This window comes from Haloferula sp. BvORR071 (assembly GCF_000739615.1).
In the GTDB taxonomy this organism is placed as follows: domain Bacteria; phylum Verrucomicrobiota; class Verrucomicrobiia; order Verrucomicrobiales; family Akkermansiaceae; genus Haloferula.
This window is the reverse complement of sequence record NZ_BATP01000049.1, coordinates 1-55,024: the sequence shown is the minus strand read 5'-3', so window position 1 is coordinate 55,024 and position 55,024 is coordinate 1. Positions and strand designations below refer to the sequence as shown.

At 62.6% G+C, this 55,024-nt stretch carries 53 protein-coding genes and 1 tRNA gene; 27 read left to right on the top strand and 27 right to left on the bottom strand.

Translation table 11 applies throughout. From position 1 onward, the window contains the following. Positions 1-803, bottom strand: an 803-nt coding sequence (locus BV071_RS25150) for a HAMP domain-containing protein (protein WP_265594856.1), incomplete at its 3' end; no start/stop codon positions are given. Positions 804-942: 139 nt separating this feature from the next. On the opposite strand from BV071_RS25150, the gene BV071_RS34460 reads away from it, so the two are divergent. The 10 genes from BV071_RS34460 to BV071_RS25105 all read left to right on the top strand — a co-directional run bounded on the left by BV071_RS34460 (position 943) and on the right by BV071_RS25105 (position 8,106). After that, positions 943-1,269, top strand: a complete 327-nt coding sequence (locus BV071_RS34460; RefSeq protein ID WP_343123411.1) for a histidine kinase dimerization/phospho-acceptor domain-containing protein — start codon at positions 943-945, stop codon at positions 1,267-1,269. An 89-nt stretch (positions 1,270-1,358) separates the two neighbouring features. Further along, the gene (locus BV071_RS25145; RefSeq protein ID WP_035613093.1) at positions 1,359-1,769 is read left to right on the top strand and encodes a hypothetical protein; all 411 of its coding nucleotides are present in this window, start codon (positions 1,359-1,361) and stop codon (positions 1,767-1,769) included. A 51-nt stretch (positions 1,770-1,820) separates the two neighbouring features. After that, complete coding sequence (locus tag BV071_RS25140; RefSeq protein WP_035613090.1) at positions 1,821-2,198, top strand: hypothetical protein; 378 nt, start codon at positions 1,821-1,823, stop codon at positions 2,196-2,198. Positions 2,199-2,208: 10 nt separating this feature from the next. After that, a complete protein-coding gene (locus tag BV071_RS25135) occupies positions 2,209-2,556 on the top strand; it encodes a hypothetical protein (RefSeq protein WP_035613088.1) in 348 nt (115 codons plus the stop codon). 10 nt (positions 2,557-2,566) lie between these two features. Continuing rightward, positions 2,567-3,922, top strand: coding sequence for a radical SAM protein (locus tag BV071_RS25130; protein WP_035613085.1), 1,356 nt, complete (start codon positions 2,567-2,569; stop codon positions 3,920-3,922). Continuing rightward, positions 3,919-4,260 carry a hypothetical protein gene (locus tag BV071_RS25125; protein WP_265594854.1) on the top strand — a complete coding sequence of 114 codons (342 nt, stop codon included), beginning with the start codon at positions 3,919-3,921 and terminating at the stop codon, positions 4,258-4,260. The genes BV071_RS25130 and BV071_RS25125 overlap by 4 nt, the downstream gene beginning before the upstream one ends. 12 nt (positions 4,261-4,272) lie before the next feature. Beyond that, entirely contained in the window at positions 4,273-4,647 is a 375-nt protein-coding gene (locus BV071_RS25120; protein WP_035613073.1) for a hypothetical protein, read from the top strand. Between the two features lie 6 nt (positions 4,648-4,653). Then, the gene (locus tag BV071_RS25115) at positions 4,654-5,352 is read left to right on the top strand and encodes a prolipoprotein diacylglyceryl transferase family protein (protein ID WP_075091003.1); all 699 of its coding nucleotides are present in this window, start codon (positions 4,654-4,656) and stop codon (positions 5,350-5,352) included. Continuing rightward, on the top strand, positions 5,336-5,707 hold the full coding sequence (locus BV071_RS25110) for a hypothetical protein (RefSeq protein WP_265594853.1): 372 nt from the start codon (positions 5,336-5,338) through the stop codon (positions 5,705-5,707). Before BV071_RS25115 ends, BV071_RS25110 begins: the two co-directional genes overlap by 17 nt. A 95-nt stretch (positions 5,708-5,802) precedes the next feature. After that, on the top strand, positions 5,803-8,106 hold the full coding sequence (locus tag BV071_RS25105; protein WP_035613070.1) for a hypothetical protein: 2,304 nt from the start codon (positions 5,803-5,805) through the stop codon (positions 8,104-8,106). Between the two features lie 10 nt (positions 8,107-8,116). On the opposite strand, the gene BV071_RS33650 is transcribed toward BV071_RS25105, so the two are convergent. Continuing rightward, positions 8,117-11,194: a serine/threonine-protein kinase gene (locus BV071_RS33650; RefSeq protein WP_052573882.1), complete on the bottom strand. Its 3,078-nt coding sequence runs from the start codon at positions 11,192-11,194 to the stop codon at positions 8,117-8,119. 145 nt (positions 11,195-11,339) lie between these two features. On the opposite strand from BV071_RS33650, the gene BV071_RS25095 reads away from it, so the two are divergent. Further along, on the top strand, positions 11,340-12,230 hold the full coding sequence (locus BV071_RS25095; protein ID WP_035613066.1) for a hypothetical protein: 891 nt from the start codon (positions 11,340-11,342) through the stop codon (positions 12,228-12,230). Between the two features lie 46 nt (positions 12,231-12,276). Next, positions 12,277-13,146, top strand: a complete 870-nt coding sequence (locus tag BV071_RS25090) for a hypothetical protein (protein ID WP_035613064.1) — start codon at positions 12,277-12,279, stop codon at positions 13,144-13,146. A 37-nt stretch (positions 13,147-13,183) separates the two neighbouring features. Here BV071_RS25090 and BV071_RS25085 read toward each other — a convergent pair whose 3' ends face one another. Next, positions 13,184-14,113 (bottom strand): ferritin-like domain-containing protein, encoded by a 930-nt coding sequence (locus tag BV071_RS25085; protein ID WP_035613061.1) that lies wholly within the window; start codon positions 14,111-14,113, stop codon positions 13,184-13,186. A gap of 252 nt (positions 14,114-14,365) precedes the next feature. After that, positions 14,366-15,109: a sigma-70 family RNA polymerase sigma factor gene (locus BV071_RS25080; protein WP_035613060.1), complete on the bottom strand. Its 744-nt coding sequence runs from the start codon at positions 15,107-15,109 to the stop codon at positions 14,366-14,368. A 235-nt stretch (positions 15,110-15,344) separates the two neighbouring features. Here BV071_RS25080 and BV071_RS25075 point away from each other — a divergent pair, with 235 nt between their 5' ends. Further along, the gene (locus BV071_RS25075; protein WP_035613055.1) at positions 15,345-16,838 is read left to right on the top strand and encodes a sulfatase; all 1,494 of its coding nucleotides are present in this window, start codon (positions 15,345-15,347) and stop codon (positions 16,836-16,838) included. A gap of 13 nt (positions 16,839-16,851) precedes the next feature. On the opposite strand, the gene BV071_RS25070 is transcribed toward BV071_RS25075, so the two are convergent. The 5 genes from BV071_RS25070 to BV071_RS25050 form a co-directional block, all read right to left on the bottom strand. Next, positions 16,852-17,970 (bottom strand): C25 family cysteine peptidase, encoded by a 1,119-nt coding sequence (locus tag BV071_RS25070; RefSeq protein WP_265594852.1) that lies wholly within the window; start codon positions 17,968-17,970, stop codon positions 16,852-16,854. A 79-nt stretch (positions 17,971-18,049) separates the two neighbouring features. Further along, complete coding sequence (locus BV071_RS25065; RefSeq protein WP_035613046.1) at positions 18,050-18,661, bottom strand: type 1 glutamine amidotransferase domain-containing protein; 612 nt, start codon at positions 18,659-18,661, stop codon at positions 18,050-18,052. Then, a complete protein-coding gene (locus BV071_RS25060; protein ID WP_035613044.1) occupies positions 18,658-18,993 on the bottom strand; it encodes a DUF1737 domain-containing protein in 336 nt (111 codons plus the stop codon). Before BV071_RS25060 ends, BV071_RS25065 begins: the two co-directional genes overlap by 4 nt. Positions 18,994-19,044: 51 nt before the next feature. Next, entirely contained in the window at positions 19,045-19,467 is a 423-nt protein-coding gene (locus BV071_RS25055; protein WP_265594851.1) for a hypothetical protein, read from the bottom strand. Between the two features lie 194 nt (positions 19,468-19,661). Next, positions 19,662-20,117: a hypothetical protein gene (locus BV071_RS25050; RefSeq protein ID WP_035613040.1), complete on the bottom strand. Its 456-nt coding sequence runs from the start codon at positions 20,115-20,117 to the stop codon at positions 19,662-19,664. A gap of 130 nt (positions 20,118-20,247) precedes the next feature. Here BV071_RS25050 and BV071_RS25045 point away from each other — a divergent pair, with 130 nt between their 5' ends. The 8 genes from BV071_RS25045 (at position 20,248) to BV071_RS34450 (ending at position 28,457) form a co-directional block, all read left to right on the top strand. After that, positions 20,248-21,255, top strand: a complete 1,008-nt coding sequence (locus BV071_RS25045) for a beta-ketoacyl-ACP synthase III (protein WP_052573881.1) — start codon at positions 20,248-20,250, stop codon at positions 21,253-21,255. A 352-nt stretch (positions 21,256-21,607) separates the two neighbouring features. Continuing rightward, the gene (locus tag BV071_RS25040) at positions 21,608-23,527 is read left to right on the top strand and encodes a POT family MFS transporter (protein WP_035613038.1); all 1,920 of its coding nucleotides are present in this window, start codon (positions 21,608-21,610) and stop codon (positions 23,525-23,527) included. Next, positions 23,490-24,293 carry a TatD family hydrolase gene (locus BV071_RS25035; RefSeq protein WP_035613036.1) on the top strand — a complete coding sequence of 268 codons (804 nt, stop codon included), beginning with the start codon at positions 23,490-23,492 and terminating at the stop codon, positions 24,291-24,293. The genes BV071_RS25040 and BV071_RS25035 overlap by 38 nt, the downstream gene beginning before the upstream one ends. Positions 24,294-24,540: 247 nt before the next feature. After that, positions 24,541-25,239, top strand: a complete 699-nt coding sequence (locus tag BV071_RS25030; protein ID WP_052573880.1) for a LysM peptidoglycan-binding domain-containing protein — start codon at positions 24,541-24,543, stop codon at positions 25,237-25,239. 11 nt (positions 25,240-25,250) lie between these two features. Continuing rightward, positions 25,251-26,228, top strand: coding sequence for a thioredoxin-like domain-containing protein (locus tag BV071_RS25025; protein WP_035613034.1), 978 nt, complete (start codon positions 25,251-25,253; stop codon positions 26,226-26,228). Positions 26,229-26,388: 160 nt separating this feature from the next. Continuing rightward, positions 26,389-27,147, top strand: a complete 759-nt coding sequence (locus tag BV071_RS34455; protein WP_075091002.1) for a BlaI/MecI/CopY family transcriptional regulator — start codon at positions 26,389-26,391, stop codon at positions 27,145-27,147. Positions 27,148-27,503: 356 nt separating this feature from the next. Next, a tRNA-Val gene (locus BV071_RS25015) sits at positions 27,504-27,578 on the top strand. 15 nt (positions 27,579-27,593) lie between these two features. Next, positions 27,594-28,457: a transglutaminase family protein gene (locus tag BV071_RS34450; protein WP_075091001.1), complete on the top strand. Its 864-nt coding sequence runs from the start codon at positions 27,594-27,596 to the stop codon at positions 28,455-28,457. A gap of 403 nt (positions 28,458-28,860) precedes the next feature. Here BV071_RS34450 and BV071_RS35725 read toward each other — a convergent pair whose 3' ends face one another. Then, positions 28,861-31,704, bottom strand: a complete 2,844-nt coding sequence (locus tag BV071_RS35725; protein ID WP_265594850.1) for a DUF6600 domain-containing protein — start codon at positions 31,702-31,704, stop codon at positions 28,861-28,863. 99 nt (positions 31,705-31,803) lie between these two features. Further along, on the bottom strand, positions 31,804-32,469 hold the full coding sequence (locus BV071_RS24995; RefSeq protein ID WP_052573878.1) for a hypothetical protein: 666 nt from the start codon (positions 32,467-32,469) through the stop codon (positions 31,804-31,806). Between the two features lie 176 nt (positions 32,470-32,645). Here BV071_RS24995 and BV071_RS24990 point away from each other — a divergent pair, with 176 nt between their 5' ends. Further along, positions 32,646-33,770 (top strand): aminoglycoside phosphotransferase family protein, encoded by a 1,125-nt coding sequence (locus tag BV071_RS24990; RefSeq protein ID WP_052573877.1) that lies wholly within the window; start codon positions 32,646-32,648, stop codon positions 33,768-33,770. Between the two features lie 129 nt (positions 33,771-33,899). Beyond that, positions 33,900-34,814, top strand: a complete 915-nt coding sequence (locus BV071_RS24985) for an NAD-dependent epimerase/dehydratase family protein (protein ID WP_035613029.1) — start codon at positions 33,900-33,902, stop codon at positions 34,812-34,814. Positions 34,815-34,828: 14 nt separating this feature from the next. Here the strand turns inward: BV071_RS24985 and BV071_RS35720 are convergent, their stop codons facing one another. The 9 genes from BV071_RS35720 to BV071_RS24940 form a co-directional block, all read right to left on the bottom strand. Then, positions 34,829-34,957 (bottom strand): hypothetical protein, encoded by a 129-nt coding sequence (locus BV071_RS35720; protein WP_265594849.1) that lies wholly within the window; start codon positions 34,955-34,957, stop codon positions 34,829-34,831. 42 nt (positions 34,958-34,999) lie between these two features. Then, positions 35,000-35,371, bottom strand: a complete 372-nt coding sequence (locus BV071_RS24980; protein WP_035613027.1) for a hypothetical protein — start codon at positions 35,369-35,371, stop codon at positions 35,000-35,002. 102 nt (positions 35,372-35,473) lie between these two features. Beyond that, positions 35,474-36,139, bottom strand: coding sequence for a hypothetical protein (locus BV071_RS24975; protein WP_265594848.1), 666 nt, complete (start codon positions 36,137-36,139; stop codon positions 35,474-35,476). A 117-nt stretch (positions 36,140-36,256) separates the two neighbouring features. Then, on the bottom strand, positions 36,257-37,762 hold the full coding sequence (locus BV071_RS24970; RefSeq protein WP_081886227.1) for a sulfatase: 1,506 nt from the start codon (positions 37,760-37,762) through the stop codon (positions 36,257-36,259). Positions 37,763-37,877: 115 nt separating this feature from the next. Then, the gene (locus BV071_RS24965) at positions 37,878-39,140 is read right to left on the bottom strand and encodes a DUF3472 domain-containing protein (RefSeq protein WP_081886226.1); all 1,263 of its coding nucleotides are present in this window, start codon (positions 39,138-39,140) and stop codon (positions 37,878-37,880) included. A 59-nt stretch (positions 39,141-39,199) separates the two neighbouring features. After that, positions 39,200-39,733 carry a DUF2314 domain-containing protein gene (locus BV071_RS24960; RefSeq protein ID WP_052573875.1) on the bottom strand — a complete coding sequence of 178 codons (534 nt, stop codon included), beginning with the start codon at positions 39,731-39,733 and terminating at the stop codon, positions 39,200-39,202. A 217-nt stretch (positions 39,734-39,950) separates the two neighbouring features. Beyond that, the gene (locus BV071_RS24950; RefSeq protein WP_052573874.1) at positions 39,951-41,330 is read right to left on the bottom strand and encodes an efflux transporter outer membrane subunit; all 1,380 of its coding nucleotides are present in this window, start codon (positions 41,328-41,330) and stop codon (positions 39,951-39,953) included. After that, positions 41,323-44,484: an efflux RND transporter permease subunit gene (locus BV071_RS24945; protein ID WP_035613019.1), complete on the bottom strand. Its 3,162-nt coding sequence runs from the start codon at positions 44,482-44,484 to the stop codon at positions 41,323-41,325. Before BV071_RS24945 ends, BV071_RS24950 begins: the two co-directional genes overlap by 8 nt. Before the next feature lie 79 nt (positions 44,485-44,563). Then, positions 44,564-45,751 carry an efflux RND transporter periplasmic adaptor subunit gene (locus BV071_RS24940; protein WP_035613017.1) on the bottom strand — a complete coding sequence of 396 codons (1,188 nt, stop codon included), beginning with the start codon at positions 45,749-45,751 and terminating at the stop codon, positions 44,564-44,566. Between the two features lie 237 nt (positions 45,752-45,988). Between BV071_RS24940 and BV071_RS24935 the strand changes: the two genes are divergently transcribed. The 4 genes from BV071_RS24935 to BV071_RS33640 all read left to right on the top strand — a co-directional run bounded on the left by BV071_RS24935 (position 45,989) and on the right by BV071_RS33640 (position 48,506). Beyond that, positions 45,989-46,912, top strand: coding sequence for a LysR substrate-binding domain-containing protein (locus tag BV071_RS24935; RefSeq protein ID WP_052573873.1), 924 nt, complete (start codon positions 45,989-45,991; stop codon positions 46,910-46,912). A gap of 115 nt (positions 46,913-47,027) precedes the next feature. Further along, entirely contained in the window at positions 47,028-47,432 is a 405-nt protein-coding gene (locus BV071_RS24930; protein WP_265594847.1) for a hypothetical protein, read from the top strand. A gap of 127 nt (positions 47,433-47,559) precedes the next feature. Continuing rightward, positions 47,560-48,012, top strand: a complete 453-nt coding sequence (locus BV071_RS24925; RefSeq protein ID WP_265594846.1) for a hypothetical protein — start codon at positions 47,560-47,562, stop codon at positions 48,010-48,012. A gap of 41 nt (positions 48,013-48,053) precedes the next feature. Beyond that, entirely contained in the window at positions 48,054-48,506 is a 453-nt protein-coding gene (locus tag BV071_RS33640) for a DUF3806 domain-containing protein (protein ID WP_052573872.1), read from the top strand. 26 nt (positions 48,507-48,532) lie between these two features. On the opposite strand, the gene BV071_RS24915 is transcribed toward BV071_RS33640, so the two are convergent. The 7 genes from BV071_RS24915 to BV071_RS24880 form a co-directional block, all read right to left on the bottom strand. Continuing rightward, positions 48,533-48,955 (bottom strand): hypothetical protein, encoded by a 423-nt coding sequence (locus BV071_RS24915; protein ID WP_265594857.1) that lies wholly within the window; start codon positions 48,953-48,955, stop codon positions 48,533-48,535. Continuing rightward, the gene (locus BV071_RS24910; RefSeq protein WP_265594845.1) at positions 48,949-49,536 is read right to left on the bottom strand and encodes a hypothetical protein; all 588 of its coding nucleotides are present in this window, start codon (positions 49,534-49,536) and stop codon (positions 48,949-48,951) included. Before BV071_RS24910 ends, BV071_RS24915 begins: the two co-directional genes overlap by 7 nt. A 67-nt stretch (positions 49,537-49,603) precedes the next feature. Beyond that, positions 49,604-49,846 carry a hypothetical protein gene (locus tag BV071_RS35715; protein WP_265594844.1) on the bottom strand — a complete coding sequence of 81 codons (243 nt, stop codon included), beginning with the start codon at positions 49,844-49,846 and terminating at the stop codon, positions 49,604-49,606. A 751-nt stretch (positions 49,847-50,597) separates the two neighbouring features. Then, on the bottom strand, positions 50,598-52,112 hold the full coding sequence (guaA, locus tag BV071_RS24895) for a glutamine-hydrolyzing GMP synthase (protein WP_343123412.1): 1,515 nt from the start codon (positions 52,110-52,112) through the stop codon (positions 50,598-50,600). A gap of 103 nt (positions 52,113-52,215) precedes the next feature. Further along, positions 52,216-53,670, bottom strand: a complete 1,455-nt coding sequence (guaB, locus tag BV071_RS24890) for an IMP dehydrogenase (protein ID WP_035613001.1) — start codon at positions 53,668-53,670, stop codon at positions 52,216-52,218. Positions 53,671-53,857: 187 nt separating this feature from the next. Next, the gene (locus BV071_RS24885; RefSeq protein WP_052573871.1) at positions 53,858-54,475 is read right to left on the bottom strand and encodes an HAD family phosphatase; all 618 of its coding nucleotides are present in this window, start codon (positions 54,473-54,475) and stop codon (positions 53,858-53,860) included. Positions 54,476-54,630: 155 nt separating this feature from the next. Beyond that, positions 54,631-55,024 (bottom strand): UTP--glucose-1-phosphate uridylyltransferase (locus BV071_RS24880; protein ID WP_035613000.1); only part of this gene is annotated, 394 nt, incomplete at its 5' end.

Genomic DNA, 55,024 nt, shown 5'->3' with positions numbered 1-55,024 from the left:
CCCACCATGATGTTGACCGTGTCCTTCAGCTCAAGGAACTCGCCCTTGACGTCCACCGTGATCTTTTTGGTGAGGTCGCCATTCGCCACCGCGGTGGTCACGGTCGCGATGTTACGGACCTGGGCGGTCAGGTTACCGGCCATCAGGTTCACGTTGTCGGTGAGGTCCTTCCAGGTGCCGGCCACGCCCTTGACCTTCGCCTGGCCGCCAAGCTTGCCTTCGGTGCCCACCTCGCGGGCCACACGGGTCACTTCCGAAGCGAAAGCGCCGAGCTGCTCCACCATGGTATTCACGGTGCGGGCGGTGCGGAGGAACTCGCCCTTCAGCGGGCGGCCGTCCATTTCGGTGGCGATGTTCTGCGAGAGGTCGCCCTTCGCCACCGCACCGATCACGCGCGCCACTTCGCTGGTGGGCTGCACGAGATTGGCCACTAGACCGTTGATCGAGCCAATCGCCGCGCCCCATGAGCCCTGCACATCGCCCAAGGATGCGCGCTGGTTGATGCGGCCTTCGACGCCCACCACATCGGAGATTCGCGCCAACTCCTGGGCCATCTCTTGATTGCGGCGGATCACCTCGTTGAAGGCGTCCGCCACCTTGCCCTCGATGCCGGTCCACTCGTCCGGCATCCGGACGGTGAAGTCCCCGCGCTTGAAGGCGGTTAGAGCGGAGTGAAGTTCCTTGAGCACATCGTTCCCGGGCCTGCGCCTCTCCTTGGGAGCATCATCCCCCGACCTGCGTTTCACAGTCTTCTCAGGGGGCGTTCCGTTGACAGCGGCGGCGGAGCGGGCAGCTTTCCTCATGGGCATGGGCTTCGGGATCTGGGGTGCGAACTTCCTCCCTTCGCATGCCTTGTTCCAAGTTAGAGAGCCTTTTAGGAACCGTTGAGGGCCTAGGCCGTCGTTAGGTGCGAAGCGCCTTGATGGGTGCGCTTCGCACGAGGTGCCGTGCAAAGCGCCATGGCGTGAGGTGCAAGATGCAATTCGCACGATACTTGCAATCCTTGCGCTCCGAGCTTTGGTTGGTGAAGTGAATACCCCCCCTGTAGACACAAGCAGCATCCTTCCTTGGGAACAACTAGTCGCCAAGGCCGTGCATGACATGCGCTCGCCCCTCTCAACGATGACTACTACCTTGGCCGTACTACGCATGGCCGCGGCGGACCCGGCAAAGTCGGAGAAGCTTATCGGCATCCTGGAGCGCCAGACCGAGGATCTAACCGAACAGCTCAATCGCCTGCTGAGCGATCCGGAATCCTTCGTTCGCTAGCAAAGGCTTCATCAGTTTTCCCGATGTTGGGAGAGTCGTATTCGATTTCCAGAGAGGGTGTGGATCCGCTATAGGAATGCGGTTCCCCGATGACAGCTCCCCTAAACCGGATCGCTTCTGATCCTCTGGACGAAGAAGAGGAAGTAAGCGAACAGGTCATCCGCCAACTGCGGCAGCGGCTGCTACTCTACCAGGCGGTTCTCTGGCTGGTGCCTCTGATCGCGGTTCCCGTGGCCATTGTCTGCCTCACCCTTGTTCTCGGCGTGGAGCCCCTCTCGCCGAGCTGGTACGTTCTTCTTGGTGGCTTGGTAGGCGCGATCGCCTACTGCGGCCGCTTGGAAGCCCAGCTCGCTTGCAAACGACGAGGAAAGGACCCCGGGCGATGCAGAAAAAAGGTGATCGGGAGCACCATCGTATTCACCGTATTCCATTGCGCCGTCATCACTACCGCCGGAGCTGCTCTGTTTATTGCCATCGTCAGCCACCCCGGCGGCTGCTGACAAGCACACGGCAGCGTTCCGCCCGGTGATCAAGGCCCAATCCGCAGCGAGATGACTTCACCCTCCAACAAGATCGTCCGGGATGCCGCCGATGAGCTGCGCGCGGTGAAGCGACGCACGCTGTGCTGGCTGGTGCTCAACTGGCTTGCGCCCTTGATCGGAATTCCAGTGCTGACCCTGATGTTCCTCTTCAACGGCCTCACTCCACCGGCCCTGTACGGACTCGCGGCCCTTTTTATCGGAGCGCTCGGCTACTGTGCCTATCTGCACGCGCTCCTGAATGGCAGGCGACATGGCAGGGATCCACAACTCCATCGCGCCAAGATGATCTGGGATGCGGCGGGATATTTCATCCTTGAGACGATCCTCGCTTTCATAATGACCTACCTGCCGCTGGCTTACATTGCCGCCGCGCTGGGTTCCTGCTAGACCCGGAACGATGAACGAGGAGCCTCCCATTCCGCAGGAACCACCGCAGATCCCCCAGCGCAAGCTATGGACGACACTGCTGGCCCCGCCCTTGCTTACCGGCGGCCTCAACCTGATCATCGCGGCTCTGAGAGAAGGCCTGGGGGACGGTGGTGTCACGCTCTCCCTCTGCGTGCCGCTGGTCGGGCTGGTGGCGATCTTTGTCGGCTTGGTCCACTTTCTCGCCTGCCTGCGTGTCCGCTACCGGGGAAACAGCGTCGTCTTGTCGGGCTTCGGCTACTTCATCGGACAAGTGGTGATCTGTTTCGCAGTCTGGTTCGGCACTTGTCTTGCAGCTTTCCCGCCCCTCCGCGTCTAGAATCAAATCCATGCTCCTCCGCTCCTTCAAGGAAACCCTCAAACAGACCACCTCGCGCTGCCCGGAGTGCAAGCTACCCGCCGCCGCAGAGGTGTGGAAAACCGCCGGCACACCGTCGGCAGTTTATCTCACCCGCACCTGTGCGGAGCACGGCGAGCATACCGCCTGCATCGCCAGCGATGCCCGCTTCTACTGGCTGGCCAAGGGTGATCCGGCAAATGCCTGCGGGCCGGGCTGCGCTTGCGCCGCGGATCCCTCCGGGCGTGATGGCACGCTCGGCAGGAATGCTGCCGCCACGGACTCCGCAGTGGAGGTGCTCTCGACCTGCCTCGCGCTGATCGAGATCGTGGACTCCTGCAACCTCGCCTGCCCGACTTGCTTCGCGGACTCACCGGTGGGTGCCGCGGGCGATCGCTTGAAGTATCATCCCTTGGAAGAACTCCAGCAGCGGATCCGCGGTGTCATCGCACGCAAGGGCAAGATCGAGATCCTGCAACTCTCCGGCGGGGAGCCGACCTTGCACCCGCAGTTCTTCGAGCTGCTCGACTGGATCCATGCCGAACCGGGAATCGACTACTGCCTGGTCAACACCAATGGTGTGCGGATCGCGAAGGAGACCGAGTTCCTAACAGCCATCGGCGAGCGTGCGCGCCGCGGCCACTTCCAGCTCTACCTGCAATACGACGGTCCGCAGGAAGCCGGCCAAAAGGAACTCCGTGGGACCGACCTGCGCGACATGAAGCATACCGCGATGGAGCGCTGCGAGCGCGAGGCCATCCCCTTTACCCTGGCAATGACGGTGACACGCAGCAACCTGGCGCACCTGTGGGAGACCATCGGGCTCGGACTGCGTTTCGAGAAGTGCCGCGGGATTTCCTTCCAGCCAATGTTCCGGAGTGGACGGAGGATCAACACGGAACAAGACGAGCCGCTGAATGCCGCGGACATCATCGTCGGTGCGGTGGAGCAGGCCAACGGCCGGCTACGCTACGAGGACTTCACTCCCCTGCCCTGCGGCGATCCGAACTGCGCCACCATCGGCTACCTGCTGCGCACACCACTGGGAGTCCGCAGCATCTCGGAGTTCATCGACTTCGCCAGCGTGCAGGGCTTCCTGCGTGACAAGGTGCGCTACGAGCTCTCCGACCTGATCCAGTGCGGCTGCGAGAATACCGAGCTGGGCGAAATCCTGCACCGCTTCGAGATGAAGGAGGAGAACGCCTTCCGGCTCTTCATCAAGCCCTTCATGGATGCCTGGACCTGGGACCAGGACCGCATCGACCGCTGCTGCACCCACGTGATCCGGCCGGATGGCAAGTTGGACTCCTTCTGCCGCTACTACTCTGGTTTTCCCGATGCGATATGAGCGCCGAGAGTCCACGCCCGAACCCGGCGATTTCAGCAATCCGCTACATCGTCTGGGCGCTACCTCTCCCCATGTTGATCGCCGCCTTGTATCTACGTTCAAGATTCCCCGAGAACCGGAGCCTTGAAAATCTCCTGCTCCTGGCCGGACCACTCACCCTTGCCGGGTTGGCTTTGTTTGATGCGCTGCTCTACTGCAACGAGTACCGGATTCCCCGCGATCACCCGAAGGCCAGGATCGTAACTGGCGTCACGATGTATATCGTCTTTCAATTGGTGTTTCTCGGGGTCTTGACCATGATCGGCCGCTGGCTGGCGAAACTCTCATCTGGATTCTGATTCTTCTGCCGCATGTCATTGCCCTACCGCACCGGCAGCCCACTGCCACCTCCTCCGCCCTCGCGCAAGTCCGGCTGCCTGCGGGTGGGGATCTGGCTCTTGCCCTCGGTGATCCTGCCGATGTGCCTGTTTGGCGCCGGTCAACTGACCAATTCGACCCTCGGCCTCTATGTGGGTGGAGCGATTGGCTTGGGCCTGACCATCTACCTGGGGCACTTCAATGCCATGCTCCGTTGCCAGCAACTGGGGATTCCACAAAACCATCCGAAGGCAGCCATCGGCTCGCACGTCTTCATCTTCGTGATAGTCCAAGTGCTGGTGGTTCCCGCCTTGTGGTTCGCCTTGGCCTGGGGTGCCTGCGTGCTCATGGGTGGAGGCCACTACTGATCTTCCATGCCCTTTCCCCTCTCCAACGGCAGCCCGGTCTACTCGCTGATGGTCATCGCGGGTATCGGCATCGGCGCGGTCTATTGGTTCCGGGCCTCGAAGCATGATGGCAGGCTGCCGCTGATCTACCTCGGCGGCTTGGTGGGTGCCTTCGTCGGTGCCAAGCTTGCCTATCTCTTCTCCGAAGGCTGGCTGCATTGGAACGATCCGATGCGCTGGCAGCTGTGGGCCTCGGGCAAGTCAATCATCGGCGCGCTGCCCGGCGGCTGGGCCGGCGTGGAGATCGTGAAGAAGGCGATGGGTTATCGTGCCGTCACCGGCGACCGCTTCGCGATGCTAATCCCGGTGCCGCTGATCCTCGGCCGCATTGGCTGTCTGTACGCCGGCTGCTGCCAGGGGATCGAATGTTCCTTCGGCAGATGGCCCGCAGTGCCGGTGGAGATCGCATTCCAGACCGCAGCGTTGCTTGCCTTGCTGGTGCTGCGCGCCAAGCGACTTCAGACCGGGCAGCACTTCCACCTCTATCTGATGGCCTACGGCTTGTTCCGCTTCGCCCACGAATTCCTGCGCGCCACGCCCAAACCCTTCGGCGGGCTTTCGGGGTATCAGATCATCGCCTTGCTGACCGCCGCAGCGGCACTGATCGCCTACCGGCAACGCGCCCGCGCGGCAGAAGCTCCGCTGCCGCTTGAATCAGCGCGCTGACTTGGTAGAACCGGCCGCGATGGAAGAAGCCCCACCGAGCGCCAGCCGCAGCATCGCCTGGCTTCGCTTCCTGACCTGGATCGTGCCCGGCGGCCTGCTGCCCTTTCTGTTCGGTGCCTTGATGCAGGGTTCGCTGATCGCCCTGGTGGGGCTGATCGGGTTCGTCGCGATCACCGCCTTCGCCGCCGCATTCCAAGGCCTGCTCGTCTGCCAGCAGATGGCAGTGCCGAAAGAGGACCACCGCGAGACGATCTGGATGAACTTCTGGAACTACCTCAGGCTACAGCTTGCCGTGGCCCCGCTGGTGATGGTGATCGCATTCGGCCCGCTGCTTTTCATCGCTTGGTGCGCTTGAGCGGCCCCGTGCTGTCATACATATCCTGCAAGATCCGGCTCGGGGCGGCGTAATCCTCCCCGGCACCCGCAGCTCTCTAGCCGCACCACCGATCCATGCTTCTTGTCCGAGTTTCCCTTGTTGTTCCCGCCCTCTTCCCTGCCCTTCTCGCTGCCAGTCCCCTCGATAGTCTCCGCTTCGGCGATGAGGCATCCGAGAAGTCGCATGCCTTGAGCGCCAGCCTCTCCGAGGTCCGGCCCGGAGGTCTTGGTGAAGCCTCGCGCCTGCTGCTTCCCGGCGGTGATCCGGCGTGGCAAGGCGGCACGCTCAAGTTCCACCTGAAGGTCGATCCCGCACAGCAGAACTATTTCACCCTGCGCCTCTGGGGCAGCGATGAGAGCCACAATCACATGCTGCTGTTCATCGACGGCAAGCAGATCGGCTACCGCCACCTCGGCGATTATGAGGCGCTTGATCTGGGCAGCGATGGCCCCGCCTTTCCCGGGCGCTTCAGCTATCGCACTGGCCCGCTGCCGCTGGCCCTGACCAAGGGCAAGGAGAGCATCGACTGCGAGATCCGCGCCTATGGTCCGCTCTCTGCCTACGCGAACCAGTTCGACGATTACCAGAAGCCGATGCGGGACCCGAGCCGCGGCCTCTACCGTGCCTACACCCACACCGAGAGCTGCTTCATCCCGCCTGCCGATGAGAAGCAAGGCAGCGCTCCGGCAAGCCTCCAGACACGCACGACGCCCGGGCCGGAAGTCATGGATGCCGTGAAGGCCCGCGTGGACGGTGAGATCGAGCGGCTGCTGCGCGATCCCGCCCGCCCGGCCAACCAGATGCAGGCCCTCTTCCTCGCCAAGGCCTACCACACCCCATGGTGCAAGGCCGCAGGCAAGCCGGAGACCGTGACCAAGGTGCTCGCCAGCCTCGATGCGCTTTACCGCGGCTACGTCGCCAATCCGAAACTCGCCGAGGAGGAACCATCGACCTGGAATCCCGATTGGTTCGGCCTCGGCCCCTCCGGGCAGGCGATCCAGCTGCTGGAGAAGGAACTCAAACCGCACTTCGACGAGAGCATCGATGACGGCACCGGCAAGCAGGTGAAGCGCCGCGAGGCCTTCCGCGCGATGCTGCTGGCCTGCCGCGACTGGCACCGCGAGCACCGCCGCCAGTACACGAACCAATCGATGATCAACGACCTCTACGGCATCTACCTCGCGAACCGGGGAATCGCCGTACTTGATCCCACCGCCGCGCTGCCGGAAGCGGCTGCCCTGCGCTACCTGCACGAGTCGGTCGGCTTGGCACCATGGCTCGGCAGCGAGCAGGACGGCAAGCCACAGAAGCCGCTGGGCGACGACTACCTCCAGCTCACCGCCAAGGGCCTGACCCGGGAGCTCGGCTTCGTGGGCAACTACGGCGAGGTGCTCGACTGGGTCGCGCAGATCTACGATGCCACCCGTACTTCCCCCGGCCAGCCCGGCGATCCCGCGCTGAAGAACCAGCTCATCAAGATCGCCCGTGCCCGTGCACCCTTCCGCTATCCCTTGCAGGACCGCGATGGCTTCCGCGCGATGGTCCAAGAGACCGCCGTCGGCTGGCGGGATGTCCACTACCCGGGCGATGTAACCTACACCCAGCGCCCCTCTTGGGATGGCAATCCGCTGGAAACGGCCGCCACCACCGGCGACCCGCAGCTTCTCGGCGGCGTGCAGCAGATGCTGGAGGACAACCAGCTCTACGCCACGCTGGTGGAGACCATGAAGGAGAAGGGCTTCCGCACCACCTTCGGCCTGCTGGCGGTGCCGGATCAACTTGAGAAGGTAGGAGCGCCTGCCACGGCTCCGCGACGCCTCCCGATGTCCGCGGATCAGCCGGACTTCGTCTTCAGCGATGAGGAGGACGGCGTGGTCGCGATCAAGAGCGGCGAGGAGATCCTCTACGCTTCCCTCTACTGGCGCGCACGCCATGGCGTGAACTTCCTCGGCCGGGTTCACTACATGACCCCGGAGATCGACCGCATCGCCACGGTGGCGGAGGAGATCCAGTTCACGCCCTCCGGCATGGACTACAAGCGGCCGGACTGGACGAACTTTGCCTTCGGCAATGGCGGGCCGCGCTATCCGAAGGATTTCGTCTCCGCCCACAGCGGGGAGATCCTGCCGATCGCGAAGATCCCGGAGGGCGTCTCCTTCAAACCCGGCCAGGAGAATATCCATGCGGGGCGTGGGGACTTCTATCAGCTACGGTACGGGCCCTACCTCATCGCCATGAACATGAGCATGGACAAGAGCTTCGACTTCAAGGCCCCCGACCAGGCCGGCCTGCGCAACCTGGTGACCGGCAAGGATGTCGCCGCCGGAGCGACGGCCAAGATCGGCCCGCGGACCACCGTGGTACTACGCTCGAAGTAGCACCCGCTTCCTACTTCAGGTTCCGGAGATCCCCGAGCCCCGCCCAAGGAGTATCCCCCCGGCGCATCGAAAGCTTCGGCGTGTCGGGGGTATTGCGATCCGGGATGAAGAGATGGAAATCCGGCTCGGTGAGGTGCTCGATCTCCGTGCCCGAAACCCCGCGCAGGCGGATGCGGCCGACCACGCGGAACTCGCTCGATCTCCCGGAGGGCTGAGTCTCGGTCCAGTGATCTCCCTCGCGCTTCCAGTTGCGCGGGCCAGGATCATCATAGGGGTAGTCGAAGACGAAGCGCTCAGGCTGGGCGCCCGGCATTTCCGGTGGTGGCTCCTTCAAGGCAGCGAAGGATGGATAGACACGCAGCGGCTCAAAATCCGGATCATTCGCCAGCTCGGGCACGTAGGGATAGCGCGCATCGATCGCCTTCTGGAGCAGCTCCACGGCAACGGCCGCATGTTGCTCCGCCTGAATCATGCGCTCGCTCTCCGGCAATTCCTGCTGTGTCAGAACGCGGGCAACCGCCTGCGCCACCAGCCGGGCGGCAGCCGAATATTCCTCCCAGCGCCCGGGAAAGGTCACCGGGATCTCCCTGGCATTGCGAACCGCCTGCGCGGCATCCCCCTCGTCGAGCGCCATCTGCGCCAGCGAATGCCAGCGCTCGGCGATGAACTTGCTCGACTCGACATCGTCCGGACGGGCAGCCAGCGCACGGCGGTGGCATTCGATCGAGGCCTCGTAAAGTTGCCGCGCGTTGGCGGTATCGCCCGCCTTGCGTTTGAGCTTGGCCAAGACCTCGAGTGCCACGCCCTCGCGCGTCGCGTGTTTATCATCGGCGGGGAACTCTTCACCCAAGCGGTGCTGTGCCGCGATACTCTCCTGCAACTCCGGCTCCGCTTCCCAAGAGCGCCCGAGATTCAGCAGGCTCATCCCCATCAGCATACGGCAGCGCGCGGAGGACGAGCGATACTCCGGGACCGAGGGCAGATCCTGCGCGAGGCGATCGTAGTGGGTCATCGCCTCCCGCAAATATACAAGGGCTTCATCCCAGCGTCCGGAGAAGGTCATGATGTGACCCAGATTCATGCAGGTGGTGGCCAACAGGTCGCGGTTGCCGCGGCTGGAGGGCTCCTCCTGGAGCAATTGCTCCTGCACGCCCTTTGCCAGCAGGAACTCCTGCTCCACCCCCGGCTGATTCGCATGGTTCAGCACTCCCGCGAAGTTCGCATGCACATTCCCGAGCAGAGAGCGGTAGGCCGGTTCCTCGGGGAAATCCTTTACCAGCGCTTCACTGGCGGCGAGTGCCTCACGGATCATCGGCATCGCCTCCTCATGCTTGCCGCTGCGCGCCAGCATCTGCCCGGAGTTCATCAGCAGCGTGACCAGATTCTCGCGGTATTCTGCATTCTCCGGATAGTCCGCGGATAGCTTGCGGGCGACTTCCACGGAGCGGGCCTGCGCGGCGAGTGCGGCTTCACGGTCACCGGCAACGTCGAGCATCGAGGCAAGGTTGTTGCAGGCGGCCAGCAATGCCTCGCGGTGTTCCGGGTTCCGCGGCTCGGCGGCGACCAGCGCTTCGCTGGCCTCCACCGCCTGGCGGAATGCGCCCAGGGATTTATCCGGGCGTCCCAGCTCCTGATAGAGCAGGCCCAGTCGATTGAGCGCGCTGCCCCGCCCGGCACTGAAGGAAAGGCCGGCGCCATCATTCGCGGAGAGTTCTTCGTAGAATGGCAAGGCGCTCTCTAACAGCGAACGCCGCAGCTCCAGGAAGTCCGCCTCGCGCAGGCGCGGATCATCCGCGACCTTGTTGAGGAATTGATCCGTGGCACCCCTTGCCTTGGCCAGGTTGGCTTCGGCCAAGGCGCGATTGCGCTCCGCCTCCCTGCGGCTCGCATCCGCATTCTCGCTCTCATGCTTGGCCCGCGAGGCCTGCTGCAGGCTCACCGTGGTGCCGGTGATCATCGCCGCAGCGACCAGTGCGGCGGAGGCAAAAACGACGCGATTGCGGCGCGCGAATTTCGAGAACTGATAGCTCCAAGTCGGCGCGGCCGCACTCACCGGCTCGCGGTCGAGATAGCGGCGCAGGTCCGCGGCCAGCGCGGTGGCCGTTTCGTAGCGGCGGCGGCGGTCTTTCTCGAGCGCCTTCATCGCGATCCAGTCCAGGTCCCCGCGCAGGGCCCGCCGCGACTTCAATTGCTCACCGCCGCCATGGGTGAGGCTGCTCGGACGCAGTGCTTCCTGGGTGCGGATGCGCCGTAGAGTCTCATCGTAGGCTTCACTCACCGGCGCGCCCGCAGCCAGCGGTGTGCTGCCGGTGAGCAGCTCGTAGAGGATCACGCCCAGCGAGTAGATATCGCTGCGGGTATCCACGTCCGTCACGCTGCCGGCCTGCTCCGGGCTCATGTAGGGCAGGGTTCCCAGGATCGCGCCCGCGCGGGTCTGCAGCAGGCTGGCGTCCAGCGCGCCGGGCGGCGTGGCTGCCAGCGCCTTGGCGATGCCGAAGTCAATGACCTTCGCCACCGGCTTGCCATCGATCTCCGCCACCAGGATATTCGATGGCTTCAGGTCGCGATGCAGGATCGCCTTCTGGTGCGCGTGCTGCACCGCCTGGCACACGGGGATGAATAGCTCGATCCGCTCGCGCAGCCCGAGGCCACGGGAGTTGCAGTAGCTCACCAGCGGCTCGCCCTTCACCAGCTCCATCGCGAAGAAGGGCCGCCCATCGGCGGTCGCCCCGGCATCCAGCACTGCGGCGATATTCGGGTGATCCATCAGCGCCAGCGCCTGGCTCTCCGCGGCGAAGCGCGCGATGATCTCGCGGCTGTTCATTCCGCGCCGGATCAGCTTCAGCGCGATCGCCCGCTGGATCGGTTGCAATTGCTCCGCGGACCAGACGTAGCCGAAGCCGCCCTCGCCCAAGGGCTCGACCAGCCGGTAGCGCGAAATCATGTCACCGGGATGGTCCTCGCACTCGTCCTCGCTCAGGGCAGGTTCATCCGGGACCAGGGTGTGGAAGCCCATGTCGAACAAGGCAACCGCATGCTCGCCCGTGATCGGGCCGCGCGACGCAGTGCTTGGGGGATCGCTGGACATCTGTGTGGATCGAAGCACAGCAAATCCCGGTCCGAAAACGCGAAATCGTGTTCCAAATGGAATAGCACTCCTAACAGCCCGGCCGACGGCGCGGGCGCAATGCACAATGCCCCTTGAACCCGCCCGCGCACGCCGCTAGCTTTCCATGGTGTACCGGTTCCTCCTTCCCCTCGTCCTGCTTTTCAGCCTCCCCTCGGCGAACGCCGCCTACGAGACTTGGACCCGCAGCGACGGGAAGTCCGCTGAGATGGAATTCCTGAAGCTCGAAAAGGTGGATGGCGAGGAGATGGTCACCTTCCGCACCCGCGCTGGCAATTCCGTGACCATGAAGCTCGTGGACCTCCTGCAGCCGGACTGGAAGCGGGCCCGCGATGCCGCAGCAGCGGCGACGCCAGCCGGTCCTCCCGGACTCACGCTGGAGTTCCACAAGGCGATCGGAGTTCCTCCCAAGCCACTCCCGGACGGCAAGACGACTCCCGAGGCCCTGTCTTTCCAATTCGTGGTGAAGGGAGAGAGCTACGTGGGCATCAAGAAGGACAGCCTGGTGGTCGAGCCCTTTGAGATCGGCGGCAAAGCCGTGCCTGCAAAGTCTTGGCAAGCGTCCAGCGGCAGCGGCCCGAGCGCCTACCTGATGGTCGAGGCGCGGGGCGATTTCGATCTGGAAAAGTTCAGTGGCTGCAAGCTCGCCGCCAAGGTCACCGCCCTGCGCGGCACCAAAAAGCAAAGCACCAAGGTCGAGGCCAAGGTCAACAGCAAGACCGGCAAGAGCGAGTTGAAGGTCGGCCCCGTGGTCTTGGATTTCCACCACTCCTATGCGACCACCAACGGGGTCGAGAGACATTTCCTGTATGTCGAGCCGAACTATGCGGGCGAAAAGCAAGATCCGCGGCAGATCATCAAGTGCGCCTTGGAGTCCGACGGCAAGGAGGTGCGTGAACTCGCCTACGAGAAGGGGATGAAAAGCGTCACCGTGGCCGTCGACTACTGGGAGGATCTGGTCGAAAGCGAACTCGAATTGAAAGCCACGGCACCCTGAGCCGCCGATGCGCCTTGAACCCGCCCGCGCGCGCCGCTAGGTTTCCATGGTGCCCCGGATCCTCATTCCCCTCCTCCTTCTCTGCGCCACCGCCGCACACGGCGAATTTTCCCAATGGACCAGCAAGGACGGCAAGGTCGCCGAGCTGGAACTGCTCAAGCTGGAGAAGAAGTCCGACGCCGAGACGGTCACCTTTCGCACCCGCGCCGGCAAGACGGTGACAATGAATCTCACCGACCTGCAGGAAGCAGATTGGCAGCGCGCCCGCGAGGCAGCAGCACCACCCGCCGCCGCTGATGCGGCTCCCGCGGGGAATCTGAAGGTCGCCTTTGAGAGGGCGACGGTATTTCCCGACCGGCCCGTCCCCGGAAGCACGCCTCTACCCGCCCAAGTGGAGTACCGCTTTCAGATCAGCGGCAGCAACTACGCGGGCCTGAAAGCAGACAGCCTGGTGGTAGAGCCTCTCAAGATCGGCAATCGTACGGTCTCCGCGAGGAGCTGGATGCCGAACTGCACCCCCGGTGCCGGCGGAGTAACGCTCACCCTCAGCAGTCCCGGCAAATTCGACGAGGCGAAGCTGAGCGGCAGCAAGCTATCCGGCAGTCTCATCGCCTATTCCGGCACGGTGGTGAAGACCGAGAAAATCGAGATGAAGGTGCCGAAGGAGGAAGGCAAACTTACCTACGCCAAGGCGGGCCCTTTCACCGTGCATCTCGGACGTGACGTGCGCCAGGTCACCGTCGGGATCGATGAGAAGGACCGCCAGCGGATCATCAGCTACCGGCTCGATGGCAGCACCAGCAGCGGCGGCTTCAGCCTTGATCTCGTGAAGGTGGACAAGACGGTGCCGGTGATCGTCGACTACTGGGAAGAGTTGAAGGAGAATACCCTCAAGCTGGAGGGCACCCCGCCTTAGCCCCGGCGGCGGTCCCGCCGGGGATTCTCTATCGCGATCAATGGATCGTTCCATTGAGGCCGTTCGGAAAGAACAGACCGGATGTCGCATTGATACCGCCATAGACGATGTTCAGCACCTGTCGCGTGGTGCGGCTGAAGGCGATGGAGTTTTCATCCGCGGGCACAATATTCGCCTGGCCGCCTACTGTCACCCCTTGGTCGAGCGAGCCGGCCGACACGTTGTCGAGCGAAGCTCGGAGGTTGGAGATGGAGTTCGCGATATTCTGGGCCGTGGTGCCCGCCCCATAGATCAGGGCGCGCACCGTCCCCGCATGATAAGCTTCCACGCCGAGAATCCCGGCGGCGGCTTCCAAAAAGGCCTTGTTCGTCACCAGCGGGCTCGCTCCCTTGTAAGCGGTCACCCCGACGTCTTCGAAGATAAAGGCACCGAGCAGGAAGTTCAGCTCGTTGGCAAAGGGATCGAAATTGCCGATCCCCAGCAGGTTGCCGAGCGTGTTGAAGCTGTTTTGCAAGTCGATCGCAGGTCGTGCGACGTGTCCGAAACGGGTGCCATCCAAGGCGGTTCTCAGGAAGGCCACGTGGTTGGCTTCGTCCTCGGCAATCTCGTTCGCATACTGGGCGATGGCCGGCGTGCTGAAGGTCACCTTCGGATTGGCCTTCACGGTGACCGCGCCCGCCGTGCCACTGCCATCGGTGCCGACGCTTACGCCTTCCAAGCCTTGGCCCGTGGTGCCGCGGAGATAGTACTCAGCTTCCAGATATTCCAGATTGAGGGCGAAGTTCAAGATGTCGGCATCACGCTTGGCCTTCTTGTTGCCGAAGAAATACGCCGGGGCTGCAGAAGCACCCGGCGCCGTAGCGAGGGCGGCCCCTCCGACCCCCAGACCGACGGAGCGCAAGAAGGCGCGGCGGCCCGAAGCGGAATCGAGGAGGCTGGAGCGGAGGGATGGATCAGTGGTTTTCATATGGTTCCTGTATGGAGGGTTCGCCCGATGGGAATCCCCGGGCACAACCGCTTTCGCAAACGCCGCACCACAGCCTTCCAACAAGCTCCATTCCCTACTCCCAGAAGCAGTGCAGTCTGCTGCGATTCAAGGAATCACGACAGCGAACCCTAACAACCGATGCAAGCTGCATCGGCTCACATGCAGAATAGGGTTATTCGAAACTCGCCTCCTTCCGCGGATACAACAGGCCCGTTATCCGAGCCCTAAAAACTAATGCGCCTCGCGCAGGGCCTGCTTCAGAGCCAGCAACTCCTCGTCGATCCGCGCCTCATCCGGGTTTTCCAAAGTGGCGGCGATCTGCTGGCGCAAGCCATCGCGGAATCTCCGGCGCAGCCGGCTCACGGCCTTGCGCACCGCATCGCCATTCATACCCAGCGAATTTGCAGCGGCCTCGTAGTTGCCATCGGCCACGGCCGCGGCATTGAGGAAAGGTTCCAGCACCGCGAATTGCGCGCCGCGCCCGGCAGCGCCTTCACTGCGGCCGAGCTCTTCGAGCGTCCTTGCCAGCAGCGACATCGCCCAAGATCGATCGAAGAGGGCCTCCGGCGTGAGCGGATCGGCCGGCTCATTCGCATAGCGCTCCTCACCCTCGCGCCAATCCAGTGAGACCAGCGCAATGCCACCGCCGCGCTTGAGCGCACGGTCGCGCGCACGTGCATCGCCGATGTAGCGCTGGAAGACGGTGAGCAGGAAGGTCCGCAGCTTGCCGAGCTCCTGACTCGCCGCAGCGAAGAGATTCTTCTCCAGCACATACTGGAAGAAGCCTTGGGTGAGATCCTCGGCATCCTCACGCGTGCCACCCTGGCGCCGGGCGAAGACGTAGAGCGGATACCAATAAGCGTGGCACAGCTCTTCCAGCGAGCGCCGCCGCTCCTCCGGATCATCAGCGCGACAACTTGCCGCCAGTAGGGTCCACTGCGTGGCGGGGAATGGCGACGGGTGTGTTGCGGTCATGGCGAAGGAGTGCCGTTTTCCGGAAAAAAGCTAGGCTGCGGGAAGCCCCGGGGGAAAGGTGAAACTTCCCCGCTGTCGATCTTGTCCGGTAGCGGCGCGGAACACTCCCGGACTTGGCGACACTCCTTTGCACCTGCCCCGCGCGCCGCAAACGCCGCCGGAGCAGCACTGTCATCCGATCCCGACTCCAAACTCACTGCTGGCCAATCCCTGCCACCGCTCCGACACTTTTCGCATGATCCGTCGCTTTCTTTTTTCCGTCCTGTTTCTCGGATCGCTGCCGCTTCAAGCGCAGGCCCAAGCACCGCCAGCCGCCCACAAGAATGTCCTGCTGATCTGCGTGGACGACCTGAAGCCGAACCTCGGCTGCTACGGCGACAAAATCGCCAAGTCCCCGAACCTCGACAAGCTGGCCGCCCGTGGCATGCGCTTCGACCGCGCCTACTGCAACCAAGCGGTCTGCGCCTGCTCGCGGAACAATCTCTTGCTCGGCTCGCGCTCGACCTCGCTGGGCATCTACGACCTCTCGACGAATTTCCGCAAGGCGGTGCCGGATGCGGTGACGCTGCCGCAGTGGTTCATGAAGAACGGTTACCGGGCGGAAGCCGTCGGTAAAATTCTCCACAGCGGTCACGGCAATACCGATGACGCCGCCTCCTGGAGTGTGCCGACCGTGCCCTTCAAGGTGGTGGAATACTTGAAGCCGGAGAGCACCGACGGCGGCAAGCTGACCCGCGAGGAGGCCTACTTCGGCAACCAAGAGCTCGGCCGCATCGGCCATCTGCCGAAAGGCACGGCCTGGGAGCGAGCCGATGTGCCGGACAATGCTTACTCGGACGGCAAGATCGCCGACGAAACGATCAAGCGCCTGCAGGCGGCAAAGGAACGCGGCATGCCCTTCTTCATCGGCTGCGGCTTCGTGAAGCCGCACCTGCCCTTCACCGCTCCGGAGAAATACTGGAAGATGTATGACCCCGCGGCCTTCCAACTGGCCAAGCTCAAGACGCCGCCCGAAGGCGCCCCACCCTACGCCGGCAAACGCGGCGGCGAGATCACCAACTTCATCCCGGTGCCGGAGGATGGCCAGATTGATGACGCGCTCTCCCGCGAGCTGATCCACGGCTACTATGCGGCGATGAGTTACATGGACGCCCAGCTCGGCCGGGTGATGGATGAGCTCGATCGTCTCGGCCTCGCCGAAAATACCGTGATCGTCCTCTGGGGTGACCACGGCTGGCACCTCGGCGACCACGGCATGTGGACCAAGCACACCAACTACGAAGAGGACACCCGCATCCCTCTGTTCGTCATCGCACCCGGCGTGACCAAGCCCGGCTCGGCCGGTGGCTTCGCGGAGACCGTCGATCTCTACCCCACCCTGGTGGAACTCGCCGGCCTGCCGAAGGCGGAGGTGCCTCAGACCATGGATGGCCTCAGCCTAGTGCCCACGCTCAAGGACCCCGCGGTCAAGACCCGCGACTACATCACCCACTGCTTCCCCCGGGGCGAAGGCCGTCTCGGCCGCGCGATCCGCACCGAGCGCTACCGCATGGTCGAGTGGAAGAAGTTCGGCGAAACCGCGGACAAGGCCGACATCGAGCTCTATGACTACGATGCCGAGATCCCGGAGGTGAAAAACCTCGCCGCGGAAAAGCCAGAGATCGTGAAGGAACTGCGTGAGCTACTGGCGAAGCAGCCCGAGGCACTGCCAAAGCTGGAGAAGCAGTAGCTCACACGCCAGGTCACTTCACCGGCATCCGCATCGCCGGATCGCCTAACAGCGACCACATCTGCAAATGCTCCTCCCGCTGCTGCTCCAGCGGGACCGAACCGCCCGTGCCATCGATGGTGTCGAAGACCTTGAAGACCAGCTTCGACATCTTCGCACCGTTGATCGCGCCGCGAATCGTGAGCCACCAATCTCCCGCAGTGGCAGGACCCTCTGGCTGGGCAGCACAAGCCGCGAGTCCCTTCCCCGCCAGGTAGCCGATGGTCGAGTAGCTCACGGCACTCGCCCCGATGACCGCGGCGGGCCCGGACGGCGAACGCATCGCCCGAACCGCATAGGCGTTCTGGTTCGCGAGCGCATGGCAGCCGCAGGTGAAGAAGATCCCGCGCGGCGGCCCTTGCGGCGGCGACCACACGTCCTGCAACAGATAGGTCGATCCGGTGGAATAGAGCCCCATCGGGTCCGAGTGGCCGAAGAAGGACAACACTTCCCAGCTCCCCGCGGTGAGCTGATCCAGCGCCGGATCGAAGGCGGCATCGCTTTGCGGGAAGGGCTTCAGGCAAAGGTCCGCCGCGCCACTGATCTTCCATTCGCGATTCACGCCCACCAGCATCGAGTTCGCTTGGAAAGCCATGAACACATCCACCGGCCAGAGGTGTTTCTCCAGCGCGATCGGATTGCCGATGATGCAGCCGATCTTGCGATCCGCCGCTTGCCCCTCCTGCTCGAAGCGGAGGATCTTCGCCACCATCGCGGCCATCTCTTCCGGCGAGCCCGCGGGCAGGCGTCCCACCACATTGGCGTCACTCGCCAGGATGCCATCACTGGCCCGGCCCTCCATCCGGCGGTAAACGCCCTTGCCTCCGGGCAGGACGCAATCGGCTCGGGCGGCGCCCTGGGCATCGAGCGCACCCGCCAGGATCACACAGCCTTTCGCAGCCTTCACTTTCTCCAGGTAGCCATCGCCCGCCTCAATCAACTCGACGGTATAGCCCTGCGCACGGCGATGCTGCGCCAGCGGCTCGATCGCCGCCTTCAAAGGTGTCGCGTAGAATACCGTCCATGGCCGCGCCTCCTCGGCGGCGGCAGCGGTGACGACTAGAAGGAGGAGGGAGAGAATCCGGAGCTTCACGGCGATCCGCATTCAGGATCACCGCCCGCCTGCTGGCAACTTCATACGCCGACAGCCGGAATAACTCACCCGGCCTCCCTCACTTCTTCGCACCCGCCGTGCCCGCGGTCGCGAATCTCGCACCGCCTTCCTTCGCATCCAGCACCTCGCACATCTTCGCGCAGAAGGCCGGCAGGTCATCCGGGCTGCGGGAAGTCACCAAGTTCCCATCGACCACCACCTCCTTGTCGAGCCAGTCGGCACCGGCGTTCTGCAGATCCTTGGCGATCGAGTGATAGGAAGTCATCTTCCGGCCCTCCACCAAGCCCGCATCGATCAACACCTGGCCGCCGTGACAGATCACGAAGGATGGCTTGCCCGCGGAAAAGAACTCGCTCACAAAGTCTTGGGCTTGCGGCAAAGTACGCAGGCTGTCGGAGTTCAAAACCCCGCCGGGCAGCAGCAGCGCATCGTAGTCACCGGCGTCGGCATCATCCAGACCCACGTCCGCCGCGATGATCTGGCCCCAGTTCTCTTCATCCCAGCCGCGGATCGAATCGCCATCCGGCGTGATCACATCCACCCGCGCCCCGCAACTTTCCAGCACATCGACCGGGGTCATCAGCTCGGATTGCTCAAAGCCATTGGCGGCGAGCACAGCCACCCGCTTGCCTTGCAAGTCGTGGCGTTCGGAAAGTCGGATCGTTTTCATGATAGGGTGTCCTTTGCAATCGGCGTGCCGCGCTTGGGCCCCTTGCCCGCCGCGGGCTCGGCCCCAGGCAGCTCCACCTGCCTGCCAATGCTCTCAAGATCGGCCGGCAGCGGCAGCGCCATCTCTTCCACCATCTCCAGCGCGGATGCCCCCGCAGGCAGGATCAGCGCTTGGCTCCACTGCACGTGCACCAAGCTACCATCACTATCCGGCAGCGCCGCGGTCGACACCCCGCCCTGGAGTTGCCAGCCATCGCCCAAGAGTTGATTCACGCGGTCCTCGAACTTTCCGAAATCATCGGAAGTGACCACGGTGTATTTGGTGAGATTCATGGCGATCGGGCAAATCTCCCCGCGGGGAATGGGCAAGACGCACACTCGGACTCAAGCACCCTGCACCATCAGCGATTCCATCGCTTGGGCGGTACGCAGGCGCTCGAGTTCATCCACATGCCGCTGGAGGCGGGGCATCAGGCGGCCGCGGACATCTTCCTTCAGGCTCGCCGGCAGCTCGGGATCATTTAGCACCGCCCGGCACTCCTTCAGCGCTCCCGCCTCACCGGCTTCGAGGGCCAGCAAGGTCGCCGTCTCGCCGAAAGTGCAGGACACGCCCTCCACCGCCTTTGAGAAAAAATCCTCGGTTTCCTCTTCGGGGCTCAACTCCGCGCCTTGGGCCATCAGATGATCGCCCAGACAGTCGATATTCTCGTCGTGTCCGGCCCGGATCGCGAGCATCAGGGACTGCTCCGGATCACGGTGGAAATAGTCGAGAGCTTCCGTGTAAGTTTCCGAGGCGGAAAGCTCCACTCCAATGAGCCGGCGGCAGGCAGCGAGGTACGCGCGGGATTCAGATGGGATCATTATTACCTCACCTCATCAGCTTCTGCGCCAAAATCCCGATCTGCACCGGGTCCTTGGAAGCTAAGGATTTGCGGAACATCGCCGCACTTTGCCCGCAAGAAGCCGTGCAAAATTCACCCGGCCACCGTGCAAATCCGGCTTCAGTCGACCAGCCCCGCCAGCCGCTCCTCGATATCCGCAAGCGTCCCGTAGATATCCGCATTGTCGCTCACCACCAGTGCCGCCGGATCGAGCGGAATCGGCAGACGCGTGATGCCCTTGAGGAATTGGCTCATCCTCCCCGCATCTTTATATAGTGCATCCTCCCGGCAATAGACCACGACGAGTTGGTGCCCCAAGCGGGTGGCCACGCGCCCGCGCAGGAAGCCGCCATACTCCGGCTCGTCCTTCAGGATGTGCTCGTGGCCCTTCGGATAATTCCGGCGGTGGGCATCCTTCGCGTCGAATAGCCGGCCGTCCGGATAGATCCAGAACACGAAATCCGGATCCGTGTGGGTGAATTCCTTGAGCGCAGCCCGCCGCCCCCGAACCTGCTCGGCGAGGAAATCGAAGCGGTCCGCGGCCTCGGACCGGCTGATGGAACCAGCGGTAATCATTCTCCCTCCCCGTCCGGGGCGCGGAATATGGCCGCTTTTCCCCTCTCCCGGCAAGCCGGGAGGGCCTCTGCGCGCCCCCCGACCTTCACACTTGCCACCCCGGCGGGCGGTTTTCAGACTCCGCCCGTCCATGAGCGAATCGCTTTCCCAGTCCCAGTATCAGGTCTGCATTGCCGGCACCGGCAGCTACCTGCCCGAAAGAGTCATGACCAATGCGGATCTGGAGAAAATCGTCGATACCAACGATGAGTGGATCGTGAGCCGCACCGGCATCCGCGAGCGCCGGATCGCCGCTCCGGACGAATTTTCCTCCCACATGGCGACCAAGGCCGGTCTCAAGGCGCTGGAGCAGGCCGGGATCAGCGGCGAAGAGATCGATCTGATCATCGTCGCCACCATCACCCCTGACACCTTCACCCCTGCCACCGCCTGCTACGTCCAGCAGCAGATCGGCGCGGTGGGCGCGGTTGCTTTCGATATTTCCGCAGCCTGCTCGGGCTACCTCTACGCGATGAAGATCGCCAAGCGGATGATCGCCGACGGGACCTTCAAGAATGCCCTGATCATCGGCTCGGAAAAGCTCTCGCACTTCATCAATTGGCAGGACCGCACCACCTGCATCCTCTTCGGCGATGGAGCGGGGGCCGCGGTGCTGCGCCGCGCCGCCCCGGAGGAGGGCTCGATCCTGGCGACCGAGATGGGCTCGGATGGCCGGCTCACCCACCTTCTCAATGTGAAGGGCGGCGGGATCGCCTGCCCGATCACCAAGGAAAACGCCGATGATAACCTCGTGACCCTGGCAATGCTCGGCAAGGAGGTCTTCAAGCACGCGGTGACGCGCATGAAGGAGTCCGCCGAGAAGGTCATCGAGCGCTCCGGCCTCAAGCCGGAGGACATCAAGCTGGTGGTACCCCACCAGGCGAACCTGCGGATCATCGACGCCATCGCCGATCGGCTCTCGGTGCCCAATGAGCGGATCTTCGTGAACCTGGAGAAATACGGCAACACCTCCGCCGCCGCCGTAGCCATCGCGCTCGATGAAGCCCACCGCACCGGCCGCATCGAACGCGGCGACCACGTGGTCATGGTGGTTTTCGGCGCCGGCCTGACCTGGGCGGCTGCCGCGGTTAGGTGGTAGCGGAATGGCTGCGCCATTCCGGCGGGGCGAGCTTTCCCGCATATCGCCATGAGATTCTTAGTCGGATCCGCCCCCTCCGTTAGGTCGTGGCGGAACGGCCGCGCCGTTCCGGCGAGACGAGCTTTCCCGGAAATCGCCATGCGGTTCTTGGCCGGATCCGCCCCCTCCGTTAGGCCGTAGCGGGGCGAGCTTTCCCCGCAAATCGCCGTTAGCTTCTTGGCCGGATCCGCCCCAGCCGGAATGGCGCAGCCATTCCGCTACGGCACGCTTGATTCGCACGCTTTCTGCTTCGCGCGCTTTACGCCGCGAAAACTGATCCCTAGCGTCCGCGCCAAGCTCCCGCTCTTTATACATGTCCGCCCACCGCACCGTCCCCGTCGATACCAACCGGATGCCTCCCGGCATCCCCTACATCGTCTCCAACGAAGCGGCGGAACGCTTCTCCTACTACGGCATGCGGACCATCCTGGTGGTCTTCATGGCAAAATACCTGTGGCTGCTGGACGGCAAGGGCGGCACGGCCATGAGCAACACCCAAGCCACGGAGCACTATCACACCTTCTCCCTGGTCGTCTATTTCACCCCGCTCTTCGGGGCCCTGCTGAGCGACATCGTGCTGGGGAAATACCGCACCATCATCTGGCTCTCCATCGTCTACTGCATGGGCCATGCCGCCCTCGCCTGCATGGGCATGCATGGGAACTCCGGCTGGTGGCTCTTCGCCGGTCTGGCGCTGATCTGCATCGGCTCCGGCGGCATCAAGCCCTGCGTCTCCGCCCACGTGGGCGACCAATTCGGCGCGAAGAACACCCACCTGCTGACCAAGATCTACAATTGGTTCTATTTCTCGATCAACTTCGGCTCCTTCGTCTCTACCCTGCTCACGCCCTGGCTGCTGGAATGGTACGGGCCGCACTGGGCCTTCGGCGTGCCGGGGGTGCTGATGGCACTCGCGACGCTGATGTTCTGGATGGGCCGCAACAAGTTCGTCCACATCCCGCCCGCGGGCCTCAAGTTTTTCGACGAGCTGTTCTCGCGGGACGGACTGGTGGCGATCGCGAAGCTGGTGCCGCTCTTCGTTTTCATCGCCGCCTTCTGGGCGCTGTATGACCAGACCGGCTCCTCTTGGGTTTTCCAAGCGGCGCAAATGGACCTGAATTTCCTCGGCGTGACTTGGCTGGAGTCCCAGATCCAAGCGGTCAATCCGATCCTGATCCTGAGCTTCATCCCGCTCTTCACCTTCGTGATCTATCCTGTGGTGGGCAAGGTCTTCAAGCTGACCCCCCTGCGGAAGATCGGCATCGGCTTCGTGCTGATGGTGATTTCCTTCGGCCTCACCGCCTTGATCCAGCAGTGGATCGATGGTGGTGCGAAGCCCTCGATCGGCTGGCAGTTCCTGGCCTACATCCTCATCACGGCCTCGGAGATTATGGTCTCCATCGTCGGCCTCGAGTTTGCCTACACCCAGGCGCCGAAGACGATGAAGTCGATGATCATGTCGCTCTACCTGCTCTCGGTTGCCTTGGGGAATTTCTTCACCGCCGGTCTCAACCACTACATCCAGATCCCCAGCGCGGCGACGGTGCAGCTTGAGGAACAGATCGGGAAGATGCCAAAGGAGTGGCGTGACCAACCCCGGACCGTCGAAATCGCCGGCTACGACAAGACCACCGGCACTGCGGACGACTTCGAGGCGAAGATGGACAGCGGCGCGGTGGCCGAACTCAAGATCCCCGGCCAAGAGACCTATCAAAGCGCGGCGAAGCTCATCGAAGGCTTGGCACGCGCGCAAGACCACAAGCTGCCCGCCGAGGACAAGGTTCCCGACTTGGGCAAGGATCCCTGGGGACAACCCATCCGCTACAAGATCGTGGACGCCACCTCCTTCCAGGTGATCAGCAACGGCCCGGAGGGCAAATCCGACAATCAGTGGAACCAGGGCCTGCTCGTCACGGTGGCCAAGCCGGCCCCGCCGAAGCAGAAGTCCTGGCTCGACTCGATCCAACCGGCGAAGACCTGGCTGGAGCAGCGCAAGGAAGCCTTGGGGATCGCACAGGCGAAGGCGGCGACCGAGACCACCTATGAAGCGGCGGCCTTCTCCGGTGGCCAGACCAAGCTCGAAGGCGCGGCCTACTTCCGCTTCTTCACCTGGCTGATGCTCGCCACCACCGTCCTTTACATTCCCTTCGCCATCATCTACCGGCCCAAGACCTATTTGCAGACCGAGGCCGACGATGCTGACCGATTCACACTGCCACCTGGCGAGCCATAAGTTCTCCCGTGCCGAAGTCCCCGAGCTGATCGCCCGCGCGCATGCCGCGGGCATCACCCGGATGGTCAGCCTAGTCACCGGCCTGGATGACCTCGAGGCGAACCTCGCGATCGCCGCGGCGCATCCGGAAGTCTCGATCTGCATCGGGATCCATCCCTGCGAGGTCCACGAGGCTCCGGATGACGTGATCGATCACCTGCGTCCCCATGCCGCCGACCCACGGGTCTGCGGCATCGGCGAGACCGGCCTCGACTACTACCACCCCGCGCCCGAGGGCTGGGACACGGAGGCCTTCCGTGCCCGCCAGCGCGACCTGCTCGAACAGCATTTCCAATTCGCCGCGGAGTCCGGCCTCAATGTGGTGATCCACACCCGTGATGCCAGCGGCGAGGCCTCCTTCCACGATGCGCTGACTATATATAGGCGCCACGCGGCAAAGGTCCGCCCCGTCTTCCACTGCTTCATCGGCCCGGAAGCGAACGCGCGCGAGGTCATTGCCCTCGGCGGCTTGGTCTCCTTCGGCGGCGTGGCGACCTTCAAGAATGCCACCGACGTGCTCGCCACCGCGGCCGCACTGCCTGCTGGCAGCTTCATGCTGGAGACCGACTCACCGTACCTCGCGCCCATGCCCCACCGCGGCAAGCGCAATGAACCCGGCTACGTGCGCCACGTCGCCGAGCATCTTGCCAAGGCACGCGGCGAATCACTTGAAGCACTCGCCGCTGCCACCAGCGCCACCGCAGAGAAGTTCTTCCGCCTCCCGTAGCGGAATGGCTGCGCCATTCCGGCAGGGCGAGTGAACCCAACAATCGCCGTACACGCATTTCATCAGTGCCCCATTGGGATGCCTTTCACTGATCACCGATCACTGCTCACTCGGCACTCTCTTCATTCCGCGATTGACCACAGCGCTCCCGATCATTTGAACGAAGCGCGGATACAGCCTCGTTTTTCTCACGAGCCGTGCGACTTTCCAATCCCGGCGCTCCTTGCTACTCTCTGCCTCGAAATCCATGACTGCCACACGCTACCTTACGCTCGCCGCACTCGCCATCGCCCTGCCCTCGTGCTCGGCCTTCAAGAAAAAGGATCCGAACTATGACACCGCCGGTGGTGGCGATGGCAACTACGATACCGCCAATCCCTACGGCGTGCCAGATGGCGGCTCCGGTGAATCCGTGCCCTATCAGCCGGTGAATCCACCGGCGAACAGCAACAGCAATCCGACCTACTCGCCCGCCGCGTACGAGGAGAACACAGCGCAGGCCAGCCCCACGCCGGCACCTTCCCACTCGGCGGCACCCACGCATGCCACCCGCCCCGCATCGGGAGCCAGTGTCACCTATACCGTGGTAAAGGGTGACACCCTCGGCGGCATCGCCCGCCGCCATGGCGTGACCTCCGCCGCGATCAAGCAGGCGAATGGCATGACCAGCGATACCGTGGTGCTCGGCAAGAAGCTCACCATTCCGGGTGGCTCCGCATCCGCATCCGCTGCCGCAGCTCCGGCAGCTGCGCACGCGGCACCTTCCACTCACACCACCCGCTCCGCTCCCGCCGCCACCACCAGCGGCAAGACCCACACCGTGGTCAAGGGCGACAGCCTCGGCAAGATTGCCCGCCAGCACAACGTGAGCGTGGACGCCCTTAAGAAGGCCAACCACCTCACCAACGATACCGTGGTCCTGGGCGCCAAGCTGCGCATCCCCTGATTCCTACCCGCATGAAACTCTCCGGATTCGTCAGGACCCTCGCAGCGCTGGCCATCGTGGCGGTCGCCTGCGCGGACGAGGGGCACGATAAACCGGATGAGGATCCCTACGCGAACCTCTCGCCGAAGCGCGCCGCGCTCGAGCAAATGCTCTCCGAGCGCGGCGACACCGGCGCCTTCGAGGCCGCAATCAAGAAAGCCCGCGACGCGGGCGTCAGCGAACAGGGCATCCTCGAAGCCCGCTTCCTCTACCACGTGGACCAGCGCGAGGATGCCAAGCTGGCCGCGCTGCTGCCGGAATTCCTCAAGCGCAAGGACAGCTTCAAGCTCGAAGACTCCGAAATCTTCGCCGTCCGCGAGGATTGGCTGGCAGTGATCGAATACGTGCAAGCCATCGCCGACCTCGAAAAGAAGGACAAGGACGGCTTCAAGAAGCACATCACCGAGGCCTTCTGGCTCAGCCCGCGCCAGGCTGCGGCCTTCGCCCCGCACATCGACCGCATGCGCATGGATGAAGCGATGCGCGCCGTGAAGATCGATTTCAGCGCCAAGTTCGACTCGATCTTCGGCGGCGATCCGGTCGCATTGTCCTCGATCATGGGCAAGAAGAAGGCACTGCTCATCCACTTGTGGTCGCCCTGGAGCCGCGAGTGCGAGGACGCCATGCCCGACTTCAAGACCACCGCAAACCAGCTTTTGAAGAACGACATCGCCGTCGTTTCACTGATGGCGGATGCCGACGCGGACCAGCTGAAGGATGCCAAGCGCATCGTCGCCACACTCGGCGAGAAGCCGCCGGGCGCATGGTTGATCGACCGCGAAAGCGACACTCTCTCGCGTTTGCTGCGCATCCAGAGCGTTCCCGCGATGGTGCTGATCTCCGCCGATGGCAAGGTGCTCTTCAACGGTCATCCGACTGAAGACCACTTGCGCGAAGAGCTCTACAAGGTCGCTCCAGCCTTGAAACAAGCGCCACCGAAGGCGAAGTGAGGAGCAATGATGAACTACGATAGTTATCGTAGATAGCTGTTCGCGGCCGAATGAGGCCGCGGAAATTATTTAAGTTTATCAAAAAATCCAGCAATTTGAACTTGACGTAATTGTGAACTACTAGCTTTATGGTGCCACCAATTCGGGCGGTCACACCATCATGGCACGCGTCACACATCCCTCCAACCTCGAGCTACAAGCCCTGTCTGTTTTGTGGCACGAAGGTCCCTCTACGGTAAGTGCCGTACTTGAAGCCCTTCCTGACGGGAAGGACCGGGCCTACACCACGGTGCTGTCCGTATTGCAAAGCCTCGAGCGCAAGAAGCTCGTGAAGCGGGTGCGCGATGGCCGCGCCCATGTTTATGAAGCCGCGTTTTCCCAGGACACGATTGTCCGCCGTGCATCGCACGACTTTCTTACCAACGCTTTCGGGGGCCGTCTCGGTGAGGCGATCCTCGCACTACTCTCCGCTGGCACGTTAACGCCGGATGAGAAAACCAACATCGAACGCGAACTCAAAAGACACAAAGCCATGGCTGCAAAGAAAACAGCGAAGAAGGCTGCCAAGAAGGCCGCCAAGAAGGCGCCTGCCAAGAAGGCCGCCGCCAAGAAGGTAGCAAAGAAGGCGCCTGCCAAGAAGGCCGCCGCCAAGAAGGCACCTGCTAAGAAGGCTGCCGCCAAGAAGGTTGCCAAGAAGGCCGCCAAGAAGCCTGCCAAGTCTGCCAAGAAGGCGGCGAAGAAGGCTGCCAAGAAGACCGTAGCGAAGAAGGCCGCCAAGAAGGCTCCGGCGAAGAAGGCACCTGCCAAGAAAGCTGCTAAGAAGGCCGCCAAGAAGGTCGCCAAGAAGGTCGCCAAGTCCGCCAAGAAGGCTGCTCCGGCGAAGAAGGCCGCTAAGAAGGCTGCCAAGAAGGCCAAATAAAGTTCTACTCCATTCGCAGCAGTGCCCGATGGCATCCGCCCGACGGCCTGTTCGCGTTGAGTCCAACTGTCTCAAACGGCGGGGAGTTTCGGCTCCCCGCCCTTTTTATTGCCCGGCACCGGACAGATCCGTCGTGGAAGAGAAAGGCACCACGAATCGGACGAATCCACCGAATCAAGGGGCAGAGGAGGGCTGAAATCACCGGGCATGGTAATCTTCATTCGTAAGATTCGTGCGATTCGTGGTGCCTTCTTCCGGCAGCACCCGAAATTCGGATTTGGGAGCGAAAAAATGGGTTGCATCCCCGTGGATCGCCACCCATTCTCCCGCCCCCGTCCGGGGGCAAAGGCAAATTAGCGCGGTTAGCTCAGCGGTAGAGCACCACCTTGACACGGTGGGGGTCACTGGTTCGATCCCAGTATCGCGCACCATTCCCCTTCTTCGTAGTGACCATCGGGACCGATACATCGCCGGAACGCCTCGCCGTTTTGCTGAGGCTGCTGGACGACGACTCCCCACCGGTCCGTGCATCGGTCGAAAACGCCCTTTCCGCCTTTGGAGGTGACGTCAGCGAGCTTCTCAGCGAGAGCGAAGTCCCTCTTGGCGAAGCCGAGCTCGAGTTGCTCTCCTTGCTGCTCCTCCCTGCCCGCCGCGAGCGCCTGCGCCGCGAATGGGTGGTCCCCGCCGGCGGCGCCGCCGCGGTGCTGGACGATTGGGAACTTTTCGAAGCCCTGCTACGCAGCCTGTCCGACTATCTCCATGACGGCGTGACCATGCGCCAGCCGCTGGGCGACGGACTGGACCTGCTGGCGGAGGAACTGGAATTTGTCGCCAGCGAGGACGGTGCCGCCGGTCTTAATCGCGTGCTATTTGAAAGCGGCCGCTTTGCCGCCCGCCAGGGCGACGAAGACGATCCGGATAACTATGATCTGGCGCATGTCCTGGCGGGTAATCCCTCCAATGCGGTCGGTCTGGGAATCCTATTCCTACTGATCGCCCGGCGTCTGGATATCGATGTCGATGGCCTGATGCTGCCGCAGTCTTTCCTGTGCCGATATCACGACGAAGGCAATGTCCTGCTGAGCGAGCCGCACATGAAAGGCCGCCGCGTGCTGACGGAAGATCTCGCCCACCGCATGCGCCGCTATCCCCGTGAAGTCCGCATGATCGCCACCCGCGCCGCCACACCGGGCGAATTGCTCGTGCGTGTCGTGGAAGAACTCGCCACCGCATGGTCGGTGCGGGGAGAGACGGAAGATGCCGAGCTGATGGAAGAACTGCTCGCCACCTTGGTGAAGGCACCGTTCTGATCAGCACTGGGTAAGTATTCCCCTTTGCGGCGTAGCCGCTTTCGGAGTGCGTGCGAGTATCGCCGCTTTTTGTGCGAGGTATCCCCTCGGCACGTTATACAAGTTCTAGGCGTATCCACCCCATTCCCTGTGTCTGGTAGCGATAACACCCCCACTTGGAATTCGCCCACCTAACGAAGTATCCACCCCAAGCACAAGATAGCGGAAGACTCACCTGGAACCTCGACCGCGCCCTGAGTCGCACATGCGCCCGGCAAGCACTCCGAAAGCGGCTGCGCCACCAAACGGCAGCACCGGCCCCGCAAGAGACACCCGCAAGAGACACCCGCAAGAGACACCCGCAAGGAAAAGCGCCGCCCCGGATCCGGAGCGGCGCTTTGGTTGAATCCATCACTCGGGCAACTCACCTTCCCCGCCGGCGACTCTCGTCATCCTGACGTGCACGCTCTTGCCGGGATTGCTCTTCGCGCTGCGAGCGCTCCTGTTGCTCACGCTGCGAGCGCTCTTGCTGTTCGCGCTGTGAACGTTCCTGCTGCTCACGCCGTGCCTGCTCTTGCTGCTGTTGCGCGCGCTCCTGCTGCTCACGGCGCGCCTGTTCTTGCTGCTGCGCCCGCTCCTGCTGCTCACGCCGTGCCTGCTCTTGCTGTTCGCGGGCGCGCTCCTGTTGCTCACGGCGCGCTTGCTCTTGCTGCTGCGCACGCTCCTGTTGCTCGCGGCGCGCCTGCTCTTGCTGTTCACGGCGGTTGTTTGCCTCTTCCTGCTGACGCCGCGCCTGCTCTTGTTGTTGCTGCTGCTGTTGTTGGCGCTGCGCCTGATCCTGTTGGTTGCGACGGTTGTTTGCCTCCTCCTGCTGGCGCTGCGTTTGCTCCTGCTGGGTGCGGCGGTTGTTCGCCTCTTCCTGCTGGCGCTGGGCTTGCTCCTGTTGAGTGCGGCGGTTGTTCGCCTCTTCCTGCTGGCGCCGTGCTTGGTCCTGCTGACCGCGGCGGGCTTCTTCCTGCTGCTGTTGTTGCTGCTGGCGCTGGGCTTGCTCCTGTTGATTGTCCCGCATCGCCTGCTGATCGCGCTTCTGCTGATCCTGCTGGTTGTTGCGGGCTTCTTGCTGATCGCGCTTCGCTTGCTCCTGTTGTTCGCGCTTCGCCTGCTCTTGCTGGGCGCGGGTCTCCTGCATCTCGCGGTGAACCTGAGCCTGCTGCTCGCGCGCTTCCTGCACGCGGGACGCCTGCTCATTCCGCGCCCGGGCGATTGCCTCTTGGCGCGCGCGGGCTTCCTCAGCCGGATCGCGGCGGCCAGTATTGTTAGTATTGTTGTTCGCCTGCGCTTGCGCTTGCTGCGGATCTTGAGCTTGAGCCTGCGCTTGGCGGCGCTGCTCGGCCTGCTGCGTTCGCATCGCCGCTTGATCGTCCGCCCGGCGGTTCGGATTGCCCGCTACCTCACGACCACCGCCTTGGGTTGCGCCAGCTCCGGCACCAGCGGTAGCAGCGCCGCCGCCTTGGCCTTGTTGACGACCCTGCGCTTGTTCGAGATTCTGGCGACGAGCTTCCTCGACCCGTTCGCGGCGGGCAATCTGCGCGGCGGTCTCTCCTCCCTGCGCTTGGCCTTGCCCGTTGCGGGCTTCTTCGGCCCGCTCACGACGCGGGTTACCCGCGGGATTGCGGCCATTGTCGCCGTTGTTGTTCGAGGCCACACCACTCTGCTTCTCCTCAAGCTGGCGCAGACGCTCGGCATTGATGCGCTGCCTTTCGGCCAAGGCCGGATTCTTCGGAACGCCGCCATTTGCCAGCGTCTCCCGCTCCTGGCGTTGCACCACCTGCTCACGGGTGAATTCCTCACGCCGCGCGGTCGTGATCTGCTGTTGCTTCGCCTGCAGACCGCGCTGGGCTTCCATCACCTTCAGGCGATTCGCCGCGAGCTGCTCCTTCCGGGACTCAGCGTCACCATGCTGCTTCGTCCACGCGACTGCTTGCTCCTTCTGCTTCTCGCGCACCTCGCGGAAGCGCTCCTTCCACTCCGGCTTCAGGGTATTGTCGGCACGCACGACCTTCAGGTCATTCCATTGGCCGGCCAGACGCTGGGGCTGGAGCTGCGCATTCCAATTCGAGTGCAAGTTCGGCGCGAAGACCGCGAGACGATTGTTCCCCTGGAACTGCGCCTGCCGCTGCCCGCGGTCGCGCAGCGCATTCACCCGGTCGAGCTGGAGCTGATAAACCGGCCATGGCTTGCCCACCAGCTTGCTCAGCTTGTCCCAACGCGGACCACCACTGATCACACGGTTGTGATCCATGTGGATGTTCGTGATGTTCGCCGTGTGCTGGCAAAGGAAGGGATTCTGCCCCGGCGGCAAGCAGTGCTGCCACAGCGGATCCGCCATGTGCTTGCAGTGCACGAAGGCCCACCAATTTGAACCCACACCGCATTCGTCTTCCACCGCGCTCGTCCATTGGTGACCGCGATAGCACAGAGTCTCCGGTGGCAGCGGCGCCCAACCGATGTGATCGCCGCCCTCGCGCCAGCATACCCAGGAAGGCGCCCATTCATCTCCCGGCACCCAGCACCAGCCGCGACCTTCAATGCAAGTCCAGCGACCATAGTGGAAGCAGGCCCAGCCGAAGGGCTCATCCGAGCACCAGTTCCAGCCGCGGTTCGTGCATGCCCACTTGCCCCGCGTGTAGGGACGCCAGCTCGAGTCCTGGATCACCACAGTCGGCTGGTAGACGCAGCCGTAGTCCGAGGTCTCATACCATGAGCCATAGGGCTGCAGGTCATCGTAGAAAGTCTCATAGTCGCCCACCGGCTCATTGTAGTCCGCCACCGGCTCAGGTTCCCAATCATCCACATATTGCTGGCCCGCCTCCTCCGCTTCGCGATCGCTCAGGTTCGACTCGCGGGCCGCGAGGTCCGCTTCCTGATCACCGAGGATCACCTCACGCGATTGGATCTCTTTTTCCCGCTCATTCAGCGACTCATCCATCGCCGCGGCATCTTCCTCGCGGGCGGCGAGCCGGTCTTCCCGCGCCTTCGCCAAGTCCGCCTTCTCCTGCTCCAAGGCCGCGCGCTCTTCTTCAAGGCGCTCGCGCTCGATCTGCATCCGCTCATCCTCCAGCGCCGCCCGCTGCGCAGCCAGATCCGCTCCACCACCACCATTGGTGCTGCCACCGCCGCCGCTCGCCTCACTACCAGGCTTGGTTTTGTCACAGGCAGTGAACACCACACACAACGACGAGACCCAAAGGAGCTGCGATCTTTTCATGGGAGAAATTGGGATTACGAAACTTCGACGCGCCGGTCAGATAACTATTCAATCCTTCTGCGCAAAAATAAAGAAAACGCGCGCAGATCGCGCGGCATCTCAGCCCGCGACTCCCAGCGTCGATACCTCGTAGTCGATCCGCGCCGGACCACCGCGCCCGCCGGCCACCTCCTTGCGCACCACCCGCGTGCCGAGCAGCTCCTCCATCATCCGCAGCTCCAGCGTGATCGCGCCCGGATACACCGCGAAGACCGCCTGCAAGGGATGATGGTATTCCTCGATCCGGAAGCCCTTCGCGGGATCGTATTTGCAGCGCCCGAAGCAGCCTTCCTTCTCACGCAGGCTGGAGAGGATCGTCGCCCGCTCGACCAGTGATTTCGCCTTCGTCAACTTCGGCCGCCAGCGCTCGCGGAGCTGGGTGAAGTACTGCAGCAGCAGCCGCTCCGGCGCCGCCGACCCGAAGAGCGAGCGCGCCGCATCCAGCAATTCCAGCGACAGGCTCACCCCGGCCTGCGGGAAGATCGTGTCCGCCTTTGGTGCCAGCCGGTACATGATCTCCGGCCGCCCGACTTCCTGCCGCGGCAGCCGCCAGCGCTCCAGGTAGCCCATCTTCACCAGCTTGTCGCACTGGTCCTTCATGCCCATGTAGCTGCCCCCCAGCCGTCGGCTCAACTCACTGACCGGCAGGCCCCCGGAAATCTTCAATTCCTCCATCACCTTGACCCACCCCTCTTTGACCAGCTCGCGGAAACCCGGCAGAAACATGGTGCAAACTCCCCGGCTTCTCCCCCTCCGGGCAAACGAAATCCATCCGGACAAAAAATGCGCATCGCGGCCACAGCCCTTCGATTCACGGTGGAAAACTCACAAAAAACACACACCAAGTTCGCTTACCTCATTTTTTTCTCGATTTGAGGAGCTTAAATGCCCATACCCTCCTCATGCACGACGTTCGCCATGTGTCTTCCCTCTTCGATATGAGGGCCGACTTCGTTGACGCCCAGCCCTACGGCTCTGGCCACATCAACGATACCTACTGCGCATGGTACGATCAGGCCGGGCTGCGGGTCCGCTACATCCACCAGCGGATCAACCACAACATCTTCAAGGATCCCGCCGCGCTGATGGAGAATATCGAACGCGTGACTACCCACTCGCTGGCGCGCCTGCTCGATCAGAATCATCCGGAGGCCTACCGCCGTACCCTGACGGTGATCCCATCCGTCGATGGCAAGCCCTACGTCGTAGACCGCGAGGGCAACTTCTGGCGCACCTATCCCTTCATCGAGCGCGCCCGCGGCTACGATGAGATCCGCAGCAATCTCCAGGCAGAGCAAGCGGCCCGCTCCTTCGGCGAGTTCCAGAAGCTCGCCGCGGACCTCGGTGGCAAGCGCCTGCACGAGACGATCCCGAATTTCCACCACACGCCCAAGCGCTTGCAGGCCCTGCAAGAGGCGATTGATGGCGACATCGCCGGCCGCGCCCGCAACTGCAAGGCCGAGATCGAGTTCGCCCTCGCCCGCGCCAATGATTGCCGCCGCGTGACCGACCTGATCACCGCTGGCGTCATCCCCGAGCGCGTGACCCACAACGACACCAAGCTCAACAACGTCCTGCTCGACGATGTGACCTCGGAAGGCGTCTGCGTCATCGACCTGGACACCACCATGCCCGGCAGCGTGCTTTACGACTTCGGCGACATGGTCCGCACCGCCACTCCGACCACCCGTGAGGATGAAGTCGACCTATCGCTCGTCGGCATCCGCCTCGATCGCTTCGATGCACTGGTCCGCGGCTACCTCGACAGCGCTTCCAGCTTCCTGAACCGCGCCGAGGTCGATCACCTCGCCTTCTCCGGCAAGCTGCTCACCCTCGAGTGCGGCATCCGCTTCCTCACCGACCACCTGCAAGGCGACGTCTACTTCAAGACCAAGCGCCCCGGCCACAACATCGACCGCTGCCGCGCCCAATTCGCGATGGTGAAAGCGATCGAGGAAAATCTCGAACAGATGGAAGAAGTCGTTCAATCGGCTGCGGGTAGCCTGAAGGTCGTGGTGGCCGCTTAAGAGCGACGCCTGAGACAGAAGACCGGAAGACGACAGACGGAAGACTGGAAAAGTCCTCGTCTGCCCTGCCTTTCCTCTAGTCTTCTGTCTTCAAGCGCAGCGCGTCTGTCGTTTTCTGTCTCTGTCTTTATGAAAATCCTCGTCACCGGAGGCTCCGGCTTCATCGGCTCCCACATCGTCGAGCACTACCAGGGCAAAGCGGAGGAAATCCGCGTGCTGGACAACCTGCGCACCGGCTATCGCAAGAATCTCGATGGCCTGAACTGCACCTTCATCGAAGGCTCGATCACCGATCGTGATGCCGTCGCGAAGGCAGTGGCGGGTGTGGACTACATCTTCCACATGGCCGCGCTGGTCAGCGTGCCGGAATCCATGTCGAAGCCAGGCGAGTGCGTGGACATCAACGTCCACGGCCTGCTCAACGTCCTCGAAGCCGCGGCCGCGGCGGGCGTGAAGAAAGTCGTCTTCGCTTCCTCCGCCGCGATCTACGGTGACAACCCGACGGTGCCGAAGCTCGAGACCATGCTGCCCGAGCCGAAGAGCCCCTACGCCATCACCAAGCTCGACGGCGAATACTACCTCGATCTCTTCAACCGCGAGCGCAGCCTCGAAACCGCCGCCATCCGCTTCTTCAACGTCTTCGGCCCGCGCCAGGACCCAAAGGGCGCCTACGCCGCCGCCGTGCCGATCTTCATCGAGAAGGCACTCAAGGGCGAGGACATCACCGTCTATGGCGATGGCGAACAGACCCGCGACTTCATCTACGTGAAGGACATCGTCGGCGCGCTCTCCTTCGCCGTGGAGACCCCGGGTGTCACCGGCGTCTTCAATGCCGGCTACGGCGGCCAGATCACGATCAACGATCTCGCGACCACCATCATCGCCTCCGCCGGTTCCAGTACCAAGGTCCTTCACGGCCCCGAACGCGCCGGTGACGTGAAGCATTCCCGCTCCAGCGCGGCGAAGTTGCTGGGAGCAGGCTGGACGCCCAAGCACTCGCTGGACGAAGCACTGGCGACGACGCTGGAGTTCTTCCGGAAGTAAGACCCGGCGAGACCTCAATCCTTCGTCCGACCGAGGGCACCCTTGATCAAGATCTCAGGGCTCTCCTTCGCCCGCTCGCCAAGCTGTGAGCCGCGGATGTAGATCGACTCCGCCTTGCCACCCGAGAGCACTTCGACAAGCATATTGCTGCCGTCGGTGAAGTCCTTGTCAGGGTTCCATTTGAGTTACTCAGTCTCCCGCAGGAAAGCCAGCAAGGCTGGATCCATGAGTTGACGACGGACCTCGGCGGCGAGAGTGGCATCCTCGATGAGTTTCACGCGGTGGTCCGCCAAATGGTAGATCTTCGCGCCCTCGACCTCCTGCCCGGGACCGCAGCCGTATTTTTCAATCCTCACTTTCCCAGCACTGGAGGAGGCCTCGATCACTTGCACTCCCCAAGAGGAGATGCGGCTCACCCGGATGGTAACTTCATCGTTCGCGGATGACGTGTTGGCACCAACCTTCTTGAAGACCGGCGACGTGACATACTGGAGCGCATACTTGTCATCACCCAGAATGGACCACTCTTCGCCGGCGTGCGCAGGGCTTGTTGACAAGCAACAAAGGAGCGCAAGCGGGCGAAAGAAGCTCATCCTCAAAGTATGGCCGTCGCGCCCTGACCTGTCGAGCTGCCGGAGGTAAATCCACAGCTTCGAGATCTACGGCGTCACCACATTGCCCTCCGGGTCCGTTTGCGGAATGAATGCCCAAGCCCGAGCCCCTCGGTTCCCTTGGTTCTCGATATCGAGAGCGGGATAGAGCTTTTTCGCCTCCGCAACGCTCATCACGAGCATCTCGAACTTGAAGACCAGATCCTTGGACTTGGTCTCCGAATTCTTCGTGTAAGCCAACTCTCCCCGGCTCCCTCCAAAACTCGAACCGACAAAGGAATAGTCCTTCACATCATAGCCGAAGTTCTTGGCCTGCACGCGCCACGAGTCTTGGAAGAACTCCTCCGGCTTGGTCTCGCTGCCCTGCTCCGGATACCCGCGATAGAAGGACATCGGCGCAATCACGACATCCACCACCGCCTCTTCACCACCCGTCCAAAAGATCTGATCGTAGGTCTGGTGCTTCGGCGGCTCCAAATGGGAATGGGTGCTCGAACGGAAAATCGCCACTTCTCCTGGTCCCGGACGCGCCTTAAAACGCTGCTTGTCCATCCCGAGATCCTTCGGCGACAGCGTCTCGGCTTGCTCTATCGATGTCCCCCTCACCGGCGCGGCGGATGGCACCGCTCCTTCGCGGGTGGAGACGAGGAATACCACACCCGCAAGGGCAAGGATTCCAGGGCTAGCTGCGAGAAGAAATTTTGCCGTGTTCATGAATGGAGGAGTTCGCGAGTGGTCTTCTCCTAGCCCATGGGTTCCGTCCCCATGAAGCCCAAATGCAAGAAACAGTCGGGCGTCCGCCCATGATGCCCGCAGAGCGAGGCTCCCGACTCACTCGTAGCTCCATTTGCTGATCCACGGATCCCCTGTTCGCTTCTGCTCCGCCTTCAGCCGCTCCTTCATTTCCGCCAGCTTGGCGGCAAAGGCTGGATCCGCAGCGAGGTTCTTGGTCTCCGCCGGATCTGATTTCAGATCGAACAATTCAAAGGCCGGACGCTGGATGTAGGAGCCCACCGTGCGATTGCCATAGGGCGCTTCCAATCCCTTCTTGAACTGCGCCTGCCAGGTCGAGGCCGCCCACAAGTCCGAGGCGAAGGGAAAGGGCAAGGGCGACGCGATGTTCCAGATCAGCTTGTACTGGCGGTCGCGGATGGCCCGCATCGGATAATACATCTGGATCTCATGGAAGGTGTGGGAAGCCATCAGTTCGTCCCAACCCTCGCCATGCTCTTTGCCCAACAGTCCAAGCCAGGAGCGCCCGTGGTAGTGGTCGAACTTCGGTCCCGCATTCTCTCCTCGCCCGAGCTTCGCCACCGGCAAAAGTTTCAGCGGGGCCCGCTTCTCGCGATCATAGCCCCCCGCTGCATCCAGCAAAGTCGGCGTGAGATCCGCGTGCGAGATCATCGCATCATTCGCCACGCCGCCCGCCACACCGGGTATCTTCACCACAAAGGGCACCTGCAGGCCGGACTCATACACCGTCGTCTTCGCCCCCGGGAAAGCCATGCCATGATCCGCAGTGAAGACGATCAAGGTGTTCTCATACTGGCCCGCCTCCTTCAGCGCCGCGACAAAGGCCCCGAGCGCCTTATCCGTGCGGGTCACGCTTTGATAATACTGCGCCAGCTCGCGCCGGCACTCGATGGTATCCGGCAAGAAGCCCGGAACCGGCACCTGCGTGGGATCATAGACCACCTCCTCGGTCCCCGGATACGATTGCCCCGGCGGCGGATTGCCGAAGCGGTTCGGCTTCAGCTCCTCTGGCACGCTTTGCACCTCATCGCCGCTGCGGTGCGGATCATTCGTCCAGAAGCACAGGAAGAAGGGTTGCTCCGACTTCTCCGCGAAGAGCGGCTTGCAGGCGTCCACCCATGCCGGCGTGTTGTGCCCCTCCCTGGTCGTCAGAAAGCGCTCGAAGCCATACACCGACTCCGGCGCGACGTGCAGCTTGCCGATGTGCGCCGTCCGGTAACCTGCCGCCTTCAATTGCAAGGGCAAGCTCAACGCCGCACAGCTCTCGAAGGTCTCGAACTTGTGGAAGTCATGCACGTGGCCATACTGGCCGTTCGCATGGTTGTGCAGCCCCGTCAGGATCACCGAGCGGCTCGCCGAGCAGGAAGCCGTCGTCGCGAAGGCCTGGGTGAAGCGCGTGCCCTCCTTCGCCAGCGCATCGAGATAGGGCGTCTGGATCAGCGGCGAGCCGTAGCACCCGGCGATCGGGCTCTGGTCATCGGTGACGAAGAGGACGATGTTCGGCTTGGCCGCCGCGCCCGCTGCCAGAGCGAAGACGAGAAGCAGGGCCAACAAGGAGCCAAGGAAACGCGGAAGGGCGGGCATGATCGCGGCGGATGGATTTCGAACCAAGGTGACGGGCATCAAATGTCCTATGTTTCACCTTGGTCCATCTACCACGGCCATTCATTCCGGCACCAGGTGGCCGGCCAAAGCCGGCCTACTTCGCCAGTTTCTCCAGCTCCGCGTCGTCCGGATGCTTCCCTTCCGGAGATGCGATCTCCAGCTTGTCGTAAGCCTTCGTCACCGCGCTCTTGTTCTTGTCCTCCACGAAGCCGCCGTTCGCGAGGTAGAAGCGCTTGCCATCCAAGCCCGCACTGCGGTCGCGACGCTCTTCCTTGCCGTGACCATCGTGGGTGAAGGCAGCCTTCGTCACCGGCAGCCACTTGCCAGCGTGGGTCTTGACCCAGCCGTTGCCGAATTCGCAGACGCGGCGTTCGTTGCCATTCTGCCCGCCGAAGTTCTCGTTGAAGGAATACAGGCCGTGCAGGTACTTCCCGTCCTTGGGCGCGCGGAAGGAAGCCACCAACTCCCAATCCTTCTTCTTCGAGTCGCGGTACCAGCCGGTGTAGATCGTCTTATCGCCCTCGGCCTGCGCGCGCATCAGGAACTCCACCGTGTCGCCAAGCTTCCAGGGATAGACCAAATGGCTGTGGCCGCCGGTGCCTTCGTTGCCGAAGTCACCCGCATCCGTCTTCGGGCCCTTGGCCAGCAGCTTCACGCGGTCGTCATCGCCGACTTTGTCGCGGTGCGTCGATTCGCCACCCGAATCCCAGACGGAAAAAATGATCCGACGCTCTGTCGGGCTATTTACCTGCATGCCGAAGTAACCGCGGTGCCAACCGGTCGCCATGTAGTAGCTCCACAGTGGATCCGTCTTCGGCGTAACTTCCTGATAGAACCACTCCACCTCTTCCTTCGCCTCCGCCGGCACCTCATAGGCAAGGTGAACCGAGGCCGAATTCCGCCGCTCCACTTTCGAGAAATGCGCGCCTTCCGATGCGGCGCCATCCAGCTTCAAGGCCTTCAGGTCCGGCAGCTTGCCGCTGCCTTCGAGCGTGAAGCGATAGTAACCCGGCTCAGGGATCGTGACCTTGCCGAAGCTCACGCTCTCTCCCTCGCCTTCGCCATCGCGCTTCCAGGAGGATGCCGGCTTCTCCTGCGAGGCCACCGTCAGCTTGAGCTTCGCCTTGGTTCCTTCCGTGACCGCAAGCGACAGATCGAGATCCCCCTTCGCCGCGAGCAGACCGTACCATGACAAGGTCGTCTTCGAATCCCAGTTGGTGAGGACGCCGCTCTTGTCGTTGCGGTTCACTCCGCGGTTGGGATCGGGAGCCGTGTAGGCGGTGAAGGCCGGCACTTCCACCGCCGCCGACGCAAGCGCCGAGGAAGCCAACGAAATCACCAGAAGGCATTTTTTCATGCCTTAGGTTTGCTTTTGTGTCACCTAGGTCAATCGCAAATCTCGGGGCTTGGGGGCCCTCACTTCAAGGCCGGGAAGCGAAACGGATAGGCAGCGTCGTGCTCCTTCCGCTCGGTCTCGCTCATCTTCTTGCGCAGGTACTGCACCGTGAAAGCGCCCTTCGCCTCGCCCTTCTCGACGTAGAGCCAGTCACTCAGCCGCTCCAGGGGGAAGCTCACCTTCTGACCCAGCTTCACTGACTTCAGATCGGCAGGCTCGCTGGCCACCACACCTGAGATCATCTTTCCGTCGTACGCGACTTCATCGATCCAGAGGTGCTCGGCTCCATCCTTGTCTTTGTCCTTGAAGCTCGCCTTCACCATCGCCGGAGCGAACTCCGGCTTGGCCTTCTTTCGATCCGCGGAGATCGCCTTCCAGAAGGTGGGAAACTCTTTGCGGGCCTCCGCCATCGCGGCATTCATGCCCGCGTCGTCCTGGTCCACGTCAGTCATCTTGCCGGTGCTCGTCTCACCCTGCCTCTTCGGTTCCTTTTCAGGTTCAGCGTGGCAGGGCAGTGCGGCGATCAGGGTCGTGCAGAGCAGAATTCGAAGCATGCGCCTGTTTAAGGCACTCCCCTTCCCTGACGCAAGCCTCGCACCACCAAGGCCTCAGGTCTTTCCGCATTCAAAAAAGGAAAGGGCGGCCGGGAGGATCCGCAGCTACGTGAAGCTTCAGACGGCGGCTCATCCCTCCCAGAAAGAGCCTGCTCAACTGCTTCTCCACGAGCTGCGGATCGTCGCGACCGCCCTCGCCAATTCTTGAAATCTGTATTTACCAGCCGCCGCCAAGGGCCTTGTAGAGACCAATGGAATTCACCGCGCGCGCAAGACGCAGTTGAATCAGGGACTGCCGCGCGTCAAACAAATCTTGTTGGGCTGTTAGAACTTCGAAGTAACTGTCGACCCCTTGACGATAGCGGGCATCGGCCAAGTCGAAGCGCTTCTGCTGCGCGGCGACAAGACTCTGCAAGGCTTCGATCCGGCCTGCAAGCCCTGTCCGAGCTGCAAGACCATCAGATACTTCGCGGAATGCTGTCTGGATCGCCTTCTCATAACGTGCGATCTCCATCTGCTTGCGGATCTGCGCCACATCGAGGTTGGCCTTGTTGAAGCCACCGTCGAAGATCGGCACGCTGACTTGCGGCGAGAAGGCCCATGCGCTCGAACCATTCTGGAACAGATCGCCGAGGCTGCGGCTCGCGGTTCCGGCACTGCCGGTCAGCGTGATCCGCGGGAAGAAGGCCGCGCGGGCTGCACCGATGTTCGCGTTCGCTGCCTTGAGCTGGTGTTCAGCCTCAAGGATATCCGGCCGGCGCAGCAGCAAGTTCGAGGAAACCCCGGCACGCACATCTGCGACCAGTGCGCCTTCCAGCGTACGGCCTTCCGGCAAACCGCCGGGAATCCCGGTGCCCAGGAGCAGCGCCAGCGCGTTGTTCGTTTCCGCCAGACGCTGTTGGAAAACCGCAAGCTGCTCCTTTGCCGTCTGCACCTGGATGTCCACCGAGCGCAGGTCCAGTTCGGACACGTCGCCAGCATCGAAGCGCTTCTTCATCAGGTCGTACGTCTCGCTCGTCGCCTTCAGGGTCTCCTGCGCCAGGGCGATCTGCTCGATCGCCGCGCGCTGGGTGAAGTAGACGTTCGAAACTTCCGACACCAAGGAGATCTGCACGCCGATACGGGCGGCATCGCTGGCGAAGTACTGCTGCAGCGCCGCATCGCTCAGGCTGCGCACCCGGCCCCAGATATCCAGCTCGTAGCCGGTCACGCCGACGGAGACATCATAGGCCCGCGTGTCGGTGACCCGGCCGGCGGAGTTCGTCGCCCCGGGAGTCCGGGCCCGCGTGCCGGAAGCGCTGACATCCACTGTCGGGAACAAGGCGCTGCGGGCGATCCCATACTGGGCCCGCGTCTGTTCGACATTGAGCGCCGCCACCCGCAGGTCGCGGTTGTTGTCCAAGGCCGTCTTCACCAAGCGCTTGAGCCGCGGATCGACGATGAACTTGTTCCAAGCAATATCCGCCGAAACCGAGCCGCCGGAGTTACCCGGGAAGCTTTCGGAAACCGGGGATTCCACCCGGTCGAGCGGGGGCTGCATGTTGCAGGACGTAACCAGCGCGGGAAGCGATAGAATGAGCAGGTGCGATTTACGCATGATTCAGGTCTCCGGTTAGAGGCTGGGAGGGAATTTCCGATTCCGGATTTTTAGCAGGAGAGATGCGGCTGACGATTTTCCGGACAATAACGTAGAACATGGGCACCAGGAAGATCGCGAGTAGTGTGCCCGAGATCATGCCGCCTGCAACCCCGGTGCCAATCGCATTCTGGCTGGCGGAGCCGGCGCCGGTGCTGATCACCAGCGGCACCACCCCCAGAATGAAGGCCATCGAGGTCATCAGAATCGGCCGCAGGCGCAGCTTCACCGCCTCCAGGGTGGCCTCAATCAGCCCCTTGCCGGCCTTCTCCAGGTCGAGTGCGAACTCGATGATCAAAATCGCATTCTTGGTCGAGAGACCCACCGTGGTGAGCAGGCCCACCTTGAAATACACGTCATTCGGCAGGTCGCGCAGCGACACTGCGGCCAGCGCGCCGAGAATCCCCAGCGGCACCACCATGATCACCGCCACCGGGATCGACCAGCTCTCATAGAGAGCCGCCAGGCAGAGGAACACGATCAGGATCGACACGCCATAGAGCATCGGCGCCTGGTTGCCGGAGATCTGTTCTTCCAGCGACTGGCCGCTCCAAGAGTAGCCGATGCCGGCCGGCAGCTGCTTCGCCATCTTCTCCATCTCTTCCATCGCCTGGCCCGAGCTTTTCCCCGGGGCGGCGGCACCTACGATGTTCACCGCCGGCAGGCCATCGTAGCGCTGGAGCTGCGGTGAGCCGTAGGACCAGCTTGTAGAAGTCACCGACGACAAGGGCACCATCTTGTTCTCCTTGTTCCGCAGCCACACCTTGCCGAGGTCGTCGGGGGTCATGCGGAATGGTGCGTCGAGCTGCACGATCACCCGCTGCACGCGCGGACCGTTCACGAAATTGTTCACGTAGGCGGAGCCGAATGCCGTCTGCATCGTCTGATTGATCTCCGCGAGGGAGACGCCCAGCGCCGCGGCCTTGTCCTGGTCGAGCTCGATCTTGATCTGCGCGGCATCGTTCAGGCCCTGCGGGCGGACCCCGGCGAGCAGCGGATTCTGCGCGGCCATTCCAAGAATCTGGTTGCGCGCCTGCATCAGTTTCTCGTGACCCACGCCGCCGACATCCTGCAGCCAGAAGTCGAAGCCGGACGAAGTGCCGAGTTCAGGAATCGCAGGCGGATTCAGCGGGAACACGAAGGCGTCCTTGATCCCGCCGAGCGCCATGATGCCGCGCTTGATGATCTCCTGCACCTTGTGCTCCTTGCCCTCGCGCTCCTCCCATGGCTTGAGCCGAAGGAAGGCGAGACCGGAGTTCTGGGCCTTACCGGTGAAGCTGAAGCCAGCCACCGTGAAGTAGTGCTCAATCTCCGGCTGCTTCGCGAAGTATTCCTCCATCTTGGTGAGGGCCTCGCCGGTGCGCTCATCGGTCGCGCCATCCGGCAAGCTCACCAGGGTCAGGAAGTAGCCCTGGTCTTCTTCCGGCAGGAAGGAGGACGGCATCTTCTGGTAGAGATGGGTCACGCCGAGGCAGACCACGATCAGGGCGACAAGACCGGCCCAGGCGTGCCGGAGCGTGCCGCCGACCACCCGCTGGTAACCGTTCGTGGTGGCGTCAAAGGCCCGGTTGAACCAACCGAAAGGACCGCGCTTGGTCATGTGATGACCCGCCTCCACCTGCTTGAGCAGGGTGCCGCAGAGTGCCGGTGTGAGCGACATCGCCAGGAACACCGAGAACAGCATGCACGACACCATCGACATGGTGAACTGGCGGTAAATCGTGCCCACCGACCCACCGAAGAAAGCCATCGGGATGAACACCGCCACCAGCACCACGGTGATACCGATCAGTGCGCTGGTGATCTGGCCCATCGCCTTGCGGGTGGCCGCCTTCGGAGACAGGCCCTCCTCGCTCATGATACGCTCGACGTTTTCCACCACCACGATCGCGTCGTCCACCAGGATGCCGATCGCGAGCACCATGCCGAACATGGTCAGCACGTTGATGGAGAAGCCGAAGGCCGCCATCAGGCCGCAGGTGCCCAGCAGGGCCACCGGCACTACCAGTGTGGGGATCAGCGTGGCGCGGAAGTTCTGGAGGAAGAGATACATCACCAGGAACACCAGGATGATGGCTTCCACGAGGGTCTTGAGCACCTCCTCCACAGAGATCTTCACGAAGGTCGAGGTATCCAGCGGATAGATCACCTTCACGCCGGCCGGGAAGAACTCCTGCAGGCGCTCCACTTCCTTGCGTACGCCGGCGGCCGTATCCAAGGCATTCGCGGTCGGCGAGAGCTTCACCGCGGCAGCCGCAGTCGGCTTGCCATCGATGCGGGCCTTGATCGAGTAATCCTGGCCGCCGAGCTCAACGCGGGCGACATCACGCAGGTAAACGCGCGAGCCATCCGTATTCACACGCAGCACGATGTTCCGGAATTCTTCCGCTTCGCGCAGGGTCGAGCGACCTTGGAGAATGATGTTCAGCTGCTGGTTGGCCGCTGCTGGCAGCGCGCCGATCTGGCCTACCGGAACCTGGGTGTTCTGGGCTTGGATCGCCGCATTCACATCGCCCGGGGTCATCCCGTAGCTCAGCAGCTTGTCCGGATCGATCCATACGCGCATCGCATACTGGGTGCCGAATTGGATCACCTCACCCACACCTTCCACACGGCGGATCGGGTCGAGCACGCTGGAGGCCATGTAGTTGCCCAGCGCGATGGCATCCATGCTGCCGTCATCGGTGGACAGCGCGATGAACATCATGAAGTTCCGCGTCGCCTTCGCCACCACCACACCTTGCTGCTGCACGGTCTGCGGCAGGCTCGGCGTCGCAAGCTGGACCTTGTTCTGCACCTGCACCTGCGCCACATCGGGGTCGGTGCCGGGATTGAAGTAGAGCGTGATGATCGCGGTGCCGTTCGCATCACTCGCGGACGACATGTAGAGCAGGTTGTCGATGCCGTTCAGGTTCTGCTCGATCACCGAGGTCACGGTGTCGGTCAGGGTCTCGGCGGAAGCACCGGCGTAGTTGACGGTGATCGAAATCGAGGGCGGCGCGACCGCGGGATACTGCGCCACCGGCAACTTCGTGATCGAGATGATCCCCATCAGGGCGATCAGAATGGAAACCACCCATGCGAAGACGGGGCGGCTAATGAAGAACTGGGCCATCGTGGCGGAAATTACTAATTACTAAATTCTAGTTACTAAACCGGAGCGGTGAATGCGCCTTTCGACGCAGGTCCCCGGCTTAGCCCTTCTTGCCGGCTGCAGGAGCAGACTGGCTGGTTTCGACTTTCGCCGGCGCGGGCTGGAAGGGCTCCGGCACCACCGCGGCGCCCGGCTTGGCCTTGAGCAGTCCTTCGATGATGACCTTCTCGCCCGGGTTGAGCCCCGAGCTCACGACCCACTTGTCGCCGACAGCTTCCGCGGTCTGGATCGTCTTCATCTGCGCGTGGTTGCTGTCGTCTACCACCATCACGCTCCCCGCACCGCCAGGAGCACGGGTGACGGCGCGCTGGGGCACGGTCACGACGTTTTCCTTAACGGCCTGCACGACCCGCACGCGGGCGAACATGCCGGGAAGAAGAAGGCGGTCGGGATTCGGGAACTCGGCGCGCAGAGTGACCATGCCCGTGGAGGGATCCACCGTCGCTTCCGAGAAGAGGATCTTGCCCGGAGCACTGTATTCGGTGCCGTCTTCGAGGATCAGCTTGGCCGTGGATTGCTCCGGCGATGCTTGGGTCAGGCCATTCTTCGAGGCACGGCGCAGCGCGATGAGATCGGCACTGGATTGCGTGAAGTCGAAGTAGATCGGGTCAAGCTGTTGGATCGTCGCCATCAGCGTCGCTTCATTCTCACCGACCAGCGCACCCTCGGTGACCATCGCGCGGCCGACACGGCCGGAGATCGGCGCGGTGACGGTGGCGTAGTCCAAGCGGAGCTGGGCGGTCTTGAGTGCGGCTTCGGCGGCTTTGACCTCCGCGTCAGCCACCTTCACGGCGGACTCGGCATCGTCATACTGCTGCTTGGAAACCGCATTCGAACTGACCAGCGATTCGTAGCGGGATAGCTGGGTCTTCGTCTGGTGCTGGGTCGCCTCGGCACGGACCAGAGCTGCGGCAGCGTTTTCCTTCACCGCCAGGAGCGGGGCGGGGTCGATCTTGAAGAGGACCTCGTCCGCCTTGACCTCGCCGCCTTCCTTGAAGGTCTTCTCCAGCAGGATGCCGGAAACGCGCGCACGCACCTCCGCGATCCGCAGCGCATCGATGCGGCCGGGAAGCAGGCGCGTGATCTGGACGGTCTCACTGGCCGCCGGCAGGACGGTCACCGCGGCGGGTGGCATCTGCGGCGGACCGGCTGCCGCTGCCGCCTTCTTGTTTTGGCAAGCAGGCAGGAAGAGGAGGGCCGTCAGAGGAAGGAAGTGGATGGGACGCATGGCAGTGGCAGGCAAGAGAAGGTAAGATCGCTGGAAAATCGTGGGAGGCGTAAAAAAGTTGGCCGGGAGAGCAGAAAATCGCATGCGGTGGCGAAGATTTGGCGTAAGGTCGATCGGGTGGCCTCAAAACCTGAAACGGATGTTTCAGACGTGCGCTTACTTAGCACGGGAAATGCGGGGGCGGAATGACTTTGAAGTTTCCAAGCTGGTAACCTGCGCTTACCAGTCCCCCGGGCGATGGAACTGCGGCACTTGAGATACTTCGTGGCAGTCGCGGAGGAACTGAATTTCCGCCGCGCCGCGGAGCGCCTGAATGTCACGCGCCCGGCCCTGAGCAAGCAGATTAAGGATCTCGAAGTCGAGACCGGCCTGAAACTGCTGGACCGTGACACGGTGCGGGTGGCCCTGACGGATGCCGGGAAAGTCTTCCTGGCCGACTCACAGGCAATCCTGGATGACGTGGAAAACGCCGTCGCCCGGGCCCGCGAGGCCCAGAACGGGCGCCGCGGCCAACTCCGGATCGGCAGCGTCGGCCAGATCGCGGCGAGTTTCTTGCCGGATGCGCTGCGGGCCTTCCGTGGCCACTTCCCGGATGTGGAGGTGACTTTTGTCGAGATGACTCCGCCGGAGCAGCTGGAGGCACTGGCGCACGACGAGATCGATCTGGGCTTCGCCTACGGCCGCGACACCGAGAAGGTGCCGGGCATGTCCAGCCTGCTGCTGGTGCGCTCGACCTTCGGGGTCTCGATGTCGAAGGATCATCCCTTCGCCTCGCGGCGCTCGCTGCGGCTGGATGACCTGCGCTACAAGACGATCCTCTGTGTCGGCGATGAGAAGCACTCGACCCACCGGCGGGATATTCTCGCTATGTTCGACGAGGCCGGGGCGACGCCGGCAGTGGTGCGGCAGATTGTCGGCTTTGAGTCGCTGCTTACAATGGTGGCGGCGGATCAAGGGCTGAGCATGCTGCCGGAGGTACTGGACCTGCGGGCGAGCCACGGGATCGTGACCCTGCCTTTGGTCGGTGAGAAGGCGAAGGTGGACTTCACCATGTGGGCCGTGTGGAAGACCTCAGGGGCTTCCTTGCTGGTGAGGAATTTTGTCCGGCTGCTGGAGAGGAACCGGCCGGCGGGTCCCGGAGGAGCGATGGCGGTGGCGTGAGCAACAGCATCCTCCCATGCAAGCGGTTAGACCCAGCCAAGCGAAAGCGGAGAATTCCCTCGCGGCGTTAATCGGTCTCCCGCTCGCGCAGGTTTCCCGTGAGGCGAACCTGCCGATGTTCCACTTTGGCAAGCGTGACAACGGGTCCTACGATCACGCGGTCGAGCTCCAATGTTCGTGGCACTTTCGCGATGCCTCGCAGGTTCTGATTGGCAGTTGGAGTCTCTATGACCTCTTCACCCAACCATCGATAGAGCAAGCCGGGGATCACCTTGAGCTGGATCACCCGCTGGCCAACTACTGCGATCGCTTCTTCGCGCCCTTTCTGGAAAGCCATCTCGCAGATCCCCTTTTCGTTGTTGCCGTGAGGGTCGACGAGGACAATGCCTTAACCTTGGATTTTTCCGGCGACTACACCCTGGAAGTTTTTCCGGTTGATGAAGAACCCGAGGAAGTTTGGCGGTTTCTAAGTCGTCCCCCCATCTTCCCCAGCAGGATTCCCGAGCCATTCACGAAGTGAGAATCGTAGGTGCTTTCGAGTTCCTTGAAGCACCCCTCCGCAACTTGCAAAGTTGCGCTACTTCGCGGGCGGGCCAGATACGGCACTTGAAGATTGGGCCCAAATCGGAATCTTGAATCAAAGAACCATGGGCAGTCTCTACATCGTTACCCCGCTTCATAAGGAGTGCACTGATTGGCTCGACGCTGAAGGAATTCCCTATCCCGCCGTAGTAGATCCGCGCATGCCGAGCCCACGAGAACTGAAAGACACCTTGCTGGGACTCGAAGGCTTTGTTGCAACCTTCCACGATGATCAACCGTTGGGGAACTGGTCCGCCACGATCGAATCAACGGCTCCGGAGAAAGCGTGGTCGCATCTTTACATCAATGACTACCTCTCGGAGGATGAGCCTTGCGACTTCTACTTCTCCAAAGGTCACGCTGAGGTCGCATTCGCAGTGGTGAAACGGCTGGCTCCGATCTGTGGAGCAATGGTCGTTTGCACCGATAGCGACGCTTGGCCGGTGCTTGTCGGCCCTGAAGATTCGATTGAAGATCTAGTCACTCGATTGGAGAATCCTTGGCCGGAAGACACCTAGCAGCGCCATCCGGCAAACTCCTTTAGCTCCGCTCCATCCCCATGTCCAAGATCACCACACGCCCTCCCAATCCCGAAGAGCAGGGGACCCTTAGCGGTGCCACGGCTTGGGTAAACGAACTCCTCGAAAACGAATTCAAAACCCAAGAGCGACTGAGCGGCACACGGGAGGACATTCCGAATCTCCACACCATGCTGGCCGAAGGGCCTTACACGGACGACCCGGGCGCAGAGCTCAAGACCTTCGGGATCGTCTTCGGTCACATCCTCACCCACGAGCTGCCGATGCGCTGGGTGATCTATCGCGATGACCAAGGCACTGACTTCGCGCTACAGTATCAGGGCTTGGATCTCTTCGTCTTTCCCGGCGACATGATCGTGAAGCGAGTTGAAGCCGGAGAGGAGGTCGATGAGATCAACTTGGAAGCGATGCTGGAGGATCTGAAGGAGGCCTTGGCGGAGGAGGCTTCGAAGGCGGCGAAGCGCCGGGATTGATCTGCCTGACTTTGAATAGCTCCGCCTCAGGCAGACACGGTCGCGGGGTAACCCAGCTCCTCGTTCTTCCGGCAGGCAGCTTTGAAGAAGATGTCGCCGTGGATCAGCAATTCAAAGGTCTCGATGGATGCAGGCACCCTGAGGCCGCAGAAGATCTCGACAAAGTCCTCGATCTCCATATTGCCGTATCCCGTCCCCAAGGCGGTGACTGTCACGCTCTTCACGTCCTCCTTCAGCGCACAGAGCCGGAGCACTTTCTCCAAGGCAGCTTTCGTGTCTTGGCGGCTGGTCTCGTAGAAGCCATTCGCCGCAACGACGGCAAACATCCGGCCCCAGGTCTCGGCCGGTTCGATTTCGAAGACGCTGCCGCGAGGAGCCACCTTGATCCCTTTGTCCGCCATGGTCCGGTGCATGGCTTCCTGAAGGGCCTTGCCGTGTTGGCCTAACAGGCTCGCGCCCGCGCCACCGGAGAGGAAAAGGTGCTCGTTGGTGGAGAAGACGATGAGGTCCGCGGCGGCATCGACGATGTCGCCTTGGCGGAGGAAGCGCCGGCCAAAGAGCGTCCCGCGAAGGTCAATCCCAACGCCGCGGGACCGCCTCCTTGTTTTCCAAGGGCCAGCGTCGCCCTGAATTCAGGTGCCTCATTCAAACCGAGAACCTTGGAGCGCCGATCGGTTCCATCGAAGGCATAGGGAGCGTATTCATTCTTCTCCACATCCTTCTGGATCCACAGCCGGCCGCATTGATCGCACTCCAGCGTATCGAGAGTGAGATCCAAGTAGGCCGAATGCAGCACATCAGCGAGCATCTCCCCCGGGGGGACATCATCCGGGTAGACAGGGTGGAAGTGCTTGTTCCTCCACTCTGGAAGCCGCCCGGCTTGAAGGTGCGCGAGGAAATCGTCGATCACGGCGGGGATCGAGTCGATATAAAGGTGGTTCCCCTTATCGCTGAGGATTCGACCTTGGATCTCGTTAGGCCCCTCCACATCCGAGATCACATTCCCACAGGTGCATCGAAATTTGCTCATCGGAGGTCAGCAGACTATGGGTTGCATGCTTCGCCGTCCAGCGTCCGTGGAGGGGGCGGAGGAATCCTTACTCGCGGGTCCTAGGCGACTCGTGAGGGAGAACCACCCTAACTCTCTTGCCGATTTCCCTTTGCTTCGCCGACTTGATCCGAGATCGAAGCCAGCCGAGGAAGGCGAGAATGGCGAAGTTCAGGGTGGTCCAGATGAGACTCACCGGGATCGCCAGGATCAGAGCGAAGTTTCGTCCGGTATCGGTCGACCAGCGGCGCATGGCTTCCAGCGCGGCTGGAGTTAGCTCTTCGGGAGACATTTCGCCGTTCCGATCTTGGTCAAACTTCTCCCATCCCCATCGCAGTTCGATCTCGGCCACCATCACGACGCCCAGGTAAAGTGCCGACCCCAAGGCGAAGCATGCCACGAACCACCGACCGGAACGCCCCTCGATCCAAGGCAAACGCTTCTTCAAAAGCCAAGTCGCCAAGGGCAGAAGCAGCCAGAGGATCGCGAGGAGGTTTCCGGGCCACATAAGGTGAATCGGGACGGATCCTAGCACGGCGCGAGGAGATCCCATTGTGAGTTCTCCGTGGGATTCGTGAATTTTCGCCGCTAGAAGCATGAGGCGCCCCTTCAGGACGCGGTGATCTCTCGCGGCTTACCCGGCACTTCGTGCCGGGCTGGCATGAGCCGTGCCATTGGCACGAAGAATCGTGCGGTGCGAGCTCTGACGATTGGTATCAGGCTTGGGCGGTGGAGACTATCCTCGCATGGTCCTTGCCCGCCAGACGCGCATTCCCCACCAGACCACGATCAAAGGAAGGGCCCCGGTGATAAAGACCGCTCCAATATTCAGGAAGGGAGCGAAGGAATTGGGGAAATCCACAAGGCCGCTGCTATTCGGAAGCCGGTCCCAGTAAACGGAGGCAAATGGCAAACCCGTGCCGTGAAAGCCCTCGGGTCTGCCCCACTCAATCATGTTGAGCGGAATACTGGCGACCACGCTGATCGCCAGCCATGCTACCAATAGAACTCGGAGCGGGATTTTCACGAACGGCGGATCCCGCTCACTCCCACTCGATGCTCGCCGGGGGCTTGGTAGAGATGTCGTAGAGGACGCGGTTGATGCCCTTCACCTCGTTGAGGATGCGGTTGCTGGTCTCGCGGAGGATCTGCGATGGCAGTTCGACCCAATCGGCGGTCATGGCATCGTCTGAGACCACGGCGCGGAGATTGGTGGACCATTCGTAGGAACGTTCGTCGCCCTTCACGCCGACGGTCTTGACCGGGATCAGCCCGGCGTAGGCCTGCCAGACCTTTTCATACCAGCCGTGCTCCTTGAGCTTGCCGATGAAGATGGCGTCGCACTCACGGATGATGTCGAGCTTCTCCACGGTGACCTCACCGGGGCAGCGCACGGCGAGGCCGGGGCCCGGGAAGGGATGACGCCAGAGGATGTCGTGCGCGATGCCAAGCGAGGCACCGAGGGCGCGGACTTCGTCCTTGAAGAGCTCGGCGAGGGGCTCAAGGACCTTGCCCTGGGCCTGGAGTTCAAGGATACGGTCGACGCGGTTGTGGTGGGTCTTGATCTTGCTGGCCTTCGACTTGGCGTTGGAGGCGCTTTCGATCACGTCCGGATAGAGCGTGCCCTGGGCGAGCATTTCCGCGTCGCCCACCGCGTCCCAGAAGGTGTCGATGAAGAGTTCGCCGATGATCTTGCGCTTGGCTTCCGGGTCGGCCACGCCGGCGAGGGCGCCGAGGAAGCGCTCCGAGGCATCGATGGTCTCGATCTTCAGGCCCATGCGGTGGAAGTTGTTCTGCACCTCCGCGGTCTCATCCTTCCGCATCAGGCCGTGGTCGACGTAGATGGGGCGGACGTTCACCCCAGCCTCGTGCAGAAGTACGGCGAGCACCGTACTATCGACCCCGCCGGAGACGCCGCAGACGACCTGCTTGTTCCCCACGGTAGTGCGGATGCCTTCGATCAGCTCGCGCTTGAAGTCATCGATCCGGAAAGCGGCGAGCTCGCCGGCGGTGAGCAGGAAGTTGTGGAGGATGCGGTTGCCCTCGTGGCTGTGGGTAACCTCGGGGTGGAACTGGATGCCGTAGAAGCGGTCGCCCCACTTCAGCGATACCGGGGTGCCGTGCTGGTTGGCGGCGAGCACCTCGACATTCTCGGGCAGCTTTTCGACGGTGTCGGAGTGACTCATCCAGACCTGCGAGGCGGATGACACGCCCTCGTAGAGGCCAGTGCAGGAAGCGGGATTGAGGGTGGCCGGACCATACTCGCGGCGATTGCTAGCCTTCACGCTGCCGCCGAACTTAATGTTCAGGAGCTGCATGCCGTAGCACACGCCGAGCACCGGCACGCCGAAGGCATTCAGCGCGGCGAAGTCGAGATCCGGTGCGTCCGGCTCGGAAGTGCTCTTCGGTCCGCCCGAGAGGATGATCGCGCCGGGCTTGCCGATGTTCGGGAAGTCTTCGAGGGCGTAAAGCTTGGCGAAGTATCCGAGCTCACGGACCCGCCTCACGATGAGCTGGGTGTATTGCGAGCCGAAATCGAGGACGGCGACGTGATTGATCTCCTGCATTGGAGGAAAAATTACTAATTACTAAATTCTAGTGACTAAACTGGAGCGCCCGAAGAACGGAAGCGCTCCGTGTATTCCGGGAACTTCTCCCCTGTCAACCCAGCGGCTGATAGTTGGTCGGCTCCTCGGTGATGACGATGTCGTGGACGTGGCTTTCGCGCAGGCCGCCCGGGGTGATGCGGGTGAAGGTGGCGCGGCTGCGGAGTTCATCCAAGCTGTTCGCACCGACGTAGCCCATGCCGGAGCGGAGGCCGCCCATGAGCTGGAAGACCACGTCGGAGAGCGGGCCCTTATAGGGGACGCGGCCTTCGACACCTTCCGCGACGAGCTTGCCGGAGCTGTTCTGGCCGTAGCGGTCGCCGGAGCCCTTGCGCATGGCACCGAGGGAGCCCATGCCGCGGTAGGTTTTGAAGCGGCGGCCCTGGTAGTAAACGCTCTGGCCGGGGCTTTCGCGGGTGCCGGCGAGGATCGAGCCGAGCATCACCAGGTCGGCCCCAGCGGCGAGGGCCTTCACCACATCGCCGGAGTAGCGGATACCACCATCGGCGATGACCTTCACGCCAACCTCGCGGCAGTAGCGGGCGACATTTTGGATCGCGGTGAACTGCGGCATGCCCACACCAGCGATGACGCGGGTGGTGCAAATCGAACCCGGGCCGACGCCGACCTTGAGAGCACTGGCACCAGCGGCGACGAGGTCGCGGGCACCTTGTTCGGTCACCACGTTGCCCGCGACGACCGGACGGTCGGAGAGCGAGCGCAGCTTGGAAATCACTTCCATCACCCGCGAGGTGTGGCCGGTGGCGGCGTCGATGAAGAGAGCATCGGCACCCGCATCGATCATCGCCTGGCCGCGCTCGACGCAGTCCGGGCCGACGCCGACAGCAGCACCGCAGCGCAGGCGGCCTTCGAGATCCTTCGCAGCGCTGGTGAAGGTGATGCGCTTCTCGATGTCCGAGCCGGTGATCAGGCCGGCCAGCTTGCCATTGGCATCGACCAGCGGGAGCTTCTCGATGCGGTTCTGGTAGAGAATGCGGCGGGCTTCCTCGAGCTCGGTATTCACCGGCGCGGTGATGAGCTTCTCGCGCGGGGTCATCACGTCCTGCACGCGGGCGTCGGCGCGGTCGAGGTAGCGGACGTCACGGCCGGTGACCATGCCTTCGAGACGGCCTTCGGCATCCACCACCGGGAAGCCGGAGAAGCCGTGCTCGGCCATGATCGCCTGGATCTCATCGATCGTCTGCTCCTTGCGGACGGTGAGCGGCTTCTGGATCACCGCGTTTTCCGAACGCTTCACCCGGGAAACCATCGAGGCCTGCTCTTGGATCGAGCAGGCGCGGTGGATCACGCCCATGCCGCCCTCGCGGGCCAGCGCCACTGCCAATTCGGTCTCCGAGACCGTGTCCATCGCTGCGGACACCACCGGGATATTGAGGCGGATCCCCGCCGTCACGAAGGTGGAAATATCAGATTCCGTAGGAAGAATCTCGCTCAACGCAGGAACGAGAAGGACGTCGTCAAAGGAGAGTCCGAGAGAAATATCCGCCATGGCGGAGTCAATAGAGGAGCCCCGACCGACGCAAGCGCGAATACGGAAAACGGTGTTTCAGGTGCGACTCCCGCCCCGTGGCGGAACGGCAGCACCGTTCCGGCGGGGTGAGTTCACCCCTTGATTTACATGCAGTTCTCCTTCGCGGAGGTTCCCAGCCGGAGGTTCCCAGCCGCTCCGCTACTTCTTACTTCCGGGCGAAGTTCAGCGGCGCGGGGACGGAGATGACTTCCATCCCGGCGAGCTGGGCGGCCATCACGCCGGCCGGTGCGTCTTCCAGCACCAAGCACTTGAGTGGGGAAACGCCGAGCAGCTTGGCAGCCCGCAGGAAAATGTCCGGGGCGGGCTTCCCAATCGGCACGTCGTCCGCAGTGACCACCTCGTCGAAGAGATCGGAGACACCCACGGCCTGCAGGGTCTTTTCAATCACCAGGCGGGTGCCGCCGGTGGCGATTGCCATCGGGATCTTGCCGCGCAGGCTCTCGGCGAACTCGGCGACCTCCTCGATCAGCTCCAGGCTGCCGAGCTTCCGGAGGAAGGCCTCGCGCTTGGCGAAGGCAACACCCTCGGGATCAAGCTTCAGGCCATACTCGTCGTTAATCTCCACCACGATATCCTTCGTGGGGCGACCGCCCATGGCGTAGAAAACGTCTTCCTTGAAGATGCCGCCGGCACCGTGAAGGGCGAGAGCTTCGCACCAAGCCTCAAAGTGGGCAGGCATCGAATGAACCAGAGTGCCGTCGCAATCGAAAATGACCGCCTCGAAGCCCTCTGCCGACAGATTGATTTCACCGATGCTCGCCATGCGCGCGGTCGGGGTAACAGCCCCCCTCAAAATGACAAGAACGCAAATGGGAAATGTCTATTTAAAGGGAATGTCCCCTTCGCAAAAGCAGGGGTCCGCCCCGAAATCAGACAGGACGAACCCCAAACACTTGTTTGCATTAGGATAACTGGAAATCAGAACTCCCCGTCCTGATAAGTCCCCGCTGCGATAACCCGGGGCTCGGTCGCCTTGAAGGCCACTTTACCCTTCAGGGCCACGCCATCGGCAAAGCTGAGGGGGCCGGAGACCGCGACTTCCTCGCAACCCGCGAGGCAGGGGGTGCCGAGACCCTCGATGGCATCCACCAGCTTGTAGGAATCGTCCAATTTCACCACCGGGGGGACCCCCTCCCGGGAGGCCACCAGCTCCACCCGGCCGTCGTCACTGACCGAGTAGGCCGAGGAGCGGAGAGCAAAGAGATCGGCGGTGGATTTCACCGGGGCGAAGCGGGAGCGCGGAACCTCAATGGCTTGCGCACCTTCGAAGCACTCGATCGCCGCACCCATGGCGACTTCGAGCTGGATCACC

Coding starts and splice junctions, on each gene's coding strand:
- BV071_RS25145 (WP_035613093.1), top strand. CDS start 1,359: ATGACAGCTCCCCTAAACCGGATCGCTTCTGATCCTCTGGACGAAGAA.
- BV071_RS25140 (WP_035613090.1), top strand. CDS start 1,821: ATGACTTCACCCTCCAACAAGATCGTCCGGGATGCCGCCGATGAGCTG.
- BV071_RS25135 (WP_035613088.1), top strand. CDS start 2,209: ATGAACGAGGAGCCTCCCATTCCGCAGGAACCACCGCAGATCCCCCAG.
- BV071_RS25130 (WP_035613085.1), top strand. CDS start 2,567: ATGCTCCTCCGCTCCTTCAAGGAAACCCTCAAACAGACCACCTCGCGC.
- BV071_RS25125 (WP_265594854.1), top strand. CDS start 3,919: ATGAGCGCCGAGAGTCCACGCCCGAACCCGGCGATTTCAGCAATCCGC.
- BV071_RS25120 (WP_035613073.1), top strand. CDS start 4,273: ATGTCATTGCCCTACCGCACCGGCAGCCCACTGCCACCTCCTCCGCCC.
- BV071_RS25115 (WP_075091003.1), top strand. CDS start 4,654: ATGCCCTTTCCCCTCTCCAACGGCAGCCCGGTCTACTCGCTGATGGTC.
- BV071_RS25105 (WP_035613070.1), top strand. CDS start 5,803: ATGCTTCTTGTCCGAGTTTCCCTTGTTGTTCCCGCCCTCTTCCCTGCC.
- BV071_RS33650 (WP_052573882.1), bottom strand. CDS start 11,194: ATGTCCAGCGATCCCCCAAGCACTGCGTCGCGCGGCCCGATCACGGGC.
- BV071_RS25095 (WP_035613066.1), top strand. CDS start 11,340: ATGGTGTACCGGTTCCTCCTTCCCCTCGTCCTGCTTTTCAGCCTCCCC.
- BV071_RS25090 (WP_035613064.1), top strand. CDS start 12,277: ATGGTGCCCCGGATCCTCATTCCCCTCCTCCTTCTCTGCGCCACCGCC.
- BV071_RS25085 (WP_035613061.1), bottom strand. CDS start 14,113: ATGAAAACCACTGATCCATCCCTCCGCTCCAGCCTCCTCGATTCCGCT.
- BV071_RS25080 (WP_035613060.1), bottom strand. CDS start 15,109: ATGACCGCAACACACCCGTCGCCATTCCCCGCCACGCAGTGGACCCTA.
- BV071_RS25075 (WP_035613055.1), top strand. CDS start 15,345: ATGATCCGTCGCTTTCTTTTTTCCGTCCTGTTTCTCGGATCGCTGCCG.
- BV071_RS25065 (WP_035613046.1), bottom strand. CDS start 18,661: ATGAAAACGATCCGACTTTCCGAACGCCACGACTTGCAAGGCAAGCGG.
- BV071_RS25060 (WP_035613044.1), bottom strand. CDS start 18,993: ATGAATCTCACCAAATACACCGTGGTCACTTCCGATGATTTCGGAAAG.
- BV071_RS25050 (WP_035613040.1), bottom strand. CDS start 20,117: ATGATTACCGCTGGTTCCATCAGCCGGTCCGAGGCCGCGGACCGCTTC.
- BV071_RS25045 (WP_052573881.1), top strand. CDS start 20,248: ATGAGCGAATCGCTTTCCCAGTCCCAGTATCAGGTCTGCATTGCCGGC.
- BV071_RS25040 (WP_035613038.1), top strand. CDS start 21,608: ATGTCCGCCCACCGCACCGTCCCCGTCGATACCAACCGGATGCCTCCC.
- BV071_RS25035 (WP_035613036.1), top strand. CDS start 23,490: ATGCTGACCGATTCACACTGCCACCTGGCGAGCCATAAGTTCTCCCGT.
- BV071_RS25030 (WP_052573880.1), top strand. CDS start 24,541: ATGACTGCCACACGCTACCTTACGCTCGCCGCACTCGCCATCGCCCTG.
- BV071_RS25025 (WP_035613034.1), top strand. CDS start 25,251: ATGAAACTCTCCGGATTCGTCAGGACCCTCGCAGCGCTGGCCATCGTG.
- BV071_RS34455 (WP_075091002.1), top strand. CDS start 26,389: ATGGCACGCGTCACACATCCCTCCAACCTCGAGCTACAAGCCCTGTCT.
- BV071_RS35725 (WP_265594850.1), bottom strand. CDS start 31,704: ATGAAAAGATCGCAGCTCCTTTGGGTCTCGTCGTTGTGTGTGGTGTTC.
- BV071_RS24995 (WP_052573878.1), bottom strand. CDS start 32,469: ATGTTTCTGCCGGGTTTCCGCGAGCTGGTCAAAGAGGGGTGGGTCAAG.
- BV071_RS24990 (WP_052573877.1), top strand. CDS start 32,646: ATGCACGACGTTCGCCATGTGTCTTCCCTCTTCGATATGAGGGCCGAC.
- BV071_RS24985 (WP_035613029.1), top strand. CDS start 33,900: ATGAAAATCCTCGTCACCGGAGGCTCCGGCTTCATCGGCTCCCACATC.
- BV071_RS35720 (WP_265594849.1), bottom strand. CDS start 34,957: ATGCTTGTCGAAGTGCTCTCGGGTGGCAAGGCGGAGTCGATCTACATC.
- BV071_RS24975 (WP_265594848.1), bottom strand. CDS start 36,139: ATGAACACGGCAAAATTTCTTCTCGCAGCTAGCCCTGGAATCCTTGCC.
- BV071_RS24970 (WP_081886227.1), bottom strand. CDS start 37,762: ATGCCCGCCCTTCCGCGTTTCCTTGGCTCCTTGTTGGCCCTGCTTCTC.
- BV071_RS24965 (WP_081886226.1), bottom strand. CDS start 39,140: ATGAAAAAATGCCTTCTGGTGATTTCGTTGGCTTCCTCGGCGCTTGCG.
- BV071_RS24960 (WP_052573875.1), bottom strand. CDS start 39,733: ATGCTTCGAATTCTGCTCTGCACGACCCTGATCGCCGCACTGCCCTGC.
- BV071_RS24950 (WP_052573874.1), bottom strand. CDS start 41,330: ATGCGTAAATCGCACCTGCTCATTCTATCGCTTCCCGCGCTGGTTACG.
- BV071_RS24945 (WP_035613019.1), bottom strand. CDS start 44,484: ATGGCCCAGTTCTTCATTAGCCGCCCCGTCTTCGCATGGGTGGTTTCC.
- BV071_RS24940 (WP_035613017.1), bottom strand. CDS start 45,751: ATGCGTCCCATCCACTTCCTTCCTCTGACGGCCCTCCTCTTCCTGCCT.
- BV071_RS24935 (WP_052573873.1), top strand. CDS start 45,989: ATGGAACTGCGGCACTTGAGATACTTCGTGGCAGTCGCGGAGGAACTG.
- BV071_RS24930 (WP_265594847.1), top strand. CDS start 47,028: ATGTTCCACTTTGGCAAGCGTGACAACGGGTCCTACGATCACGCGGTC.
- BV071_RS24925 (WP_265594846.1), top strand. CDS start 47,560: ATGGGCAGTCTCTACATCGTTACCCCGCTTCATAAGGAGTGCACTGAT.
- BV071_RS33640 (WP_052573872.1), top strand. CDS start 48,054: ATGTCCAAGATCACCACACGCCCTCCCAATCCCGAAGAGCAGGGGACC.
- BV071_RS24910 (WP_265594845.1), bottom strand. CDS start 49,536: ATGAGCAAATTTCGATGCACCTGTGGGAATGTGATCTCGGATGTGGAG.
- BV071_RS35715 (WP_265594844.1), bottom strand. CDS start 49,846: ATGTCTCCCGAAGAGCTAACTCCAGCCGCGCTGGAAGCCATGCGCCGC.
- guaB (WP_035613001.1), bottom strand. CDS start 53,670: ATGGCGGATATTTCTCTCGGACTCTCCTTTGACGACGTCCTTCTCGTT.
- BV071_RS24885 (WP_052573871.1), bottom strand. CDS start 54,475: ATGGCGAGCATCGGTGAAATCAATCTGTCGGCAGAGGGCTTCGAGGCG.